At 73.0% G+C, this 55,430-nt stretch carries 52 protein-coding genes (2 of these 52 running past the window's edge); 23 read left to right on the top strand and 29 right to left on the bottom strand.

Going from position 1 to position 55,430, the window contains the following annotated elements; all coding sequences use genetic code 11:
• The 7 genes from IO30_RS0109345 to IO30_RS0109315 all read right to left on the bottom strand — a co-directional run.
• Window positions 1-775: the 5' portion of an NTP transferase domain-containing protein gene (locus tag IO30_RS0109345; RefSeq protein ID WP_031141190.1), read on the bottom strand. The gene continues 92 nt to the left of window position 1, outside the view; 775 of the gene's 867 nt are visible here — the first part of the coding sequence; it begins with the start codon at window positions 773-775; its stop codon lies beyond the left edge, outside the window.
• 138 nt (window positions 776-913) lie between these two features.
• Complete coding sequence (locus IO30_RS0109340) at window positions 914-1,450, bottom strand: bacterial proteasome activator family protein (protein WP_031141188.1); 537 nt, start codon at window positions 1,448-1,450, stop codon at window positions 914-916.
• Between the two features lie 105 nt (window positions 1,451-1,555).
• A complete protein-coding gene (locus IO30_RS0109335; RefSeq protein WP_031141186.1) occupies window positions 1,556-4,396 on the bottom strand; it encodes an ABC transporter permease in 2,841 nt (946 codons plus the stop codon).
• Window positions 4,393-5,139: an ABC transporter ATP-binding protein gene (locus tag IO30_RS0109330; protein ID WP_031141184.1), complete on the bottom strand. Its 747-nt coding sequence runs from the start codon at window positions 5,137-5,139 to the stop codon at window positions 4,393-4,395. The genes IO30_RS0109335 and IO30_RS0109330 overlap by 4 nt, the downstream gene beginning before the upstream one ends.
• Before the next feature lie 23 nt (window positions 5,140-5,162).
• Window positions 5,163-5,831, bottom strand: a complete 669-nt coding sequence (locus IO30_RS0109325; protein ID WP_037893557.1) for a PadR family transcriptional regulator — start codon at window positions 5,829-5,831, stop codon at window positions 5,163-5,165.
• 97 nt (window positions 5,832-5,928) lie between these two features.
• On the bottom strand, window positions 5,929-6,558 hold the full coding sequence (locus IO30_RS0109320) for a hypothetical protein (protein WP_031141180.1): 630 nt from the start codon (window positions 6,556-6,558) through the stop codon (window positions 5,929-5,931).
• Between the two features lie 162 nt (window positions 6,559-6,720).
• On the bottom strand, window positions 6,721-8,358 hold the full coding sequence (locus IO30_RS0109315) for a protein kinase domain-containing protein (RefSeq protein WP_031141177.1): 1,638 nt from the start codon (window positions 8,356-8,358) through the stop codon (window positions 6,721-6,723).
• 206 nt (window positions 8,359-8,564) lie between these two features.
• Here IO30_RS0109315 and IO30_RS0109310 point away from each other — a divergent pair, with 206 nt between their 5' ends.
• Window positions 8,565-10,130: a protein kinase domain-containing protein gene (locus tag IO30_RS0109310; RefSeq protein WP_051859359.1), complete on the top strand. Its 1,566-nt coding sequence runs from the start codon at window positions 8,565-8,567 to the stop codon at window positions 10,128-10,130.
• Between the two features lie 9 nt (window positions 10,131-10,139).
• Here the strand turns inward: IO30_RS0109310 and IO30_RS0109305 are convergent, their stop codons facing one another.
• A complete protein-coding gene (locus tag IO30_RS0109305; protein WP_031141173.1) occupies window positions 10,140-10,556 on the bottom strand; it encodes a pyridoxamine 5'-phosphate oxidase family protein in 417 nt (138 codons plus the stop codon).
• A gap of 131 nt (window positions 10,557-10,687) precedes the next feature.
• Window positions 10,688-11,347: a response regulator gene (locus tag IO30_RS0109300; RefSeq protein ID WP_031141171.1), complete on the bottom strand. Its 660-nt coding sequence runs from the start codon at window positions 11,345-11,347 to the stop codon at window positions 10,688-10,690.
• Between the two features lie 325 nt (window positions 11,348-11,672).
• Here IO30_RS0109300 and pdhA point away from each other — a divergent pair, with 325 nt between their 5' ends.
• The 5 genes from pdhA (at window position 11,673) to IO30_RS41830 (ending at window position 17,263) form a co-directional block, all read left to right on the top strand.
• Complete coding sequence (gene pdhA / locus IO30_RS0109295) at window positions 11,673-12,872, top strand: pyruvate dehydrogenase (acetyl-transferring) E1 component subunit alpha (RefSeq protein ID WP_031141169.1); 1,200 nt, start codon at window positions 11,673-11,675, stop codon at window positions 12,870-12,872.
• A 5-nt stretch (window positions 12,873-12,877) separates the two neighbouring features.
• Window positions 12,878-13,858, top strand: a complete 981-nt coding sequence (locus tag IO30_RS0109290; protein ID WP_031141167.1) for an alpha-ketoacid dehydrogenase subunit beta — start codon at window positions 12,878-12,880, stop codon at window positions 13,856-13,858.
• A gap of 12 nt (window positions 13,859-13,870) precedes the next feature.
• Window positions 13,871-15,334 (top strand): dihydrolipoamide acetyltransferase family protein, encoded by a 1,464-nt coding sequence (locus IO30_RS0109285; protein ID WP_031141165.1) that lies wholly within the window; start codon window positions 13,871-13,873, stop codon window positions 15,332-15,334.
• Between the two features lie 165 nt (window positions 15,335-15,499).
• Window positions 15,500-16,450, top strand: coding sequence for a GNAT family N-acetyltransferase (locus IO30_RS0109280; RefSeq protein WP_031141163.1), 951 nt, complete (start codon window positions 15,500-15,502; stop codon window positions 16,448-16,450).
• A 48-nt stretch (window positions 16,451-16,498) separates the two neighbouring features.
• Window positions 16,499-17,263, top strand: coding sequence for a hypothetical protein (locus IO30_RS41830; RefSeq protein WP_051859358.1), 765 nt, complete (start codon window positions 16,499-16,501; stop codon window positions 17,261-17,263).
• Window positions 17,264-17,301: 38 nt separating this feature from the next.
• On the opposite strand, the gene IO30_RS0109270 is transcribed toward IO30_RS41830, so the two are convergent.
• Together IO30_RS0109270 and IO30_RS0109265 are read right to left on the bottom strand one after the other, a co-directional pair.
• The gene (locus IO30_RS0109270; RefSeq protein ID WP_031141159.1) at window positions 17,302-17,712 is read right to left on the bottom strand and encodes a PPOX class F420-dependent oxidoreductase; all 411 of its coding nucleotides are present in this window, start codon (window positions 17,710-17,712) and stop codon (window positions 17,302-17,304) included.
• 75 nt (window positions 17,713-17,787) lie between these two features.
• On the bottom strand, window positions 17,788-18,993 hold the full coding sequence (locus IO30_RS0109265; RefSeq protein ID WP_031141157.1) for a DUF1266 domain-containing protein: 1,206 nt from the start codon (window positions 18,991-18,993) through the stop codon (window positions 17,788-17,790).
• Window positions 18,994-19,266: 273 nt separating this feature from the next.
• On the opposite strand from IO30_RS0109265, the gene IO30_RS0109260 reads away from it, so the two are divergent.
• Together IO30_RS0109260 and IO30_RS0109255 are read left to right on the top strand one after the other, a co-directional pair.
• Complete coding sequence (locus IO30_RS0109260) at window positions 19,267-21,168, top strand: C1 family peptidase (RefSeq protein ID WP_031141155.1); 1,902 nt, start codon at window positions 19,267-19,269, stop codon at window positions 21,166-21,168.
• A gap of 29 nt (window positions 21,169-21,197) precedes the next feature.
• Window positions 21,198-21,506, top strand: a complete 309-nt coding sequence (locus IO30_RS0109255) for a protease inhibitor I42 family protein (protein ID WP_031141153.1) — start codon at window positions 21,198-21,200, stop codon at window positions 21,504-21,506.
• Here IO30_RS0109255 and IO30_RS0109250 read toward each other — a convergent pair.
• Window positions 21,490-22,677, bottom strand: a complete 1,188-nt coding sequence (locus IO30_RS0109250) for a DUF418 domain-containing protein (RefSeq protein WP_031141151.1) — start codon at window positions 22,675-22,677, stop codon at window positions 21,490-21,492. The genes IO30_RS0109255 and IO30_RS0109250 overlap by 17 nt on opposite strands.
• 146 nt (window positions 22,678-22,823) lie before the next feature.
• Between IO30_RS0109250 and IO30_RS0109245 the strand changes: the two genes are divergently transcribed.
• Complete coding sequence (locus tag IO30_RS0109245) at window positions 22,824-23,474, top strand: GntR family transcriptional regulator (protein ID WP_031141150.1); 651 nt, start codon at window positions 22,824-22,826, stop codon at window positions 23,472-23,474.
• On the top strand, window positions 23,471-24,820 hold the full coding sequence (locus IO30_RS0109240) for an MFS transporter (RefSeq protein ID WP_051859357.1): 1,350 nt from the start codon (window positions 23,471-23,473) through the stop codon (window positions 24,818-24,820). The genes IO30_RS0109245 and IO30_RS0109240 overlap by 4 nt, the downstream gene beginning before the upstream one ends.
• A 13-nt stretch (window positions 24,821-24,833) precedes the next feature.
• Here the strand turns inward: IO30_RS0109240 and IO30_RS0109235 are convergent, their stop codons facing one another.
• Window positions 24,834-25,658: a maleylpyruvate isomerase family mycothiol-dependent enzyme gene (locus IO30_RS0109235; RefSeq protein ID WP_031141147.1), complete on the bottom strand. Its 825-nt coding sequence runs from the start codon at window positions 25,656-25,658 to the stop codon at window positions 24,834-24,836.
• A gap of 145 nt (window positions 25,659-25,803) precedes the next feature.
• Between IO30_RS0109235 and IO30_RS0109230 the strand changes: the two genes are divergently transcribed.
• On the top strand, window positions 25,804-26,586 hold the full coding sequence (locus IO30_RS0109230) for a carbon-nitrogen family hydrolase (protein WP_031141145.1): 783 nt from the start codon (window positions 25,804-25,806) through the stop codon (window positions 26,584-26,586).
• 65 nt (window positions 26,587-26,651) lie between these two features.
• Window positions 26,652-27,173 (top strand): hypothetical protein, encoded by a 522-nt coding sequence (locus IO30_RS0109225; protein WP_031141143.1) that lies wholly within the window; start codon window positions 26,652-26,654, stop codon window positions 27,171-27,173.
• A 3-nt stretch (window positions 27,174-27,176) separates the two neighbouring features.
• Here IO30_RS0109225 and IO30_RS0109220 read toward each other — a convergent pair whose 3' ends face one another.
• Window positions 27,177-27,683, bottom strand: coding sequence for an LURP-one-related/scramblase family protein (locus tag IO30_RS0109220; RefSeq protein WP_031141141.1), 507 nt, complete (start codon window positions 27,681-27,683; stop codon window positions 27,177-27,179).
• A gap of 31 nt (window positions 27,684-27,714) precedes the next feature.
• On the opposite strand from IO30_RS0109220, the gene IO30_RS0109215 reads away from it, so the two are divergent.
• The 3 genes from IO30_RS0109215 to IO30_RS0109205 all read left to right on the top strand — a co-directional run bounded on the left by IO30_RS0109215 (window position 27,715) and on the right by IO30_RS0109205 (window position 31,085).
• The gene (locus IO30_RS0109215; RefSeq protein ID WP_031141139.1) at window positions 27,715-28,515 is read left to right on the top strand and encodes an ATP-grasp domain-containing protein; all 801 of its coding nucleotides are present in this window, start codon (window positions 27,715-27,717) and stop codon (window positions 28,513-28,515) included.
• Between the two features lie 28 nt (window positions 28,516-28,543).
• Window positions 28,544-29,074 carry a DUF4240 domain-containing protein gene (locus tag IO30_RS0109210; protein ID WP_031141137.1) on the top strand — a complete coding sequence of 177 codons (531 nt, stop codon included), beginning with the start codon at window positions 28,544-28,546 and terminating at the stop codon, window positions 29,072-29,074.
• A gap of 166 nt (window positions 29,075-29,240) precedes the next feature.
• Window positions 29,241-31,085, top strand: a complete 1,845-nt coding sequence (locus IO30_RS0109205; RefSeq protein ID WP_031141135.1) for an NHL domain-containing thioredoxin family protein — start codon at window positions 29,241-29,243, stop codon at window positions 31,083-31,085.
• 51 nt (window positions 31,086-31,136) lie between these two features.
• Here IO30_RS0109205 and IO30_RS0109200 read toward each other — a convergent pair whose 3' ends face one another.
• The 3 genes from IO30_RS0109200 to IO30_RS0109190 form a co-directional block, all read right to left on the bottom strand.
• The gene (locus IO30_RS0109200; RefSeq protein WP_031141134.1) at window positions 31,137-32,438 is read right to left on the bottom strand and encodes a M18 family aminopeptidase; all 1,302 of its coding nucleotides are present in this window, start codon (window positions 32,436-32,438) and stop codon (window positions 31,137-31,139) included.
• A 101-nt stretch (window positions 32,439-32,539) separates the two neighbouring features.
• Entirely contained in the window at window positions 32,540-33,274 is a 735-nt protein-coding gene (locus IO30_RS0109195) for a hypothetical protein (RefSeq protein WP_031141132.1), read from the bottom strand.
• A gap of 145 nt (window positions 33,275-33,419) precedes the next feature.
• Window positions 33,420-35,246, bottom strand: a complete 1,827-nt coding sequence (locus IO30_RS0109190) for an acyl-CoA dehydrogenase (RefSeq protein WP_031141130.1) — start codon at window positions 35,244-35,246, stop codon at window positions 33,420-33,422.
• 173 nt (window positions 35,247-35,419) lie between these two features.
• Between IO30_RS0109190 and IO30_RS0109185 the strand changes: the two genes are divergently transcribed.
• Both IO30_RS0109185 and IO30_RS0109180 read left to right on the top strand, forming a co-directional pair.
• The gene (locus IO30_RS0109185) at window positions 35,420-35,878 is read left to right on the top strand and encodes an SseB family protein (protein ID WP_031141129.1); all 459 of its coding nucleotides are present in this window, start codon (window positions 35,420-35,422) and stop codon (window positions 35,876-35,878) included.
• Window positions 35,879-35,898: 20 nt separating this feature from the next.
• Window positions 35,899-36,867, top strand: coding sequence for an ArsR/SmtB family transcription factor (locus IO30_RS0109180; protein ID WP_031141127.1), 969 nt, complete (start codon window positions 35,899-35,901; stop codon window positions 36,865-36,867).
• A 198-nt stretch (window positions 36,868-37,065) separates the two neighbouring features.
• Here the strand turns inward: IO30_RS0109180 and IO30_RS0109175 are convergent, their stop codons facing one another.
• On the bottom strand, window positions 37,066-37,578 hold the full coding sequence (locus tag IO30_RS0109175; protein WP_051859356.1) for a hypothetical protein: 513 nt from the start codon (window positions 37,576-37,578) through the stop codon (window positions 37,066-37,068).
• A gap of 137 nt (window positions 37,579-37,715) precedes the next feature.
• On the opposite strand from IO30_RS0109175, the gene IO30_RS0109170 reads away from it, so the two are divergent.
• Window positions 37,716-38,675 carry a pirin family protein gene (locus tag IO30_RS0109170; RefSeq protein WP_031141122.1) on the top strand — a complete coding sequence of 320 codons (960 nt, stop codon included), beginning with the start codon at window positions 37,716-37,718 and terminating at the stop codon, window positions 38,673-38,675.
• 127 nt (window positions 38,676-38,802) lie between these two features.
• Here IO30_RS0109170 and IO30_RS0109165 read toward each other — a convergent pair whose 3' ends face one another.
• Window positions 38,803-41,076, bottom strand: coding sequence for a SpoIIE family protein phosphatase (locus tag IO30_RS0109165; protein WP_031141120.1), 2,274 nt, complete (start codon window positions 41,074-41,076; stop codon window positions 38,803-38,805).
• Between the two features lie 136 nt (window positions 41,077-41,212).
• Between IO30_RS0109165 and aspS the strand changes: the two genes are divergently transcribed.
• Window positions 41,213-43,030, top strand: a complete 1,818-nt coding sequence (gene aspS / locus IO30_RS0109160) for an aspartate--tRNA ligase (protein ID WP_031141118.1) — start codon at window positions 41,213-41,215, stop codon at window positions 43,028-43,030.
• Window positions 43,031-43,094: 64 nt separating this feature from the next.
• Here the strand turns inward: aspS and IO30_RS46320 are convergent, their stop codons facing one another.
• Entirely contained in the window at window positions 43,095-43,730 is a 636-nt protein-coding gene (locus IO30_RS46320; RefSeq protein ID WP_107065115.1) for a VWA domain-containing protein, read from the bottom strand.
• On the bottom strand, window positions 43,727-44,668 hold the full coding sequence (locus IO30_RS46315) for a hypothetical protein (protein ID WP_157853171.1): 942 nt from the start codon (window positions 44,666-44,668) through the stop codon (window positions 43,727-43,729). Before IO30_RS46315 ends, IO30_RS46320 begins: the two co-directional genes overlap by 4 nt.
• A gap of 317 nt (window positions 44,669-44,985) precedes the next feature.
• Between IO30_RS46315 and IO30_RS0109145 the strand changes: the two genes are divergently transcribed.
• Window positions 44,986-47,067 carry a PhoX family protein gene (locus tag IO30_RS0109145; RefSeq protein ID WP_031141114.1) on the top strand — a complete coding sequence of 694 codons (2,082 nt, stop codon included), beginning with the start codon at window positions 44,986-44,988 and terminating at the stop codon, window positions 47,065-47,067.
• A 93-nt stretch (window positions 47,068-47,160) separates the two neighbouring features.
• On the opposite strand, the gene IO30_RS0109140 is transcribed toward IO30_RS0109145, so the two are convergent.
• The 4 genes from IO30_RS0109140 to IO30_RS0109125 all read right to left on the bottom strand — a co-directional run bounded on the left by IO30_RS0109140 (window position 47,161) and on the right by IO30_RS0109125 (window position 52,243).
• Window positions 47,161-48,453: a sensor histidine kinase gene (locus tag IO30_RS0109140; RefSeq protein WP_037893553.1), complete on the bottom strand. Its 1,293-nt coding sequence runs from the start codon at window positions 48,451-48,453 to the stop codon at window positions 47,161-47,163.
• On the bottom strand, window positions 48,441-49,163 hold the full coding sequence (locus tag IO30_RS0109135; protein ID WP_031141110.1) for a hypothetical protein: 723 nt from the start codon (window positions 49,161-49,163) through the stop codon (window positions 48,441-48,443). The genes IO30_RS0109140 and IO30_RS0109135 overlap by 13 nt, the downstream gene beginning before the upstream one ends.
• A 157-nt stretch (window positions 49,164-49,320) precedes the next feature.
• On the bottom strand, window positions 49,321-51,333 hold the full coding sequence (locus IO30_RS0109130; protein ID WP_078904044.1) for an FUSC family protein: 2,013 nt from the start codon (window positions 51,331-51,333) through the stop codon (window positions 49,321-49,323).
• Between the two features lie 82 nt (window positions 51,334-51,415).
• On the bottom strand, window positions 51,416-52,243 hold the full coding sequence (locus IO30_RS0109125) for a hypothetical protein (protein ID WP_031141107.1): 828 nt from the start codon (window positions 52,241-52,243) through the stop codon (window positions 51,416-51,418).
• A gap of 112 nt (window positions 52,244-52,355) precedes the next feature.
• Here IO30_RS0109125 and IO30_RS0109120 point away from each other — a divergent pair, with 112 nt between their 5' ends.
• The 3 genes from IO30_RS0109120 to IO30_RS0109110 all read left to right on the top strand — a co-directional run bounded on the left by IO30_RS0109120 (window position 52,356) and on the right by IO30_RS0109110 (window position 53,845).
• Window positions 52,356-52,832 (top strand): RrF2 family transcriptional regulator, encoded by a 477-nt coding sequence (locus IO30_RS0109120; protein ID WP_031141104.1) that lies wholly within the window; start codon window positions 52,356-52,358, stop codon window positions 52,830-52,832.
• A 121-nt stretch (window positions 52,833-52,953) separates the two neighbouring features.
• Window positions 52,954-53,355 carry a RidA family protein gene (locus IO30_RS0109115; RefSeq protein WP_031141103.1) on the top strand — a complete coding sequence of 134 codons (402 nt, stop codon included), beginning with the start codon at window positions 52,954-52,956 and terminating at the stop codon, window positions 53,353-53,355.
• A 79-nt stretch (window positions 53,356-53,434) separates the two neighbouring features.
• On the top strand, window positions 53,435-53,845 hold the full coding sequence (locus IO30_RS0109110) for a hypothetical protein (protein WP_031141101.1): 411 nt from the start codon (window positions 53,435-53,437) through the stop codon (window positions 53,843-53,845).
• Between the two features lie 84 nt (window positions 53,846-53,929).
• Here IO30_RS0109110 and IO30_RS45315 read toward each other — a convergent pair whose 3' ends face one another.
• The 4 genes from IO30_RS45315 to IO30_RS0109090 all read right to left on the bottom strand — a co-directional run.
• Window positions 53,930-54,088 carry a hypothetical protein gene (locus tag IO30_RS45315; RefSeq protein ID WP_157853169.1) on the bottom strand — a complete coding sequence of 53 codons (159 nt, stop codon included), beginning with the start codon at window positions 54,086-54,088 and terminating at the stop codon, window positions 53,930-53,932.
• A gap of 77 nt (window positions 54,089-54,165) precedes the next feature.
• Complete coding sequence (locus IO30_RS0109100; RefSeq protein ID WP_157853167.1) at window positions 54,166-54,534, bottom strand: hypothetical protein; 369 nt, start codon at window positions 54,532-54,534, stop codon at window positions 54,166-54,168.
• A 105-nt stretch (window positions 54,535-54,639) separates the two neighbouring features.
• The gene (locus IO30_RS41815; RefSeq protein ID WP_051902080.1) at window positions 54,640-55,281 is read right to left on the bottom strand and encodes a class F sortase; all 642 of its coding nucleotides are present in this window, start codon (window positions 55,279-55,281) and stop codon (window positions 54,640-54,642) included.
• A gap of 129 nt (window positions 55,282-55,410) precedes the next feature.
• Window positions 55,411-55,430 carry the 3' end of a hypothetical protein gene (locus tag IO30_RS0109090; protein WP_031141095.1) on the bottom strand. 226 nt of this gene lie beyond the right edge of the window, so only the last 20 of its 246 coding nucleotides appear in the window; its start codon lies beyond the right edge, outside the window; it ends in the stop codon at window positions 55,411-55,413.

Genomic DNA, 55,430 nt, shown 5'->3' with positions numbered 1-55,430 from the left:
CTTCGGCGGGGTCGGCGCCGGCGGCTTCGGCCCGGGCCGCCGCGTAGCCGACCAGGAAGGTGGTCAGGGGGGCGGCGGGCCGGGCGACGCCGTGGGCGGCGTCACGGGCGAGGTCGAGCAGGGTCTTGGTGTCGACGGGGAGGTCGATGTCCAGCTCGGCCTTGACGGCGGTGATCCATTGGTCCAGCACGGTTCCATGCTCCCTGATCCGGGCGCGGGCGGTGGCAAGGTCGTCCCAGGTGTCGCAGTCGAACGAGGCGAGTGGCGCAGTGCCGGCCACCCGGGACAGGGCGAGCTCGGCGGTGAGGGCCCGCAGGGGGAGTCCGCCGAGGCTGCCGTGCTCGGTGGCGAGGAGGGCGATCTCCCGGCGCAGCGGCTCGGCCCGGTAGGCGGCGACCAGGGGCTGGTCCCGCCCGCCGGGGTCCCGCAACAGGGCGCCGTCGCCGTCTTCGGCTCCGTCCAGCAGGGCCCGTACGGTGTCCCGGTCCAGGAAGGGCAGGTCCGCGGAGAGGACCAGGACCAGCTCGGCCGTGGTCCGGCGCAGCCCGGCGTCCAGCGCGGCGAGGGGGCCCGTGCCGGGCGGGTCCTCGCGGGCCCACTGCACCGGGCGGGCGGTGGGCCGCCGGCCGCCGACCACGACGGTCGTGCGGGCGTCCGCGCAGGCGTCGAGGACCCGGTCGAGAAGGGCCCGGCCGCCGACCCGCAGGGCGGGTTTGTCCGCCCCGTCGAGGCGGCGCGCGGCGCCGCCCGCCAGCACGATGGCGTCGTAGCTCATGCCCCAGAGTATGGCGGGGTCATGACCGTTGCGGGGAGCCGCGTCCGTCCCGGGCCCCGCCCGCAGGCGGAGTGCGGGCCCGCTGCACGGAGTGCGGGCCCGGAGACCGGGCCCGCGGGCATCGCCGTCCGCCGGAGGCTAGAGGTAGGGGCCCGAGCGGATCGCCCCGTGCCCGCCGTCCTCGTCCTCGTGGGAAGCGCCGGGCGGGAGCGCGCGGCGCATCTGTTCCAACTGGGCCCGCGCCGCCATCTGCTGCGCGAACAGGGCCGTCTGGATGCCGTGGAAGAGGCCTTCCAGCCAGCCCACCAACTGCGCCTGGGCGATGCGCAGTTCCGCCTCGGAGGGGATGGCCTCCTCGGTGAACGGGAGGGACAGGCGCTCCAGTTCCTCCACGAGCTCGGGGGCGAGGCCGTCCTCCAGCTCCTTCACCGACGCGGCGTGGATGTCCTTGAGCCGGACCCGGCTCGCCTCGTCGAGAGGCGCGGCACGTACCTCTTCCAGGAGTTGCTTGATCATGCTGCCGATCCGCATGACCTTGGCAGGCTGTTCGACCATCTCCGTCACCGGGACCTCGCGCGACTCGTCATCGGCGCCGCCGACCGCCGTCCCGTCCTGTCCCACGATCAGGACGTTCGGGGGGCTGTCCTGCGACCGTTCACTCCTCGGCATCTCCATGCCGCCATTGTCTCGCACACCTTCGTACTCACACGGTGTGCCCCCGCACAGGCGTGATCCACCCTGTACGGGGGCACCAGCATGGGCCCGTCCGGACGAGGCCGGCTAACCGGCCGCCCGCCGCGCCAGCGCCCCGCTGGACCGGGTGACCAGGGCGGCCAGCAGCGCCGCACCCAGGGGCACGGCGACCAGCAGTCCGGCGAGGGTCGCCCACGGCACCGCGATCGGCACGTAGACCACGGTGTCCGCGGACTCGTACCCCATCTGGATGCCGCGTTCGAGGAACCGCTTCGTCTCGCGGACCTCGGCGAGCCGGAGTCCGACCGCGGGCAGGATGCCCGCCGCCGAGCCCAGGACCACGCCCATCAGGGCGATCACCCCGCACTGGAAACCGCTCAGCGTGCGCCGGACCCGCGGCGGCGCGCCGACCGCGGCCAGCGTCTTCAGGTCGGCCTCGGCGTCGGCCTGGGCGAGGCCGGTGGCGATGCCCGCCGCACCGATGGTGACCAGCCCCGCGAAGAGGGTCAGGGCCAGCATCTCGATGCTGTTGTCGCCCTGGTAGCCCTCCTCGATCCGGATGGCCGCGTCCACGCCCATCCGGTCGAGGGCGCCGTCCAGTTGCTGGCGCTGCTTGCTCGACGCAGACCCGTCGAGCACGAAGTACGAACCGATCCCGGCCGTCGTCAGCCCGGCGGACTTGGCGGCCGTGGGCGGCAGGATCAGTTCGACGCCCCAGCCCTCGACGCCCTCGGGCACCTGGTGGACGGGCAGCACCTTGTCCTCGCCGGGTGCCTCCTCACCCTTGTTCCGTGCGGAGTCGGCCGCGTCGACGTCCGTGATGATCCGGATGGTGACCTTGTCGTCCTTCACGTTCTGCCGGACGAAGGAGACGGCCTTGCCCGCCTTCAGCGAGGAGACGGCGCCCGGGTCGGTGACGGCCAGCGCGGTCAGCAGCTTCTCGTCGGAGACGACCACGGCGTTCTCCGAGAAGCGCCGGCTGTTCTCGCACCGCCAGTCGTTGCGCAGCTTCTTGGCCTCCTCGGGCGTGAAGTCGGAGGTTCCGCCCGGCGAATCGTGGAGCGGGCAGCGCTGCTCCTTGGGCGTGATGAGCTCGGCGCGCCCGCAGCCCGCATCGGAGGAGTACGGCTCGCAGCCCGCCTTGCCGACCACGAGCCGGTCCACGTCGGCGCGCACCGACGGCGAGAACTCCTTCGACAGGGCCTCGCGTACGGCAGGCACCTCCTTGTAGGCGCTGTTGTCGTCGACCGACACCATCCCGTGCAGGCTCGGCAGGGCGGCGACGTACTCGTGCCGGGCCTGGACCTCCTTGCTGTTCTGGTACGTCGCGACGGCCACGGTGCCCGCGACGGCGGCGAGGACGGCGGCCACGGCGGGTGCCGTACGCCCCCGGTTGCGCACGGCGTCGCGCAGCGCGAGCCGCGGCGACAGCGGCATCCAGCGCCCGATCCGCCCGAACAGGCCGACCAGGGCCGGAGTGAGGGCGACGACGCCGAGTTCGGCGATGGCGCTGCCGCCCGCGACGACCAGGCTGGCCGTCTCGGACACGGTCCCGTACAGGGCGAGGGCGACGCCGGCGGCGACGGCGGACAGGCCGATGAGGGGCAGCACCCGGTTGGCGCGGCGTACACCGCGGCGGCCGGTGAGCGAGGCCAGTACGGTCTGCCGCGAAGCGGTGACGGCGGGGGCGATGGCGGCCAGCAGCCCGGTCACGACGGCGAGCAGGGCGATGGCCGCCAGTTCCAGCGGCCGGATCTCGAACCCGCCCCAGCGCAGCCCGAGGAACTCCTCCAGCAGCGGCCGCACGGCGAGCGTGAGCGCGATGCCGATGACGGTGCCGACCACGGCGGCCGCGGCGCCGATGACCAGGCCCCCGGAGAGCACGATGGCCCGGATGTGCCGCCGGTCACCGCCGTTGGCGCCGACGAGTCCGAGCTGGCGGCGCGAACGACGGGCACCGACCGCGAAGGCGGGTCCGGCGAGCAGGCAGATCTCCAGCATGGCGAGACCGACCACGGTGGCGAGGATCGCCATCTCGACGGCCTGGCCCGCCTGCGGGCCGAACTGCCCCTTCTCCTGTGCGAACAGCGGCACCTCGGAGTCGGCGGGCTTGTTCAGGGCGACCGCCCGGGAGATGACCAGGACGCCCTTGGCGTTGGCCTCCTTGACCATGTTCCACGTGAAACCATCGCCGCCGACCTGCACGAGGTACTTGTCCTCGGCCCCCACACCGGGTGCGTCGGCGGCGCGCAGGGCCTTGTCGAGCGGCGCGAGCAGGGTCCCGGGCGGGGCGATGACCTGTACTTCCTTCAACGCGTTCGGCAGCTCGTAGGCGCCCACGATCAGGTACGAGGTGTCCGCGCCCCGCGGGGTGACCTGGGATCCGACGTAGAAGCCGGAGTCCTTCAGGAAGGCCTCGGTGGCGATGACCTCCCCCGCCGCCTCGGGCAGCCGGCCCCGCTGGAGCGTGAACCGGCCCTTCACCAGCGGGCTGTGCGTGTCGATCTCGCGCAGGGAGGCCTGGAGCAGCCCGTGCTTGGTGCGCACCTTGGCCTGGCCGGTGCTGTCCTTCAGCGTCTGCACGCCCGCCGGCACTGCCTGGGAGAGGCCCGGCGCGGTCTCCTCCTTGGCGGGCCTCTCGTAGTTCTCGTAGCCGCCGACCGGAGCCCAGTTGCTGCCGTCGGGGCTCTGGTAGATCGGGCTGTTCAGCTGGGACAGGCTGAGTTCGGCGTCGGCGGCGCCGAGGCGGCGCTCCATGTCCTCTCCGACGGAGAGCTCGGCGCTGCGCATGGTGAGGTCGGCGGCGCTCACCCCGACGATCGGCAGGGCGATCATGGCGAGGACGAGGATGCTGCGGCCCTTGGCGCGCCAGGCATCGCGGCGGGCGATGCGGATGGCCGCGATCCAGGAGTGGTACCAGGAGATCACTGACCGGCCGCCTGCCCCGAGAGCAGGGAGTCGGCCTGGCTGCGCAGGGTCTCGTCGACCACGCTGCCGTCGCGCAGGAAGACCACGCGGTCGGCCCAGGCGGCGAACCGCGGTTCGTGCGTGACGAGGACCCCGGCCGCGCCGGCGTCGCAGCGGGAGCGCAGCAGGGCGAGGACGGATTCGCCGGTCTCCGAGTCCAGGGCGCCGGTGGGCTCGTCGGCGAGGACCAGGCGGCGGTCGCCGACGAGGGCGCGGGCGATGGCCACGCGCTGCTGCTGGCCGCCGGACATCTCGTCGGGGAAGCGGTCGGCGAGCTGCCCCAGGTTCATCTCCGTGAGCGCGGCGAGCGCGGCCGCGCGGGCCTTGCGGGCGGAGGTGCCGTCGAGTTCCAGCGGCAGGGCCACGTTCTCGGCCGCGGTGAGCGCGGGTATCAGGTTGTAGTCCTGGAAGACGTACCCGATGCTGCGGCGGCGCAGCGCGGCCAGTGCCTTGCGGCCGGCCGTGGTGATGTCGGTGCCCTCGACGACGACCCGGCCGCTGGTGGGGGTGTCGAGCCCGCCGGCGAGGGTGAGGAGCGTGGACTTCCCGGAGCCGGAGGGGCCCATGACGGCGACGAGTTCGCCGGGGAAGACGGAGAGGTTGATGCCGCGCAGGGCGTTCACCTCGGTGGCACCGCTGCCGTGGGTGCGTACGAGCTGGTCGAGCTGGAGCACGGGTTGCTGAGCATGGCGCTGGTCGGGCATGAGGGTTCCCCCTGAAAGGTGGTTCAGCCCCGCCGCGTGCGGGCGGTACGGGGTCCGGTGGTGGTCGGGGCCGGGGCCGGGGCCGTGGTCACGGCGTCGGCGGCGGCGGCCCGGGGAGGTCCGGGTTCGGCGGCGCTCCGGTCGGCCGGCATGGAGAGCCGTACGAGACGGGCCTCGCAGTGGTCGAGCCAGCGGGCCTCGGCCTCGGTCTGGAAGATGAGCTGTTCCAGGACCAGCAGCCAGGCCACGTCGTCGCGTTCGCGGGTCTGCTCGTCCTCGATCGCGGCGAGGGCCTGGGCCTTGAGCCGGGTGTAGTCCTGCATCGCCTTGATCGTGGCGTGGCGCTGGGACTGGATGACGGCGCGGATGTCCACGCCGGGGGCGCCGACGGCCATGGCGAGCTTGATGGACAGCTCGTCACGAGGCGGGCTGGTGCGGTCGACCGGGCGCTCGTACCACTCGCGCAGTTCGCCGCGGCCCTGGTCGGTGATGGCGTAGAGGGTGTGGCCGGCGGGGTCCTCGCCGCCGGGGGCGACGAGCCCGTCGCGCTCCAGGCGGGCGAGGGTGGTGTACACCTGCCCGACGTTGAGGGGCCAGGTGGAGCCGGTGCGGGATTCGAATTCGGTGCGCAGCTGGGAGCCGTACCGAGGACCCCGTTCCAGCAGGGCGAGAAGGCCGTGGCGGATCGACATACTCAGTATGTATACCGAGTATGCCCTGGCTGGCAACCGCCCCGAGACGTACGTCGTGCGGGGGAGGCGCCTTTTTGGGTCCGGCTGGAGGGGGAGGTCAGATGCCCTTGCGCAGTCGCATGCCGAGGTAGCCGAGCCCGACTCCCATCAGGGCGAAGCCGGTGCCGAGGGGCAGGATGTGCGCGGCAAGGTCGGCGGCCCGTTCGTTCGGCCGGGTGCCGAGGGCGTTCACCGTGTGCGGCGTGCTGGTGCCCGTACCGGTGCCGGTGTCCGTGCCCGTGCTCGCATCGGGGTCCGGGTCCGCCGTCCTGCCCGTCCCCGTGCCCGTGGGTGCGGGCGTCGGTGCGCCGGAGGCGGCGGGCGGGGGGGTGTGCCCCGGGAAGCGGGGCGGGGTGACGGGCTCGGTCCGCGGCCGTGGCCGCTGCGGGCGGCGGGCGGCCGCCAGGGCCTCCGGGTTCGCTGCTGCGGCCACGGGCCGCCCGGGCCGGTCCCGTCCGGCTCCGGCGGCGCTGCCGGCCAGGTCCGGGTACCCGTCGCCCTCGTCCCCGCCCTCGTCCTCCTGCTCGTGGGCGGCGGGCCAGGCGGGGGCGGAGCGTGCGGCGGGCCGGGCGGCCGGGAAGGCGGACGTCGCGGACACGGAGGCTGCGGCGGACACGGCGGGCGTGAGCGCCGCGGCGGCCAGTACGGCACAGGCCAGCCAGCGCTGCGGGCGGAAGCCTTGGATCACGGGGAGCCCTTCCCGTTCCGAGCAGCCGGGTGTTCGCGAGGGAGACGGCGGTACGTGCTCAGATTTACATAAGGGTGTAAACGCGGCATCCCGGGCACTCCATGAGAGTGCCCGGGATGCCGGTCTGGCCCAGTCGGGGGCTCCCGCCGCAGCGGAGGGGGCTCAGCCCGGGTTGCCGGTGGACACGGTCAGCGTGTACTCCGTGCCCTCCTTCTCGATCTTGTCGTTGGGCGCGGGCTGCTGCTCCAGGACCGTGTCCTGGCCGTACACGGCCTCGTCCTTCTCCACGATCTTGTACTTGCCGCCGGAGGCCTGGATGCAGGCCTTCACGGAGAGCAGGTTCTTGTACCGCAGGTCGGGGGCCTGGTACTTGGTCGCGTCGTTGTAGTGCTTCGTCGGTTCCTTGCACTTGGCCGGGTCGATCGTGCGCGAGGTGTCCGGGCCCTTGTGGCCGGCCTGGGGCGGTGCGGAGGACGAGGGCGTGCCGGAGGCCGACGGGGTCGACGGCTCGTCCTTGTCCTTGCCGCTCAGCGAGATCGCGGCGACCAGCCCGCCGATGGCCAGCAGCGCCACCGCGATCGCGCCCACGACCACAGGGGTGTTGCGCCGCGCGCCCGCGCCCGAGGCGGACGAGCCGTGCGCGACCGGGGAGATCGTGTACGGCGGCGGGGTCTGCGCCCCGTACTGCTGCTGCGGCGGGTAGGCGTAGCCGCCGCCCTGGCCGTGGTTCTGCGGCGGCGGCGTCGGGGCCGGTGCGTACGGGGACGGCGCCGGGGTGTGCGGGGGCTGGTACGGCTGCTGTACGGACTGCGGCGGCGGCGACTGGAAGCCCGAGTCCACCGGCGGGAACACGGCCGAGGACACCCCCGCGCCGCTGCTCACCGGCCCGATGCCCTGGACGATGACCGGCGCCCCGGTCTGCCCGGCCGACATGATCCGCGCGACCTCGTCGCGCATGGCCGCGGCGGTGGGGAAGCGCTCGTTCGGGTTCTTCCGCAGGGCCCGCGCCACCAGCGCGTCCATCGCGGGGGTCACCGAGCGGTTGACGGAGGACGGCGCGACCGGCTCCTCCTGGACGTGCGCGTAGGCGATGGCCAGCGGGGAGTCGGCGTCGAAGGGGATCCGGCCCGTCAGCAGCTGGAAGAGCATGATGCCGACCGAGTACAGGTCGGAGCGGGCATCGACGCCGCGCCCCAGGGCCTGCTCGGGCGAGAGGTACTGGGGGGTGCCGACGACCATGCCGGTCTGGGTCATCGAGGTGACCCCGGACTGCATGGCGCGGGCGATGCCGAAGTCCATCACCTTGACCACGCCGCGCTTGGTCATCATGACGTTGCCGGGCTTGATGTCGCGGTGGACGAGGCCCATCTCATGGCTGGTGTCGAGGGCGGCCAGCACGTCGGCCGTCACCTTCAGCGCCTTGTCCGCCGGCATGGCCCCGTACTGCGCGATGTCGGCCTGGAGCACGGAGCCGAGCGGCTGGCCCTCCACGTACTCCATCACGATGTACGGCATGACCGAGCCGTCGAACTCGTCCTCGCCGGTGTCGAAGACCGAGACGATGTTGGTGTGCGACAGTTTGGCTACAGCCTGGGCCTCGCGGCGGAACCGCTCGCGGAACGACTGCTCGCGGCCGAGCTCGGTGTGCAGGGTTTTGATCGCCACCTGCCGGTCGAGCGCGGTGTCGTACGCGAGGTACACGGCGGCCATGCCGCCCTCACCGAGCAAATCCCGTAGCTGGTAACGGCCGCGGGCCAGGGAACCGCCTGCGTACCGGCCCTGAGTGCCGTCCTGGCTCATGACTCTTGCTTCCCCTCGCCATGCGTATGTCGGGGCCAGTCTGCCGGAGGGCAAGCACACGTCAAGCCAGGTGCCCGTTCCGTGACCACGGGTCCACCGGGCGTCAGCTCCGAACGGCGAGCGGTTCCGAGGCTGTAGCGTTCGTCGGAGCACCACGAAGAGGTCTACCGCTGAGCGGCGGCCGAGAGAGACGACGGCGAGGACTGATGGCACCCGAACCCGAGGCAGGCGGCGCCGGGATGGCCGAGGACCCCTCGCACTGGGGAGCGGGCGGCCTGGTGGGCGACGGCCGTTACCGGCTGACCCACCGACTGGGCCGCGGCGGCATGGCCGAGGTGTTCGCGGCCGAGGACGTACGCCTGGGCCGCACTGTCGCCGTGAAGCTGCTGCGCGCCGACCTCGCCGAGGATCCGGTCTCCAAGGCCCGCTTCACGCGCGAGGCACAGTCCGTCGCCGGGCTGAACCACCACGCCGTCGTCGCCGTGTACGACTCGGGCGAGGACCGGGTCGGCCCCAACACCGTTCCGTACATCGTGATGGAGCTGGTCGAGGGCCGCACCATCCGCGAACTGCTGCTCAGCGCCGAGGCTCCAGGCCCCGAGCAGGCCTTGATCATCGTCTCCGGCGTGCTGGAAGCACTCGCCTACTCGCACCAGCACGGCATCGTGCACCGTGACATCAAGCCCGCGAACGTCATCATCACCGAGGCCGGCGCGGTCAAGGTGATGGACTTCGGCATCGCCCGCGCCCTGCACGGCGTTCAGTCGACGATGACTCAGACCGGCATGGTCATGGGAACCCCCCAGTACCTGTCGCCCGAACAGGCCCTCGGCAAGGCCGTGGACCACCGCTCGGACCTGTACGCGACCGGCTGCCTGCTGTACGAACTGCTCGCGCTGCGGCCCCCGTTCACCGGTGAGACCCCGCTGTCGGTGGTCTACCAGCACGTCCAGGACGCGCCGGTCCCGCCCTCGCAGCTGCCTGAGGGCCAGCACATCCCGAAGGAGCTCGACGGCCTCGTCATGCGCTCCCTCGCCAAGGACCCGGACGACCGGTTCCAGAGCGCCGAGGAGATGCGCGGGCTGGTCCAGTACGCGCTCCAGATGCTGCACGACCAGGGTCCGAACACGGGCACCTGGAACACCGGCCCGGTCACCATGGCGCTGCCGCACGGACGCGGTCCGGCCGCGACCACGGCCATGCCCGCGGGCGGCTCCGGCGGGCAGCAGCAGTACCCCGCGCACGCCACGACCTCGCAGTTCCAGCAGCCGATGGTGCCGCCGCTGAACCCGGACGACGGCTCGGCCTTCCCGGGCGGCGGCGGTCACGGAAGCCCGGGCGGCAACGGCCACGGCGGCTACGACGGCTACGACGACCGCGGAGGCGGCAGCCGCTGGAAGATGTGGCTGTTCGCGGTACTGGCGGTCGTCGCGATCGCGGCCGGTGCGGCCTACGCGATCAGCAATTGGGGCGGTGACAAGGACAAGGGTCCCTCCGACACCCCCAAGACCAGCCAGAGCGCCCCCAGCACGCAGCCGAGCACCGAGGGCACCCCAGAGACCACGCCGCCTCCCCGGACGCAGGACAACAGCCCCCAGCCGTCCGACGACACCCCGGCCACGGCGAACACCCGTACCCGGACGGCGAGCCCCACGCCGTCGGCCACGCCGTCGGCCACCCTGTCCACGTCGCCGACGCCGACGGCGTCCTCGACGCCGACCGGGACGAAGACGACGCCGCCGCCGTCGCCGTATGTGCGTTCTTATGGGTGAAAAGGCTGCTCAGAGCGCGTGCTGGTACTGCCGCTCCGGATTCCCGGCGAGGGAGTGCACGGTGACGAACTGGGGTTCGATCCGCATGTACACGGGATCGAAGACCTCTCCGCCCACGAAATGCGGGCCCGGACCGAAGAGCTCCAGTTCGGCGGTGGTCGGTTCGACGATCCCGGCGGTTCCGGTGAACTGGACCGACCACAGCTGCGGCTCGCCGGAATTGAAGTTGTCGGCCCCATAGGCCACCACGCTGCCGTTGCAGGCCTGGTGGTAGCCGAATCCGGAGTGCATTCTCAGCACGACCTTGCCGTCCACCACGATGTGGCGGGCGAGGGCGAGGAAGGGCAGCGCGCGCATGCTCGTGGCCACCCGGCCGTACGGCACCCGGCGGAGCAGTTCGATGGCGTGGAGTTCCTCTGGGGACATGTCACCCACTGTCCGGTACCGACACGGCGCCGGGAAAGAGGAGCCCGCCCCGATGATCGGGGACGTTGGTCCCGAATGAAACGGCCCGCCACCGGTCCGGCCCGCACGGGGCACGGGCCGCTCCGCTGCCGCTAGCGCTTCTCCGCCTGGATGCGGGCCACGTAGGCGGCGGCCTGGGAGCGGCGCTCCATGCCCAGCTTGGACAGCAGGCTGGAGACGTAGTTCTTGATCGTCTTCTCCGCCAGGTGCAGCCGCTCGCCGATGACGCGGTTCGTCAGGCCCTCGCCGATCAGGTCGAGGATCTTGCGTTCCTGGTCGGTGAGGTTGGACAGCCGGTCGTCGCCCTTGCCGTTCTTGCCGTCCCGCAGCCGCTCCAGCACCCGGGCGGTGGCCACGGGGTCCAGCAGCGACTTGCCGGCCGCCACGTCACGTACGGCGCTGAGCAGCTCGTTCCCGCGGATCGCCTTGAGGACGTAGCCGGAGGCGCCCGCCATGATCGCGTCGAACAGCGCCTCGTCGTCGGCGAACGAGGTCAGCATCAGGCACTTGATGTCCTCGTTCTGGGAGCGCACCTCGCGGCAGACCTCCACGCCGCTGCCGTCCGGCAGGCGGACGTCGAGGACCGCCACGTCGGGGCGGGTGGCCGGGATGCGGACCAGGGCGTCGGCGGCCGTACCGGCCTCGCCGACGATCTCGATGTCCTCTTCGACCGACAAGAGCTCGTGGACGCCCCGACGTACCACTTCGTGGTCGTCCAGGAGGAATACCTTGATTTTTCCGTCTTCGCGCACGAAGTCAGTTTCACACACTCACCTCTTCCCTGCCGGAGTTACCCGGGATAACGTGCCGGTGTTCCGGCCCCCTGCAAGGCTGTGACCAGTGGTTGTTCCCGCCTGCCCGAATTTACTTGGAAATCCAAGCAAACGCGCAGGTCAACTGGGGTTTCGCAGTTATGCGGCGCACTGGGTAACGTGCATTGCGCAGGGCACTCGCCGGGGCACCTGTCACGCCTGGATCCCGTACACAGCGCGCACCCACCCCGTGCGCGGGTACAGAGTCAGGTGAGCCGCACTGGACCCCGGAGAACCCGGGTGCCGGACCGACGGAGGAGCACACGTGACCGTGGAGAGCACTGCCGCGCGCAAGCCGCGACGCAGCAGCGGCACCAAGCGGGCGGCGGGCGCGACCAGCGCCCGCAAGTCCGCCGCTGCCACCGCGCAGACGCAGGACGCCGTACCTCAGCTCGTACAGCTGCTGACGCCCGAAGGGGACCGGGTAGAGAGCGCGGAGAACGCGGAATTCGCCCCCTTCGTCGCCGACATCACCACCGAGGACCTGCGCGGTCTGTACCGCGACATGGTCCTGACCCGCCGTTTCGACGGTGAGGCGACCGCCCTCCAGCGCCAGGGCGAGCTGGGCCTGTGGGCCTCGCTGCTCGGCCAGGAGGCCGCCCAGATCGGCTCCGGCCGGGCCCTGAACGACGACGACTACGTCTTCCCGACCTACCGCGAACACGGTGTGGCCTGGTGTCGCGGAGTCGACCCGACCAACCTGCTCGGCATGTTCCGCGGCGTGAACCACGGCGGCTGGGACCCGACCACCAACAACTTCCACCTGTACACGATCGTCATCGGCTCGCAGACGCTGCACGCGACCGGTTACGCGATGGGTGTGGCCAAGGACGGCGCGGACAGCGCGGTCATCGCCTACTTCGGCGACGGCGCGTCCAGCCAGGGCGACGTCGCCGAGGCGTTCACCTTCTCGGCGGTCTACAACTCCCCCGTGGTGTTCTTCTGCCAGAACAACCAGTGGGCGATCTCCGAGCCCACCGAGCGCCAGATGCGCGTGCCGCTCTACCAGCGCGCGCAGGGCTTCGGCTTCCCGGGCGTCCGCGTCGACGGCAACGACGTCCTGGCCTGTCTGGCCGTGACCCGCTGGGCCCTGGACCGCGCCCGCCGCGGCGAGGGCCCGACGCTGGTCGAGGCGTTCACGTACCGCATGGGCGCGCACACCACCTCCGACGACCCGACGAAGTACCGGCGGGACGAGGAGACGGCAGCCTGGGAGGCGAAGGACCCGATCCTGCGCCTGAAGACCCACCTGCTGGCCACCGGAGGCGCCGACGAGGCGTTCTTCGCGGAGCTGGAGGTGGAGAGCGAGGCGCTGGGCAAGCGGGTCCGCGAGGTCGTGCGCGCCATGCCCGACCCCGACACCATGGCGATCTTCGAGAACGTCTACGCGGACGGGCACGCGCTCGTCGACGAGGAGCGCGCCCAGTTCGCCGCCTACCTCGCGTCCTTCGAAGGCGGGGAGTGACCGTCATGGCCGTTCAGAAGCTGACCATCGCGAAGGCCCTCAACGACTCGCTGCGCAAGGCCCTGGAGACGGACCCCAAGGTCCTGATCATGGGTGAGGACGTCGGCAAGCTCGGCGGCGTCTTCCGCATCACCGACGGGCTCCAGAAGGACTTCGGCGAGGAGCGGGTCATCGACACCCCGCTCGCCGAGTCGGGCATCGTCGGCACCGCCATCGGCCTGGCCCTGCGCGGGTACCGGCCGGTCGTGGAGATCCAGTTCGACGGGTTCGTCTTCCCCGCGTACGACCAGATCGTCACGCAGCTCGCGAAGATGCACGCGCGCTCGCTGGGCACGATCAAGCTGCCGGTCGTCATCCGCATCCCGTACGCGGGCGGCATCGGCGCGGTCGAGCACCACAGCGAGTCCCCGGAGACGCTGTTCGCGCACGTCCCGGGCCTCAAGGTGGTCTCCCCGTCGAACGCGAGCGACGCGTACTGGATGCTCCAGCAGGCGATCCTCAGCGACGACCCGGTGATCTTCTTCGAGCCGAAGCGGCGCTACTGGGACAAGGGCGAGGTCGACGTCGAGTCGATCCCCGACTCCCTGCACACCGCACGGGTGGCGCGGGAGGGCTCCGACATCACGCTGGCCGCCTACGGTCCGATGGTGAAGGTCTGCCTGGAGGCCGCGGCCGCCGCCGCCGAGGAGGGCAAGTCGGTGGAGGTCGTCGACCTGCGCTCGATGTCCCCGATCGACTTCGACGGGCTGCAGGCCTCGGTCGAGAAGACCCGCCGGCTCGTGGTCGTCCACGAGGCGCCGGTCTTCCTCGGCGTGGGCTCGGAGATCGCCGCCCGCATCACCGAGCGGTGCTTCTACCACCTGGAGGCGCCGGTGCTGCGCGTGGGCGGCTTCCACGCCCCGTACCCGCCGGCCCGCCTGGAGGACGAGTACCTGCCGGGCCTGGACAGGGTGCTCGACGCCGTCGACCGCTCGCTGGCGTACTGAGGAGCCACGTTCATGACGATCCGCGAATTCAAGATGCCCGACGTGGGCGAGGGCCTCACCGAGGCCGAGATCCTCAAGTGGTACGTCCAGCCCGGTGACACCGTCACCGACGGCCAGGTCGTCTGCGAGGTCGAGACGGCCAAGGCCGCGGTGGAGCTGCCGATCCCCTTCGACGGGGTCGTGCACGCGCTCCTCTTCGAGGAGGGCGTCACGGTCGACGTCGGCCAGGTGATCATCTCGGTGCAGACCGAGGCGGGCGCCGCCACCGCCGAGCAGGCCCCGGTGCAGGAGGCGGCTCCGGCCGCCGCTGCCGCCCCGGCGCAGGAGCCCGCCGCCGCGGCCCGCCAGCCCGTGCTGGTCGGCTACGGGGTCTCCACGGCCTCCACGAAGCGCCGCCCGCGCAAGGCGGCGGGTACGGCCGCGCAGAACGGCTCGGCCGCCCCGGCGGCCGTGGCGGCTCCCGTGGCCCCGGCGGCTCCCGTGGCCCCGGCCGCGCCGGTGGTCCCGGCGCAGCAGAACGGGAACGGGCAGTCCGCCGAAGGCCGGCCGCTGGCCAAGCCTCCGGTGCGCAAGCTCGCCAAGGACCTCGGGATCGACCTCGTCTCGGTGGTCGCCACCGGTGACGGCGGCGTCGTGACCCGGGAGGACGTGCACGCGGCGGCCGCCGCGGCGCTCGCCCCGCAGACCGTGGCCGCCCCGGCGGCGGTGACCGTGGCCGCCCCGGTGGCCGCGTCGGCGCCCGCGCCCGTCCAGGCCCCGGTGGCCGCAGCGGCGGAGCGGGAGACCCGTGTCCCGGTCAAGGGCGTCCGCAAGGTCACCGCCCAGGCGATGGTCGGCTCCGCCTTCACCGCGCCGCACGTCACCGAGTTCATCACCTTCGACGTGACGCGCACGATGAAGCTGGTCCAGGAGCTCAAGGCCGACCCGGACCTCGCGGGGCTGCGGATCAACCCGCTGCTCCTGATCGCCAAGGCCGTGCTCGTGGCCATCCGCCGCAACCCGGACGTCAACGCGTCCTGGGACGAGGCGGCCCAGGAGATCGTGCTCAAGCACTACGTCAACCTGGGGATCGCCGCGGCCACCCCCCGGGGGCTGATCGTCCCGAACATCAAGGACGCGCACGCCAAGACCCTGCCCGAGCTGTCCGAGGCGCTGTCCTCGCTGGTCTCCACGGCCCGCGACGGCAAGACCTCCCCGGCCGACATGCAGAACGGCACGATCACCGTCACCAACGTCGGCGTCTTCGGCGTCGACACCGGTACGCCGATCCTGAACCCGGGCGAGTCCGCGATCCTCGCGGTCGGCGCGATCAAGCTCCAGCCGTGGGTCCACAAGGGCAAGGTGAAGGCCCGTCAGGTCACCACCCTGGCACTGTCGTTCGACCACCGTCTCATCGACGGGGAGCTCGGTTCCCGGTTCCTGGCCGACATCGCCGCGGTCCTGGAACACCCGCGCCGCCTGATCACCTGGTCGTGACGCGGTACGACGCACCACCCGACGGCCGGTCCCGCACCACGGGGCCGGCCGTCGGCCGTCCGGCCCGCCGGCGGGCTGCCGCCGACCGCCGCCGACCGCCCGCCCGCGGTGCGGGACCGAAGGAAATCCCTGGCCAGGGCCGTGACCCCGTGTGATCATCGCCGGATGCGCTTCCGCCCTGCCACCGCAGACCCCGCCGACCTCGACCGCGCCGCCGCGTACCCGGCCGACGGCCCCGTCGCCGCCCTGACCGCCGAGAAGATCCGCGAGGAGCTCGCCGCCGGACAGTTCCGCCCCGAGTGGACCTGGTTCGCCGAGGACGAGGACGGCGAGGTGCTGGCCCGCGCCCTGTGGTGGGGCCGCGCCGACAGTGAGCGGCCCGTCGCCCTCGACTGCCTCCAGGTGCGCGGCGACGTGCCCGACCCGGCGGCCGTGGCCGCCGGACTCCTCGCCGCCGGGCACGCCGCCTTCGGCGCGCTCCCGCTCTACAACCTCTCCCTGCCCCGCGACTGGCAGACCCGCCCCGAACTGGCCGCAGGCGTCGCCTGGCGCCGCGAGGCCGCGCACCGGGCGGGCCTGACGCGCGGGATCGAGCGCCTGCGCTACGAGTGGACCCCCGCCGCCGGAACCGCCGAGCCCACCGGCCGGCTGCTCTTCCGCGAGGGCACCGACGAGGAGTTCCTGGACGCCTTCGTCCGGCTGTCCCGCGGCAGCCTCGACGAGCACACCCAGGCCGAACTGCGCTCCATGGACGCCGAGCAGCTGGCCCGCGAGGACATCGCCTTCTACCGCGACTGCCCGGGCGAGCGCTCCTGGTGGCGCCTGGCCCACCTGCCCGACGGCACCCTGGCCGGAATGGCCCTGCCCTCCGCCACCCCCTACCACCGCAACGTCGGCTACCTGGGCGTCGTGCCCGAGCAGCGAGGCCGCGGCCTGATCGACGAGGTCCTGGCCGAGATCACCCGCTTCCACGCGGGCGAGGGGGCCGACCGCATCACGGCGACCACCGACAGCGTCAACCTCCCCATGGCCGCCGCCTTCGACCGGGCCGGCTACGAGGTCACCGAGATCCGCCTCGTCCTGGAGCCGGAGGAGGAAGAGGCGGCCGGTGCGTGAACCGCGGCCCCGCGGGCGGTAGCCTCCCGGCCGGGAAAGGGGGCCGGGGTGTCCATCGCCGAACTGCAGGTGTACTCCGTGGAGGAGGCCGACGTGACGGGCGGGGTGTGCGTGGTCCGCTGCATCGGCGGGGTGGCCCGGACCGGCCAGGTCTACGCCGCCGGTGAGCTGAGGCTCGGCCTGCGCGCCATAGAGCGGTACGGGCGGGCCGTCGCCTCCTTCGGCGCCGGGCACGTCGCGAAGGTGCGGCTCACCGGCGCCGTGGTCGCGCTGCTCACCCGGGGGCAGGTGCTGACCTCGGTGCCGCCCGACGGGCACTCCCTGGCGGAACTGGAGTCCTGGCTGGCCACCGGGCCCCCGCTGCTGGACGAGCCCCGGCCGCGGACCCTGCGCGTCCTGGCCGCGGCCCGCATGCAGGACGAGGCGCTGCCCGACGAGGTGCGGCTGCGCTGGGGCCGGGTGGCGCTGGCCGCGACCCACCGCTGCGCCCGCGCCGAGGAGGCGTCGGACCTGGTCAGCGGGGCCGAGCTGGGCTCCGTACGCGGCTACCTGATCCGCACCTTCGGCCCCGGCCGCGGCGGTGACCCGGCCGCCCTGTGCCGGGACCTGCTGGCGCTGATCGACCTGAGCCCGCAACAGGCCGCGGAGGAGGCCGCCGTCTGGCGGGAGCTCCCGCAGCCGCGGATCCTGCACCTGCGCCGCATCAAGAGCCTGATCCCCTGGATGGCCGCGGCCCGCCCCCACCTCCAGGACGCCGACCCCTTGGCGGAGGCGGCCGACGCCTGGTCGGCGGTCAGGCCCCGGCTGCCCTGAGGGCGCCGCCGGGGCGGGGGCCGACGCCGCAGCCGTGGCTAACGGGCGGCGTTGCCCAGGACCTTGGTCGGGGTGATGCGCAGGACCACGCGCACGTCCTGCGGCGGGGCCTCGGCGTAATCCTTGCCCGCGCCCGGGCCCGCGTACTCCTCGGCGATGCGGACGGCCACCGCGCGGCCGGCGTCCTCGGTGACGGTGGCCGTGCCGCGGATCTCCGCGTAGAGGAAGGGATTGGCGAGGTCGAAGACGGTCAGGCCCACCCGTGCGTCGCGCAGGATGTTGCGCTCCTTGCGGCGGCCCTGTTCGGTGGAGATCAGCACGTCGCCGCCGTCACGGGTGACCCAGACCACCGAACTCTGGGGGCTGCCGTCGGGGTTGACGGTCGCCAGGACCGCCGGGTGCGGGGCGTCGAGCAGCTTGCGTACGGTCTCGTTCAGCTCAACAGTCATGGCGGCGAGGCTAGTCGGGGCTGCCGGGGGCCGCAGCGCGATTTCGGCCCGGGCCCGGCGACTACCCGAAGTCGCTCACTTCCAGCTGATGTTGAGCCACGGGCTCGCCGGATCGGTGGTCAGTGCGAGGTGGGCGGCGAGGGCTCCCGCGTACCACTCGCCGAACTCCTCCTCGTCGAAGTGCAGGCAGCGGCCCAGGACGTACCCGGCGGAGAACTCCGCCCAGGACCGGTACGTCTGGCGGGCGGACTCCCCCGCGCGCAGCACGGCCCGCTCCGCCTCGTGGAGGGTGCCGTAGCGGGTGCCCAGGCCCCAGCGGGCCATCTGGGAGGCCCGGCCGTGGTCCCAGCCCTCCACCGAGCGGACCCAGCCGTCCCCGGGCAGCAGCCCGTCGGCCCGGAAGCGCTGCTCGTAGCGGGCGATCCGGCCGATGAGCCGCTTCACCCCGGCGATCTCGCCCTCCACCTCGGCGGTGGGCCGCGGCTCGGCGAGGGTGACCCCGTCGGGGGTGAGCTTCGGTTCGGCGGAGCGTTCGGCGTTGCGGCGCAGGCTGGCCTCGGCGGCGTGCCGCCAGTGCTCGATGTCCACGGGGCCCGCGAAGTCGGAGGCCAGGACGCGGCGCACGCGCAGCGCGTACTCCCAGACGGGACTGACCATCTCCGCGTTCAGCAGCTGCTCCAGGGTGGCGAGCCAGCCGGGCCGGTCGGTGATGCCCCAGCCCTTGTGGAGGCGGCGCCGCTCGTGGTGGTAGCCGCAGCCGTGGTAGGCGAGGGAGTTCCAGAACTCCCCGTTCGTCACGGCGAGGTGGCCGCCTATCGCGAGGCCGTGGGCGATGGGGCCGTGCAGCGGGCCGCCGGTGAACAGGGCGTGCACCTTGCCCTCCGGCAGGCCGCGGTGGGTGGCGGCCTCGCCGTGGGCCCGCCAGCGGGCCAGGTCGGCGGGGGTGGTGGTGAGGTAGGCCTCGGCGGGGGTGCCCGGGTTCACGGCGAGGAAGGCGGGGTCGGAGGGGGTCCAGACCTTGGCGAACCAGCCGAGGCTCTGGGACTCGTAGACCGTCTCCGGGACCGGGGCGGGCAGCATGCCGGCGGTGTGGACCACCAGGGCGTTGTCCGGGGTGGGGTAGAAGCGGACCGTCTCGGGGTCGGCGTCGGCCTGGACCCGCGGCTGCGCGAGGTAGAGCTGGGCCCGGCCGAGGGCGTCGAGATACGCGGACCAGTTCCCGGCGCCCCTGGCTTCGTACAGCTCTCTTTCGATGGCGCTCGGTGCGATCCAGGTCCCCATGTGGGGACCTTATACGGACGCGGCGCCGGCTCGTTCCCCGGCCGCTGACTCCCCGGTACGGGGGGCCGCCGGTCCGCCGGGCCGGGGCCGGCGATCGCCGCCGTCCGTGCTGATCGGCGTGGTGCGTACGCCAGTTGGGCCGCGGCTCCCGTGCGCGGCCGGGCCCGTACGCCCCCGTGCCACCGCGCGACCCTCCGGACCCCCTTGACGTGCTCCGCGTGCGGGGAGACGCTCCGGGGCTCGGGACGAAACGGGTGCAGCTGGGGGGCCGCCATGCCGGAGGAGTCTGTCCAGACCGCGGGGGAACTACGGGCGCACCTGGCGGCGCTGGGGGCGCGGTGGTCGGTCCTGGACCGGCTGGGCGACGGGGACCGGCTGCCGCGGCCCGCGCTCGGCCTGGAGCCCGGGGCGAACCTCACGCCCGCCGCGGCGGTCGGCCCGGTCGACCTGCGGGCGCTCGCGGGCCGGGAGAGCGGCATCCCCCACCTCACCCGGCGCCGCGCCGCGCACGGCCTCCTCCCCGGGCAGGAGGTGCGCCCGGCGGCGGCCGGGGTCCGTCCGGCGGCGGTGGACTGGCGGGTCCGCTGGGGACTGCCCTGGATCACCAAGGTGAAGGACCAGAACCCGTGCGGGTCCTCCTGGGCCTTCGGCGCCGCGGGCCTGGTGGAGTCCATGGCCCGCATCGAGCACTGCGTGTGGGCGGTGCGGTCCGAGGGGGACGTGCGGGACGGGATGAAGGCCGCCTGCGGCCAGGGCGGCGACCCCGAGTCCGCGCTGGAGTGGATCGGGGCCAACGGCGGGCTCGCCGACCCGGACTGCTGGCCGTACGGCACCCCGCCCGCAGGCCTGCCCGCCGCCCGCCGCGAGGCCTGGCGCGCCGAGCACACGCCCAGCTGGGACCGCTCGGGCCGGACCGTGCGGACCGGCGCCCACGTGCGGCTCGGCGACGTGGAGCAGCAGAAGGTCTGGCTGGACACGGTCGGCCCGCTGACCGCCTGCTTCGACGTGTACGAGGACTTCTTCGGCCTCGGCTCCGGGGTCTACCACCGCACCTCGGAGCGGATCGCGGGCGGCCAGTGCGTGCTGGTCGTCGGCTACGACGACGCCGCGGGCTGCTGGCTGTTCAAGAACTCCTGGGGCACCGGCCACCACGTGGGCGGCTACGGGCGGATCGGCTACGGCGAGGTCAACATCGACTACTGGGCCAAGTGCGGCCTGTACGGCACCAACACCGACCCGTGGACCAAGCGCCGCCTGCACGCGGGCAACGTCTACGAGAGCGGCAACGGCCGCGCCCACCGCAATTTCGAACTCGCCGCCACCACCCGCGGCGGCCGCCTCCAGCACTGGTGGCGCGAGGGCGACGCCCCCTTCCCGTGGGCCCGCGCGGGCACCTTCGCGCACGATGCCTCCGGCCAGCCCGCCTTCACCGGGTCCACGTACAACCGCAACATGGAGTCCCTGCACGTCACCACCGGCGGGCGGCTGCGCCACTGGTACTACGAGCAGAGCGGTGGGGCCTGGCGCGACGGCGGCGCCTTCGGGCCCGGCGACGCTGCCGTCGGCTCCACCCCGGCCTTCATCCAGAGCGATCACGGCAAGCCGGGCCATTTCGAGGTGGTCGTGCGGACCGCCGACGGCCGCCTGAACCACTGGTGGCGGATCAACGGCGCCCCCTGGAACTGGACCGACGGCGGCCGTTTCGCCTCCGGCATCGCCCACTACGGTCCCGCCCTGGTGCAGAACCGCAGCCGCCGCCTCGAACTGGTCGCCGCCCGCACGGACGGCCGCATGCAGATGTGGTGGCAGGACGACGGGGCGGGCTCCGCCTGGCGCGCCGGGGAGGTCTTCGGCAGCGGGACCGCCGCCGTCTCCGCGCCCTGCCTGATCGAGTCCCAGCACGGCGCGGCCGACGAGGACACCGCCGGGAACTACGAGCTGTGCGTGGCCGTCGACGGCGGACGCGTCGAGCACTGGTGGCGCGGGAACGCCTCCGGCTCCGCCTGGACCCGCGGCGCGGTCTTCGGACAGGAGGTGCTCGCGGTCACCGGGATGCTCCAGGGCAGCTTCGGGTTCAACCTGGAAGTCGTCGTCCTGCGCACCGACCGCCGGCTCCAGCACTACTGGCGCGACAGCGTGGGCTGGCACGAGGGGCGGGTCATCGGCCCCGTCTGAGGACCCGGCGCGAAGGTGGGCGGTGGCAGGTGGAGGTGCGGGAGGTGGTGCTCGCCCCGGGGGAGTCGTACGCGCTGCACCTCACCGGGCGCGGGGCCCGCGGGTACGTCTGGACCTGGCAGGTCACCGGGAACGCGGACGCGGTGGTGGTGACGGAGGAGCCCGCACGGCCGGGCGAGGCGTTCCCCGGGGACCCGGTGCACCGGACGTACACCGTGCGGGGCCGCCCGCCGGGCGGCCGGGCCCGGATCCGCTTCGCGCAGGTCCGGCCGCCCTGCCCGCAGGAGGCCCCGTACGACGAGTTCGTGCTGGAGGTGACCGTCACCGCCGGGGGCTGAGCACCCGGTGCTGGACGGATTCCAGCGGGCCCCGTCCGAAGCGGCGCAGCCACAGCGTGGAGCCGGCCAGCAGGGTCAGGCCCACGGCCGCCCACAGGCCCATCACCCACCAGGGGCCGGAGCCGTCCAGCCGTCGGGTCAGGGCCAGTCCGAAGCCGTAGCAGACCAGCATGCAGAGCAGGTTCTGGGTGACGTAGCAGGTCAGGGCGGTGCGGCCGACGTTGGAGAGGGCGGTGGTGAGGCTCCGGGGGAGCCAGGCCCGGTCGAGGGCGAGGCCGATCAGGCCCAGGTAGCCGAGGGCGAGCAGGGGCGCGCAGCCGTACCGGCCCAGGACGAAGAAGTCCTCTCCGCCGAGGGCCGTGGCGGCGTTCAGCGGCAGGCCGAGCCCGATGCCCCAGGCGGCCATGCGGCGGCGCATGCGGCGGCCTGCGGGGGTGGGGGCGAAGGCGCCCGCGCGGTGCAGGCGGACACCGAGGAGGAAGAGGAAGACCAGCAGCCCGAAGGAGAAGACGGGCTCGATGCGCAGGATCAGGAAGTTCTCCAGCCGGAACGCGACCTGGGAGGCGTAGCCGCCCTGGCCGTCGTACAGCTCGACGGCGGCCGGGTCCGGGCCCTGCGGCGGCCCCTGCCGGGTGGTCACGGCGGCCAGCGTCACCAGGGCGACCAGGGCCAGGTGCACCCCGCCGGCCGTCCACATGGCGCGGCGGCGGACCTTCTCGGAGCGGGCCAGCAGCCAGGCGACCAGCAGGGCGGTGACGGCGTACCCCATCAGCACGTCCCAGGCGAAGACGAGCACGAAGTGGACGGTGCCCTCCACGAAGAGGAAGGCGGCGCGCCGCCAGTACCGGCCGGGCCAGGGGTCGCCGCGGCGCGCGGCGGAGTCGTACTGGATGGCCAGGCCGACACCGAACAGGACCGTCAGCAGGGCCAGGAACTTGCCGTCGGCGAGGAAGCGGAAGACGCTCTCGGCGATGGTGGCGGCGGAGGGGTCGGCGAGCGGGTCGGAGACGGCGAGGCCGCCCTGGACCACGCTCCACTCCGAACCGGGCGAGGCGAAGATCCAGACGTTCGTCATCAGCGTGCCGAGGATGGCGGCGCCGCGCAGGACGTCGAGGAGCGGGAGGCGGGCCGTTCGCGCGGCCACGGCGGGGGTCAGGACGGTGTCGGCCATGCATCCAGCGTCCCGGCCCGCCCGGGCGTGCACCTCGTGCCGGTGGACGAAGCCGCACTACATCCTTCGATGCAGCGGGGCGGTCCGCGGGTCCACATCCTGGACGGGCCCCGGGCTTGCACCCCTGTTGTATCTATGCTGTGCGCATGCCAGCCGCCACCCGCACCGGGACCGCCGCCGACCGCGTCTACCAGCACGTCAAGGAAGGCGTCCTGGAGCGTCACTACGAAGGCGGCACCCTCCTCACCGAGGGCGAACTCGCCGACGCCGTGGGGGTGTCGCGCACACCGGTCCGCGAGGCCCTGCTGCGGCTGGAGACCGAGGGGCTGCTGAAGCTGTACCCGAAGAAGGGCGCGCTGGTGCTGCCGGTCTCCGCCCAGGAGATCACCGACGTCATCGAAACCCGGCTGCTGGTCGAGGAGTTCACCGTCCGCCGGGCCGTGCCCGCGCCACCGGGCCTGCTGGACCGGCTCGCCGTCCTGCTCGCGCAGCAGCAGAGGCACGCAGCCGAGGGCGACCTCGCCGCGATGACGGCCGCCGACCGGGCCTTCCACGCCGAGATCGTGCGCAGCGCCGGCAACCAGATCCTGTGCCGCCTCTACGACCAGCTCCGCGACCGCCAGCTGCGGATGGGCGTGGCCCTCCTGCACGGCCACCCCGACCGGGTGGAGCGGACGCTGGCCGAGCACACCGAGATCCTGGACGCTCTGCGCGCCGGGGACGAGGCGGCGGCCGCCGCAGCCGTGCGCGGGCACATCGGACGGGTCGAGGCACTGGTGCGGGGGCCGGGCCGGTGACCGCGCGGACGGCCCCGGCCGTGCCCTTGGACCCTCCCGGCGGGCGCCGGGCCGTCGCCGTCTGGGGCATCGGCGTCGCCGTCTACTTCGTGGCGGTGATCTTCCGCACCAGCCTGGGCGTGGCCGGACTCGACGCCGCCGACCGCTTCCACGTCAACGCCTCGGCGCTGGCCACCTTCTCGCTGCTCCAGCTGCTGGTCTACGCGGGCATGCAGATACCCGTGGGGCTGATGGTGGACCGGCTCGGCACCAAGAAGGTCCTGACGCTGGGAGCGGTGCTCTTCACCGCGGGCCAGCTCGGCTTCGCGCTCTCCCCCTCGTACGGGATGGCGCTCGCCGCGCGGGCCCTGCTCGGCTGCGGCGACGCGATGACCTTCATCTCGGTGCTGCGGCTCGGCACCCGCTGGTTCCCGGCCCGGCGGGCACCGCTGATGGCCCAGCTGGCCGGGCTCGTCGGCATGGCGGGCAACCTCGTCTCCACCCTCGTGCTCGCGCCCGTCCTGCACGGGGTGGGCTGGACGGCGGCCTTCGCGGGCAGCGCGGTCGCCGGGCTGGTGGTCCTCGTCCCGCTGGTGCTGTTCCTGCGCGACCACCCCGAAGGGCACGGACCGGCCTCCTTGCCGCGGGGCGGGGGCGGCTTCGTCCGCCGCCAGATCAAGGAGTCCTGGAGCGAACCCGGCACCCGCCTCGGGCTGTGGGTGCACTTCACGACGCAGTTCCCCGCGATGGTGTTCCTGCTGCTGTGGGGCATGCCGTTCCTGGTCGAGGCGCAGGGGCTGTCGCGGACCACCGCGGGCGGCCTGCTGACCCTGGTGGTCGCCTCCAACATGGCGCTCGGGCTGGTCTACGGCCAGGTCGTCGGCCGCCGCCAGTCCTCGCGGATCCCCCTCGCCCTCGGCACGGTCGCCGTGACCGCGCTGCTGTGGGCGGCGGTGCTGGTGTACCCGGGCGACCGGGCGCCGATGTGGCTGCTGGTCACCCTGTGCCTGGTGCTCGGCTCGTGCGGCCCGGCCTCGATGATCGGCTTCGACTTCGCCCGCCCGGCGAATCCGGCGGAACGCCAGGGCACCGCGTCCGGGATCACGAACATGGGCGGCTTCCTCGCCTCGATGACCACCCTGCTGGCGGTGGGCATCCTGCTCGACGCCACCGGCGACGACTACCGCATCGCCTTCTCGACGGTGTTCGTGCTGGAGGCCCTGGGGATCACGCAGATCCTCCGCCTGCGCGGCCGCGCCCTGTCCCGGGAACGGGAACGCGAACGCGACAGGGACCGCGACCGGGTCCGTACGGTGATCCCGGCCCCCGCCCCCGCCACCGCCCCGGCCCCCGCCGGCGACCGCTGACGGCGCCCGCCCGCTACGGGGTGACCGCGAAGTTCGCCAGGATGGCCTCCGCCAGCTCCGGGTCGCCCTCCGCCTTCACCCGGTCCGCCACGGAGTGCGGGCGGACCCGGCCTCCCGCCAGGCGGACGTACGTCTCCCAGTCCAGGGTCAGCGTCACGGCCGGGCCCAGCGAGGGGGCCTTGTCCAGCGTCCCGCGGCCCGCCGCGTCCACCCGTACCGTCCGCATGAACTCCAGCTGCCCGTGCACGTCCACGACCACCGCCGAGTTCGCCGGGGCGCCCGCGCCCTTCGCGACCGCCTTCGGCAGCCCGGCCAGCAGGAGGTCCCGCGCCACGTACGCCCCCGGCGCGTCCCAGTTCCCGGGTGCGCCCAGGGCCGCGCGCAGGTCCTGCTCGTGCATCCACACGTCGAACGCCCGCAGCCGCAGTGCCTGCTCCAGCGTCACCTGGTCGCCCAGCGGACCGCGCACCATCGTGGCCGGATCCCGCTTCTCGTTGCGCAGCTGCCGGGAGCGGCGGATGACGGTGTACTCCAGCTCCGAGGTCATCTCCGGGGCGGTGTGGTGACGGCGGACGTCGACCTGCACCTCCATGTACCGGCTGAACTCGTCCACCACGTGCCGCAGGTCCCGGGCCACGGTGTGGATCGGCCGCGGGTCCCCGAGCTGCTCACATTCGATACCGATGATGTGTGACACGACGTCACGGACCGACCAGCCGGGGCACGGGGTGGCCCGGTTCCACTCGCCCTCGGCCAGGGGGAGGACCAGCTCGGATATCGCCTCGATGGAATGCGTCCACGCGTCGGCATAGGGCTGAAGGCTGGGATGGACGGTCAACGGGACCCCTCGCGGTGCTGTTCAGTGGCGCGTTCTGGAAGCAGTGGCTCATCCAAAACTACGCTGCCGGTGAGCACCCCGGCAGTGCTTTCGTGTGACGATCGTAGGCCCGAGTTGACGGCTTGAATGCCAGGACGGTGGTACTGTGCGCGCCTCGCTGATCCAAATCGCTGTGAATGAGGCCGAGTCGGTGGTTTCCCGACGGGCCCGTGTGGCCGATCTCGTACGGGAGCAGGCCGACTCCGACCTCGTGGTCCTGCCCGAGCTGTGGACCGTCGGCGCCTTCGCCTACGAGCAGTTCGAGACCGAGGCCGAACCCCTCGACGGCCCCACCTTCGAAGCCATGTCCAAGGCCGCCCAGGACGCCGGGGTCTGGCTGCACGCGGGCTCCGTCGTCGAGCGCGCCGGTGACGGCTCGCTCTACAACACCGCCCTCGTGATCTCCCCCACGGGCGAGCTCGCGGCCACCTACCGCAAGATCCACCGCTTCGGCTTCGACCAGGGCGAGGCGGTGCTCATGTCGCCCGGCGACTCCCTGACCACCGTGGCCCTGCCGGAGCAGACCCTCGGCATCGCCACCTGCTACGACCTGCGCTTCCCCGAGCTGTTCCGCGGCCTGGTCGACGCCGGGGCCACCACGATGGTGGTCGCGGCCGGCTGGCCCGCGCGCCGCCGCTCGCACTGGACCCTGCTGAGCCGCGCCCGCGCCGTCGAGGACCAGTCGTACGTGCTGGCGTGCGGCCTCGCCGGCACCCACGCGGGCGTCGAGCAGGCCGGGCACAGCCTCGTCGTGGACCCCTGGGGCGAGGTCCTGGCCGAGGCGGGCCCGGGCGAGGACGTCCTCACCGTGGAACTCGACCCGGCGAAGGTCCCCGACACCCGCGAGCAGTTCCCGGCCCTGAAGGACCGCCGCCTGGGCCGCGCGTAGGCCCCTTCCGGGCCCCTTCCGGCCTCCGTCTACGCTCACCTGTACGACCGGATGGGGTGAGGGCCATGGCGACGGCAGGCGGAGCCGACCAGGGCGGGGCGCAGGCGCGGGAGCAGGAGCCCGAGCAGACCTGGGCGCAGACGGAGGCCCGCGTACGGGAACGGCTGCAGGCTCAGCACGAGGCCCCGGCGGACCCGGACGTGCACGCCCTGCAGCGTGCGATCGCGGGCGTCGCACTGCTGCTGGGCGCACTCGCCACCGGCTGGAGCCTGGGCGTCGGCACCACCGGCGCGTTCGTCTTCCCGTTCCTCGCGCTCATGGCGCCCGTCCTGGTCCGCAACCGCGTCGGGTTCCGCCGGATCTGCCTGTGGCTGGCCGTCGTCCTGATTCCCGCGGGCGTGGTCCTCTACCTCGTCGGCATGTTCCTGCTGATCCCGTCGGCCGTGCTCCTGCTGCTGGCCCGCGGCGCCGACCCGCGCCGCAGCCCGTCGGGCGCCTGGGTGCGGGCCGGCTGCGCGAGCCTGATCGCCCTGTCCACGGCCGTGATGACCCTCTACGGCATCGTGGCCGTCGCCTCGTCCGGCTAGTTGCTAGGGGGTGTCGTCCTCCCGCTCCTTCTCCGCCATCCGGATCACGCACACGGCCACCGCGATCAGCAGCGCCGCGTCCGCGTCCTCGCGGATCACGTCCACCGCGTAGGTCTCGCGGAGCCGGTACCACTGCCGCGAGACCAGGGCGAGCAGCTCCCCCTCGTACTCGACCTTGAACTCCCGGTCCAGGATCCGCCCGCTCACGTCGACCTCGGTGCCTTCGAGCAGCGTCACCCGGTAGTGGTTGCGGAGCAGCGAGAACCGCTTCTTGCGGATCACCGCGAGCTGACGGCCGTCCCGCTCCCGCTCCAGGGTCATCGCGTCGCGGAAGGAGAACACCTTCTCCCGCAGGGTGATCAGGATCCGGCCCTCCGGGTCCTTGAGCTCCAGTGTGTCCCGGACCCGCAGCGCCTTCCCGTCGACGAGGAAGGCGGGCCGGCCGCCCTCGTCCTCGATCCAGTAGTCGTCGCCGATGGCAAGCACTTTGTCCCGAACGAGGTATTTCATGCCTGATCGCTGCCCGCGATAGGTTGCCGTCATGCCCCTGCTCTACGTGACCGACCTGGCGTACCCGGCCCGCGGGCGCCGCTACTGCGACGAGGACATATTCCTCACGTCCCGCCTGCGGGAGCACTTCGAACTGGCCCTGTGCCACCCCGGCGACGCCCAGGCCCTGATGCCCGGCTTCGACGCGGTGATCGTCCGCAACAGCGGGCCGGTCCTGCACTACCAGGAGGCCTACGACGCCTTCCGGAAGGCCGCCCTCGCCGCCGGGACCCGCGTCTACAACCCGCTCACGGGCCGCGGCGACATGGCGGGCAAGCAGTACCTCCTCGACCTGACCGCTGCCGGCTACCCGGTCATCCCCACGGTCGACGACCCGGCCCGGCTCTCCGAACTCCCCCAGGTGGCCGAGTACGCCGTCAAGCCCAAGCAGGGCGCGGACTCCATCGGCCTCACCTTCACCGCGACCCCGTCCGGCCCGGCGGGGGAGATCCTCGTCCAGCCGCGCGTGGACTTCGCCTACGAGGTCTCCTTCTACTTCGTCGACGACGCCTTCCAGTACGCGCTCTACGCCCCGGACCCGGCCCGCCGCTGGGACCTCCAGCCGTACGCCCCCACCGCGGCCGACCTCGCCTTCGCCCGCACCTTCATCGACTGGAACACCCTCGGCCACGGCATCCAGCGCGTGGACGCCTGCCGGGCCCCCTCCGGCGAACTCCTGCTGGTGGAGCTGGAGGACCTCAACCCGTACCTCTCCCTGGACCTCCTCCCCACCGGGGTCCAGGACGCCTTCGTCACAGCACTCGCCGCATCCCTCCACTCCTTCCTCACCTGATGTCAGAGCCGGATGCCAGGCTCGGGCCATGGACAAGCAGACGTTCTGGAAGCTGATCGAGACGGCCCGCGAGCAGGCGGAGGCGGACCGGGTGGCGGAGCGCGCCTCGGCGTTGCTCGCCGGCCTGCCGGAGGCGGAGGTGGCCGCGGCCCAGCAGGTGCTGTGGGACCTGCTGGCGGAGTCCTACCGCAGCCCGCTGTGGGCCGCGGCCTACCTGATCAACGGCGGCTGCTCGGACGACGGTTTCGACTACTTCCGCGGCTGGCTGCTCACCCAGGGCCAGGAGACCTTCGAAGGGGCCCTGGCCGACCCGGACTCCCTGGCCGCCCACCCCGCGGTCCGCGAGGCTGCGCGGGAGGGGCTGGAGCTGTGGGACGAGGAGGCCCTCTCGATCGCCTGGACCGCCTACGAGTCGGCCACCGGCCACGAACTCCCCGCGGACTCCTTCACGATCAGCTATCCGCCGCTGGACCCCGACTGGGACTTCGACTTCGACGACGAGACGGAGACCGCCGCCCGCCTGCCCCGCCTGAGCGCCCTCTTCGGGGCGCAGGCCTAGCGCAGGCCAGCGCATCCAGATCCATTGGGCAGAGCCGGCGGGAACCGACACTGCTACCTGAGCACCATGGCAGTTCTCGGAGGCCGCCGTCGTGGAGCGTATGCCCTGAGCGGGCGCTTCGTACGGGCGTGATCCTGCCTTCACGGGCGGATGGCAAGCTTGAAGCATGAACGATGCTGCCCCGGCGCCCACCCCTGCGCCCGCGCCCCGCCGACGTGCCCGTGTCCGTGCCCCTGAGCTGATCGGCAAGGGTGGTTGGCTGAACACCGGAGGCAAGGAGCTCACCCTCGCTGACCTGCGAGGTAAGTGCGTTGTTGTTGATTTTTGGACCTTTTGCTGCATTAACTGCCTGCATGTCCTCGACGAGCTGCGCGAGCTGGAGGAGAAGCACCGGGACACCGTCGTGATCGTCGGGGTGCATTCGCCGAAGTTCGTGCACGAGGCCGAGCACGCCGCCGTGGTCGATGCCGTCGAGCGGTACGAGGTGCACCACCCCGTGCTCGACGATCCCGAGCTGGCGACCTGGAAGCAGTACGCCGTACGGGCCTGGCCCACGCTCGTCGTGATCGACCCCGAGGGGTACATCGTGGCGCAGCACGCCGGCGAGGGGCACGCGCACGCCATCGCGCGGCTCGTCGAGGAGCTGGAGGCCGAGCACGAGGCCAAGGGGACCCTGCGGCGCGGGGACGGGCCGTACGTGGCGCCCGAGCCGGTGGCGACCGACCTGCGGTTCCCGGGCAAGGCGCTCGCGCTGCCCGGCGGGACCTTCCTGGTGTCGGACTCCACGCGGCACCAGCTCGTGGAGCTGGCCGCCGACGGGGAGAGCGTCGTACGGCGCATCGGCAGCGGGGAGCGCGGGTTCACCGCCCACAGCTTCAGCGAGCCGCAGGGGCTGGCGCTGCTGCCCGACGGCAGCGTCGTCGTCGCCGACACCGTCAACCACGCGCTGCGCCGCTTCGACCCCGCCACCGGTGCCGTCGAGACCGTCGCCGGGACCGGGCGCCAGTGGTGGCAGGGTTCGCCCACCTCCGGGCCCGCGCTGGAGGTGGACCTGTCCTCGCCGTGGGACGTGGCCTGGTGGCAGGGCCGGGTGTGGATCGCCATGGCCGGGGTGCACCAGCTGTGGACCTGGGACCCGGAGTCCGGGACGGTCGAGGTCGCGGCCGGGACGACCAACGAGGGCCTGCTCGACGGCCCCGCCGCCGAGGCCTGGTTCGCGCAGCCCTCGGGGCTCGCGGCCGCCGGGGACCGGCTGTGGGTGGCCGACTCCGAGACGAGCGCCCTGCGGTACGTGCACGCGACCGAGGAGGGGTACGCCGTCACCTCGGCCGTGGGCACCGGCCTGTTCGACTTCGGCCACCGGGACGGGGACGCCGGCCAGGCCCTGCTCCAGCACCCGCTGGGGGTGACCGCGTTGCCCGACGGTTCGGTCGCGGTGTGCGACACGTACAACCATGCGCTGCGCCGCTACGACCCCGCCACCGGCCAGGTCTCGACCCTCGCCACCGATCTGCGCGAGCCGAGCGACGCCGTGCTGGTGGGCGAGGACATCGTGGTGGTCGAGTCGGCCCGGCACCGGCTGACCCGGCTGCGGCTCCCGGAGGAGGCGGTGCGGGTGGATTCCGTGGCGCACCGGACGCAGCGGGCCGCGACCGAGGTGGCGGCCGGTTCGCTGCGGCTGGACGTGGTGTTCCAGGCGCCGGCCGGGCAGAAGCTCGACACCCGCTACGGGCCCTCGACGCGGCTGCTGGTGTCCTCGACCCCGCCCGAACTGCTGGTGGCCGGGGAGGGCGCCGGGACGGACCTGTTCCGGGACCTGGAGCTGAACCCGGAGGTCACCGAGGGCGTGCTGCACGTCTCGGCGATGGCGGCGTCCTGCGATGACGACCCGGCGAACGAGTACCCGGCCTGCCACGTCCACCAGCAGGACTGGGGCGTCCCGGTGACGGTGACCGGGGACGGCGCGAGCCGCCTGCCGCTCGTCCTCGCGGGCATGGACGCCGGAGCGTAGGGGCTGCTCCCGCCTCCCCGGACGCCCGTCCGGGGAGGCGGGGCCGTCGGCTCAGCCTTCGAGGAAGGCGACCAGGGCGTTCGCGAGCAGGTACGGGTCCTCGGCGCCGCACAGTTCGCGCGCGCTGTGCATGGAGAGGATCGCGACGCCGATGTCGACGGTCTGGATGCCGTGGCGGGCGGCGGTGATCGGGCCGATCGTCGTGCCGCAGGGCATCGCGTTGTTGGAGACGAAGGTCTGCCACGGCACTCCGGCCCGCTCGCAGGCGTTCGCGAACACCGCGCGCCCGCTGCCGTCCGTCGCGTACCGCTGGTTGACGTTGACCTTCAGGATCGGGCCGCCGTTGGCGCGCGGGTGGTGCGAAGGGTCGTGGCGCTCGGCGTAGTTGGGGTGCACGGCGTGGCCGGTGTCCGAGGACAGGCAGACGGTGCCGGCGAAGGCGCGGGCGCGGTCCTCGTACGAGCCGCCGCGCGAGAAGACTGAACGTTCCAGCACGTTGCCCAGCAGGGGGCCGTCCGCGCCGGTGTCCGACTGCGAGCCGTTCTCCTCGTGGTCGAACGCGGCCAGCACCGGGATGTGTTCGAGCTTCCCGGCGCCCGCGCCGGAGGCGGCGGCGGCCAGCGCGGCGACCCCGGCGTGCACCGACAGCAGGTTGTCCATCCGGGGGCCGGCGAGGAGCTCGCGGTCGCGGCCCAGGTAGGCGGGGGGTTCGATGGAGTGGACCATCAGGTCCCAGCCGGCCACCGAGCCCTGGGGCAGGCCCTCTTCCTCCTCCAGGAAGGAGATCAGGTCGCCCTCCTGGACCTCTCCCAGGCCCCAGATCGGCTGCATGTGCCGCTGCTTGTCCAGCTTGAGGCCCTCGGTGTTCACCGACCGGTCGAGGTGGACGGCCAGTTGGGGGACGCGCAGCAGGGCGCGGTCCACGTTGACCAGGTGTTCGGTGCCGTCCCGCAGGGTCAGCCGTCCCGCGAGGCCGAGGTCCCGGTCGAGCCAGGTGTTGAGCAGGGTGCCGCCGTAGATCTCGACGGCGATCTGCCGCCAGCCCTGCGAGCCCGTGTCCGGCAGCGGCTTGACGCGCAGGTTCGGGGAGTCGGTGTGGGCACCGACGATCCGGAAGGGGGTGTGCGCGGCCGCGCCCTCCGGGACGTACCAGGCGATGAGTGCGCCGCCGCGGAGCACGAACTTGCCCCCGGTTCCCGCATCCCAGGCGTCCGTTTCCGACAACTGCCTGAAGCCTGCCTTCTCCAGCCGCTCGGCCGCATTGGCCACGGCGTGGTACGGCGACGGACTGGCCGTCAAAAAGGTCATCAGATCGTCGGTGTGGCCGCGGTCGAAGCGGGCGGGAGAGCTCATGTGGTTCACCTTAACGACGGTCGTGTTCGTCATGGCCGGACTGCGGCGGATGGCAGGAGTCCGGGTCCGCGGGGGTGGTGATCTGCGGTCCCGTGCGACTCTCAGCCCGGCGGACGCTCGAATCTGCGCTGCAGCTGCCTGCGCTCGCCCCGGCGGATGCGCGGGAGCATCTCCGGGGTCTGCGCGGAGCGCTGCGCGCGCCTCTTGCGTCCGGCGCAGAAGATACAGGCCTCGCCGGGGGGCGCGTCCGGGTCGATGGGTGCGCCGGGGTGCTCGGAGCATCCCGAGGCGTTGCGCGGGCGGGAGAGTTCGCGGGCGACGATGAAGGCGCGGTGCAGGTCGTCGGCGATGCGGACGAAGTCCTCGGCGGGCGAGGACAGCCCCAGGTGGAAGCGCTGGTCCTCGACGGTGCGCAGCCAGGTGCGCAGGACGTCGAGGTTGTACGGGGGTTCCGGTACGGGGTAGCCGAGCCGGCGCTGTTCCCCGGCGGGCGGGGCGGCGACGGCGCGGGCGCCGGTGCCGCGCAGTCCGAGGCGGCGCCGGTCGTTGCACAGGAGGCAGCGGCCCCAGCCGTCGGGGGCCTCGGGGTCGAGGGCGCCGTTGGGGTGGAGGGAGCAGCCGGTGTAGCTCTTGGCGGGGGCGAGTCCGGCGGCGGTCTGGAAGGCCACGTAGAGGGCGTCGGCGATGCCGTCGTACTCGGCGGGGTGGGCGCCGTCGTACAGCTCCCGGAGGTGGTCGCCGAGGCTGCCCAGGCTCGCTTGCAGCTCCTTGAGGGCGTACGGCCGTCCGGTCGGGACGGAGTACCCCCTGCTGCCGTGCTGATCCTGTGGACTCATGCGTACGAGCGTCCCATGAACGGCTGACATCGGGGAAAGTCGCAGGACAGGGGCTTGTACGTGAGCGGCCGGGCCCCCGTGCGGAGGGTCCGGCCGCTGCTGTACGTGGCTCCCCGTCGTGCGGGGCGGCGCGTCGGGGCGCTGCTTAGAAGGCGGCCTCGTCGAGCTCCATGAGGGAGTTGTCGACGACCTCGGCGAGCTGGCGCTGGACCGAGACGCCGGGCAGGACCTGGCCGGCGAAGAACTTCGCGGCGGCGATCTTGCCGGTGTAGAAGGCCACGTCCTTGGCGGAGGCGCCTGCCAGCTTCTCGGCGGCCACGGCGGCGCCCTTGAGCAGCAGGTAGCCGACGACGACGTCGCCGGAGGCCATCAGCAGGCGGGTGGTGTTCTGGCCGACCTTGTAGATGTTCTTGACGTCCTCGCCGGTGGCGGTGAGGTCGACGATCATCTGGCCGACGATGGCCTCCAGGTCGACGGCCGCCTTGGCGAGCGCGTCGCGGGCCGGGGCGAGGTCGTCGCCGCCGGGGGCCTCGGCCAGGAACTTCTTGATCGTCTCGGAGAGCACGTTCAGCGAGGCGCCCTGGTCGCGGACGATCTTCCGGAAGAAGAAGTCCTGGCCCTGGATGGCCGTGGTGCCCTCGTAGAGGGTGTCGATCTTGGCGTCGCGGATGTACTGCTCGATCGGGTACTCCTGGAGGTACCCGGAGCCGCCGAAGGTCTGGAGGGACTGGGCGAGCTGCTCGTAGGACTTCTCGGAGCCGTAGCCCTTGACGATCGGCAGGAGCAGGTCGTTCAGGCCGATGAGGGAGGAGGCGTCCTCGCCCGCGGCCTGCTTGACCTGGATCTCGTCCTGGACGGAGGCGGTGTACAGGACGAGGGCGCGCATGCCCTCGGCGTACGCCTTCTGCGTCATGAGGGAGCGGCGCACGTCGGGGTGGTGCGTGATGGTGACCTTGGGCGCGGTCTTGTCCATGAAGTTGGCCAGGTCCGGGCCCTGCACGCGCTCCTTGGCGTACTCCAGCGCGTTGAGGTAGCCGGTGGAGAGGGTGGCGATGGCCTTCGTGCCGACCATCATCCGGGCGAACTCGATGATCATGAACATCTGGCGGATGCCGTCGTGCTTGTCGCCGATCAGCCAGCCCTTTGCGGGGTGCTGGTCGCCGAAGGTCATCTCGCAGGTGTTGGAGGCCTTCAGGCCCATCTTGTGCTCGACGTTGGTGGCGTAGACGCCGTTGCGCTCGCCCAGCTCGCCGGTCTCCCAGTCGAAGTGGAACTTCGGTACCAGGAAGAGGGACAGGCCCTTGGTGCCGGGGCCGTGGCCCTCGGGGCGGGCGAGGACGTAGTGGAGGATGTTCTCCTCCATGTCGTGCTCACCGGAGGTGATGAAGCGCTTCACGCCCTCGATGTGCCAGGAGCCGTCGGCCTGCTCGATCGCCTTGGTGCGGCCGGCGCCCACGTCCGAGCCGGCGTCCGGCTCGGTGAGGACCATGGTGGATCCCCAGCGCTTCTCGACGGCTATCTGGGCGACCTTCTTCTGCGCCTCGTTGCCCTCTTCGAAGAGGATGCCGGCGAACGCCGGGCCGGAGGAGTACATCCAGATGGCCGGGTTCGAGCCGAGCAGCAGCTCCGCGTAGCCCCAGATGAGGGAGCGGGGCGAGGTGGTGCCGCCGATCTCCTCGGGCAGGCCCAGGCGCCAGTACTCCGAGTCCATGAAGGCTTCGTAGCTCTTCTTGAAGGAGGCCGGGACCGGCGCGGTGTTGGTGGCCGGGTCGAAGACCGGCGGGTTGCGGTCGGCGTCCTCGAAGGAGGCGGCCAGCTCGTTCTCGGCGAGGCGGGCCAGCTCGGACAGGACGCTCTTGGCGGTCTCGGTGTCCATCTCCTCGAAGGGACCGGTGCCGTACAGCTTGTCGCGGCCGAGCACCTCGAAGAGGTTGAACTCGATGTCGCGGAGATTCGACTTGTAGTGCCCCATGGCGACGGCTCCGTTAAGGCTCGGGGAGACAGGTTCCTCGTACATACCAATCGGTAACGACATGATGCTACCCGCGGGTAATAAGACGCAACCCTTCGCGCCGACTGTGACCAGCATCAAGCCTGGCTCGATTGCGCGCCTGGCCCGCCGAGCCGCTCGGTAGGCTTCGCCTCATGTACGGCTACGACCAGAACGTGAGCGCAGGGCAGCAGTACGCCGCCCCGCAGCAGATGGCCGGCGGGTACGGCGAGCAGCCGCTGTACCCCGAGCCCTCGCCGCCGTCGCTCGCCGACGCGGTACGGGCCTTCACGACCGGTTCGCTGTCCGCCGAGGACTTCCAGCAGATCTTCGCCACGTCGAAGGTCTACTGCCCGCGCGGCGACACCCCGGGCTTCCTGGCCCTGCACAACACGCAGCAGCCGGTCATCCCGATGTTCACGACGCTCAAGGAGCTGCGCCGGTACGCCGGCAAGGAGTCCAAGTACTTCGTGATCACCGGTGCCGAGGTGATCGACCTGCTGCCCACCGGTTACGGCTTCGTCCTCGACATGGAGGGCGACCACCGCATGGTCTTCGACGCGAAGGCGGTCGAGCAGATGGTCGACTACGCCATGCGCCGCATGTACGGCTGACGACCGGCGGGGGGCGGGACGTGCTCAGGGTGCACTTCAGCGCGGAGGACCTGCTCGACGTCACCTTCGCCGCCGAACCGATGCCGCTGGTCGAGCTCTGCCTCGCCCTGGTGGCCGGGCAGCGGACCGACGAACCGGCCGTCTTCGGCCGCTGGCGCCACCGGCTGGCCCGCGAGCTCCCGCCGCAGGCCCTGCCGCTCCTGGAGCTGCTGCGGCCCGACGGCGACAACCCCGGCTTCCTGGAACCTCCCGTAAGGGACCTCGATGCGGCGCTGGACGCCGTACGGGAGGCCGGGCGGGGCCTTGCGCACGCGGAGCTCGCGCGGGCGGTGGCCCGCAGCCGCAGCGGCGGCGACCCCGGGGGCTGGCTGCGCGCCCTGTGGGGGCAGGACCGGGAGGCCTGGGCCCTGCTGGACGGGGCGCTGAGGGCGGCGCACCGGACGGTGATCGCCCCGCGCTGGGGCGGGATACGGCAGTCCTTCCGGGCGGACGTGGCCTGGCGGGCCAGGCTGCTGGCCGGGCACGGCATCAAGGCGGCCCTGGCCAGCACCCACCCGGCGGCCCGCTGGACCGGCACGGTCTTCGAGGTGTCCGGACGGCCGCACTTCGAGGCGGTGCTGGGCGGGCGCGGGCTGACCCTGATGCCCTCGGCGTTCTGGACCGGGCGCCCGCTGCTGGCGGGTCTGCCGGACGGTTCGCACGTGCTGGTCTACCCGGCGCTGACCCCCCTGCCGCTGGTCTCCCCGGGCGGGGCCGAGGGCTCGCTGGACGCCCTGCTGGGCCGGACCCGGGCGGCCGTGCTCCACCTGCTGACCGACCGGCGCAGCACCAGCGAGCTGGCCCGTGACCTGGGCATCTCCCTCCCCTCGGTCTCCGAGCACACCCGCACCCTGCGCGCGGCGGGCCTGATCACCACCGAGCGCGACGGCAAGGCGGTGCTGCACGCGGCGACCGGGCTGGGCGTGGACCTGCTGCGCAGCGGGGGCTGATCCGGTCCCGGGCCGGCCGGCCGAGGAGCCGGCCGATGAGCCGGCCGATTGATTCGGGCAGGGCCGAAAGGATGGCGGCGGCTGCCCGGGCGGCGGAGCATCGGCGGCAGCGGGGCCTTCCCCCCCCGCCGCCGCCGGGCACGGGGGTCCCGGCGGCGGCGGACCCCTGCGCGCCGTGGCCGGGCGGATGCTTGCCCCTCAGGCGGGGTCCGGACCGCCGGTGGGGCCGTCCGCGCCGGGGCGCAGGGCGCCGGCGCCGTCCGCGCCGGGGCTGCCCGCGCGGTGGTGGGTCCAGGCGGCGAAGGCGCACCAGGCCGCGGCGGCGGCCAGGACGGCGGCCGCCCCGGCGGCCAGCGGGCCCGGCTCCGGGCGGAAGCCGAGGGCCAGCCGGGTCCCCAGGAACACCAGGACGAAGCCGACGCGGCCGGGCCCGTAGACCGGGATCCGGGCCGAGGCGCCGCGCAGCAGCGCTGCGGCGGCCAGTCCGACGGCGCCGCAGACGGCGAGCAGGGCCCAGGGGGAGCCGGGGGCGGCACTGGGGATGCCGTATTCGGGCGGCCCCAGCCGCCAGGCCGAGGCCGCCCAGCCGAACCCGAGTCCGCAGACGGTGATCGCCACCGCGGCCAGGGCGTGCCGCCACAGGGGTCCCTGCCTGCGGGTTCCCGTCTGCTCGTCGTCGTTGGAGACGTCATCGAAGCTGAAGAGGTCCATCACCTTGGGTAGGACGCGGCGTCCCGCCGAAGGGTTGGGTCCGGGCGGGGAATTACCCCGGGGTTCTTCCCGTTGAGCGCAGGTGTGGCAGAAAGTTCGAGTTTCAACTAAACTCGACGCAGAAGGAGGTCCTGACCATGCCCGCAGTGACTGTTGAGAACCCGTTGACGCTCCCCCGTGTGGCCGAGCCGCAGGCGGTCGTCCCGCGCAAGGTGCTGGCCGTCACCACCGCTCCCGGTGGGTTCGAGGGTGAGGGATTCCCGGTGCGCCGCGCGTTCGCGGGGATCAACTACCAGTACCTCGACCCGTTCATCATGATGGACCAGATGGGTGAGGTGGAGTACGCGCCGGGCGAGCCGAAGGGCACGCCGTGGCACCCGCACCGCGGCTTCGAGACCGTCACCTACCTGATCGACGGAACCTTCGTCCACCAGGACAGCAACGGCGGCGGCGGAATCATCAACGGCGGCGACACCCAGTGGATGACCGCCGGTTCCGGCCTCCTGCACATCGAGGCCCCGCCGGAGTCCCTGGTCCTGTCCGGAGGGCTCTTCCACGGCCTCCAGCTGTGGGTGAACCTCCCGGCCTCCGACAAGATGATGCCCCCGCGCTACCAGGACATCGGCGGCGGCCAGGTCCAGCTGCTGTCCACCCCGGACGGCGGCTCCCTGCTCCGCGTGATCGCCGGTGAACTCGACGGCCACGAGGGCCCGGGCATCACCCACACCCCGATCACGATGGTCCACGCGACCGTCACCCCGGGGGCTCAGATCACCCTGCCGTGGCGCGAGGACTTCAATGCCCTGGTCTACGTCCTGGCCGGGCGCGGCTCCGTCGGCGAGGAGCGCCGCCCCGTCCACACGGGGCAGACCGCCGTCTTCGGCGAGGGCGGCTCGCTCACCGTGCGGGCGGACGTCTCGCAGGACTCGAACAGCCCGGACCTGGAGGTCGTCATCCTCGGCGGGCGTCCGATCCGCGAACCGATGGCGCACTACGGGCCGTTCGTGATGAACAGCAAGCACGAACTCCAGCAGGCCTTCGACGACTTCCAGGCGGGCCGGCTGGGCACCGTACCCACCACCGCGCGGACGAAGTAGCAGGCACAGCAGGCACAGCAGGAAACGGCGGGCAGCAGCAGGGAGCCGTCAGGTCTCCTGCACGGGCCCGGGCGCCAGGGCGGCGTACCGGGCCCGCAGTCCGGGACCACCCCGAAGGCCGCCGCGGTCAGTCCAGCGGGTCGGGATCCGCCTTCGACTGCTCGGCGAGCTCGAACCAGATGGACTTGCCCTCGCCGCGCGGATCCACGCCCCAGGTGTCGGCGAGCATCTCCATCAGCAGGACGCCGCGGCCGCTGGAGGCCATCTCGCCCGGCTGCCGCTTGTGCGGGAGCTCGTCGCTGGCGTCCGCGACCTCGATGCGCAGCCGCCGCTCGCCGAGCTCGCCCACGGCCTCGGCCACCAGCAGCGCGTCGCCGTCCGTGTGCATGAGTACGTTCGTCACCATTTCGGAGACCATGAGCACCGCCGAGTCCACCTGCTCGGCGTCCGCCCAGTCGTGCAGCAGCTCGCGGACCTGCCGGCGGGCGCCCGCGATCCGCTCCGGTTCCGCCTGGGCCACCGTCAGCATGGTGCGGCGCGCGGGGCGCGACGGGCGCTGCGGGGTGCCGCACCCGCAGTCCGCGCTCTCGCGCCACAGCAGGACCACGGCTATGTCGTCCTCGCGCCGGTCGGCCAGTGGACCGGTGGTGTGGTGCGAGGACGGGCCGTGCACGGCCTGGACCAGCAGGTCGGCCAGCTTCTCCAGGTGCCCGGGCTCGGGGCGCGCTGACTCGGCGTGACCGGGCTGCCCGTGCCCGGGCCCCCGGTCCTGCGCGCCGGGCGTCTCGGACTCCAGGACCGCGCGCAGCCGGGCCCAGCCCGTGTCGAGGTCGTGCCCGCCGGTCTCGATGAGCCCGTCGGTGCACAGCATCATCGTCTCGCCGGGTTCCAGGGTGAACCGGGTCGTCGGGTAGTCGGTGTCGGGGACGATCCCGAGGGGCAGACCGCCCGCGGTGGGGCGCATCAGGACGGTGCCGTCCGTCATCCGGACCGCGGGGTCGGGGTGGCCGGCGCGGGCCACCTCCAGCACGCCGGTCTGCGGATCGCACTCCACGTACAGGCAGGTCGCGAAGCGCGGGCTGCGGAAGTCCGCGTCCGCGTCCGCGTCCGCACCGGGGCCCGCGCCCGCACCCGCGCCGCTGTCCGCGCCGTCGTCCCCGTACGCGTCGCCCTCCTGCGAGGAGCACAGTCCGGCGAGGAAGCGCGAGGCGCGGGAGAGCACCGCGTCGGGGCGGTGGCCCTCCGAGGCGTACGCCCGCACCGCGATCCGCAGCTGGCCCATCAGCCCGGCCGCCCGCACGTCGTGGCCCTGCACGTCCCCGATGACCAGGGCGAACCGGCCCGAGGGCAGCGGGATCATGTCGTACCAGTCACCGCCGACCTGGAGGCCGCCGCCGGTCGGGACGTACCGGGCGGCGATCGTCATGCCGGGGATCTCCGGGCCGAGCTGCGGCATCATCGAGCGTTGCAGACCGGTGGTGAGCTCCCGCTCGGACTCGGCCACCCCGGCCCGCTGGAGGGCCTGGGCCAGCATCCGGGCCACCGTCGTCAGGACGGACCGCTCGTCGGGGGAGAAGGACACCGGGTGCTTGAAGGCGGCCATCCAGGCACCCATGGTCCGCCCGGCCACGATCAGCGGCAGGAAGGCCCAGGACACCCGCCCGAAGTCCTGCGCGAGCGGCCAGGTGGCGGGGAAGCGCCGCTTGTAGTCCTCGGGGGTGGGCAGGTAGATCGCCCGGCCGGTACGGACGACCTCCGCGGCCGGGTAGTCGGTGTCCAGCCGCATCTCCGCGAACGGGCCCTCGTCCCCGGGACCGTGCCCGTGGTGCCCGATGACCGAGAGCCGCTCCCCGGCCACGCCGAAGACGGCCAGTCCGTCGGGGCTGAAGCCGGGCATGGACAGCGAGGCCGCGACCCGCAGCACCTCGGCCGTGGACCGGGCCTCCGCCAGGGCCCGGCCGGCGTCCAGCAGGAACGCCTCGCGGGAGCGCCGCCAGTCGCCGGTGATCGGGGTGTGCACGGCCGTGGTGCCGGGCTGGGGTTCGGCGATCTCCTGGATCGTGCCGAGCAGCTCGTAGTCCACGCGCCCGTCGGCGGTCCGGTTCTCCAGCGGCTTCGAGCGGCTGCGTACGGTCCGCAGCACCCGCCCGTCCTCGTCCATGATCCGCAGCCGGGCCTCGGCGAGGGTGCCCTCGGCCACCGCGAGGGTGACGATCCCGTTGATCTCGTTCCAGTCCACCGGGTGGAAGCGGGAGCGCACGGCGACCTCCGGCAGCACCACGGGCTCCGCGGGCAGCCCGAGCAGCCGGGCGGCCTCGCCGTCGAGGGTGACCGTCCCGGAGGCGTTGTCCCACCGCCACAGGCCCGTCGCGATGGCGGCCAGGACGTCCTCGGTGCGCACCTGGTCATCTTTACAGGTCATCCCCCCGTGGTGCCTCTCCAGCGGGCCCGGCGGGCGTGCCCGACCGGCCCCCCGCCCGGACGGTAACCTTGTGAGGGTTGAATCCACCCTGGTATCGCGAAGAACTGGATGACTGATGCATCGGTACAGGTCCCACACCTGCGGCGAGCTCCGCGCCTCTGACGTCGGCTCCGACGTCCGGCTGAGCGGCTGGCTGCACAACCGTCGAGACCTGGGCGGCATCCTCTTCATCGATCTGCGTGACCACTACGGCATCACGCAGCTCGTCGCCCGGCCCGGCACCGCCGCGAACGAGGCACTGAGCAGCGTCTCCAAGGAGACCGTCGTCCGGATCGACGGCAAGGTCGTCTCCCGCGGCGCGGACAACGTCAACCCCGAGCTGCCCTCCGGCGAGATCGAGATCGAGGTCTCCGACGTCGAGGTGCTCGGCGCGGCCGCCCCGCTGCCCTTCACGATCAACACCGACGACGGTGTGAACGAGGAGCGGCGCCTGGAGTACCGCTTCCTCGACCTGCGCCGCGAGCGCATGCACCGCAACATCATGCTGCGGTCCGCGGTCATCGCCGCGATCCGTCACAAGATGGTGGCCCTCGGCTTCAACGAGATGGCGACCCCGATCCTCACCGCGACCTCCCCCGAGGGCGCCCGTGACTTCGTGGTCCCCTCCCGCCTGAACCCGGGCAAGTTCTACGCCCTGCCGCAGGCCCCGCAGCAGTTCAAGCAGCTGCTGATGATCTCCGGCTTCGACCGGTACTTCCAGATCGCGCCGTGCTTCCGCGACGAGGACGCCCGCGCCGACCGTTCGCCGGGCGAGTTCTACCAGCTCGACGTGGAGATGTCCTTCGTCGAGCAGGAGGACGTCTTCCAGCCGATCGAGCGCCTGATGACCGAGCTCTTCACCGAGTTCGGCGGCGGCCGCGAGGTCACCTCCCCCTTCCCGCGGATCCCCTTCCGCGAGTCGATGCTCAAGTACGGCAACGACAAGCCCGACCTGCGCGCCAAGCTGGAACTCGTCGACATCACCGACGTGTTCGAGGGCTCGGAGTTCAAGGCCTTCGCGGGCAAGCACGTGCGCGCGCTGGCCGTCCCCGACACCGCCGCGCAGCCGCGCAAGTTCTTCGACGGCCTCGGCGAGTACGCGATCTCGCTGGGCGCCAAGGGCCTGGCCTGGGTCCGCGTCGGCGAGGACGGCGGCCTGACGGGCCCGATCGCCAAGTTCCTCACCGAGGAGAACCTCAAGGTCCTCACCGAGCGCCTGGGCCTGGTCCCCGGTCACGCCGTGTTCTTCGGCGCGGGCGAGTTCGACGAGGTCTCCAAGATCATGTCCGGCGTCCGCGTCGAGGCCGCCAAGCGTGCCGGGCAGTTCGAGGAGAACGTCTTCCGCTTCTGCTGGATCGTCGACTTCCCGATGTACGAGAAGGACGAGGAGACCGGCAAGATCGACTTCTCCCACAACCCGTTCTCCATGCCGCAGGGCGGCATGAAGGACCTGGAGGAGAAGGACCCGCTCGACATCCTGGCCTGGCAGTACGACATCGTCTGCAACGGCATCGAGCTGTCCTCCGGCGCCATCCGCAACCACGAGCCCGAGGTCATGCTGAAGGCCTTCGAGATCGCCGGTTACGAGGCCGAGACCGTCGAGCGCGAGTTCGCGGGCATGCTCCGCGCGTTCCGCCTCGGCGCCCCGCCGCACGGTGGCATCGCCCCGGGCGTCGACCGCATCGTGATGCTGCTGGCCGACGAGCCGAACATCCGCGAGACCATCGCCTTCCCGCTCAACGGCAACGCGCAGGACCTGATGATGGGCGCGCCGACGGTGCTGGAGGAGTCCCGTCTGCGCGAGCTGAACATCGCGCTGCGCAAGCCGGTGGAGACGAAGCCGTCGGAGGCCAAGCCGGTCGCCGAGGCCGTCCACCCGGACGCCGCGCGCTAGTCGGGCCGCACGTGACGAAGGGCCCGGGATCCAGTGGATCCCGGGCCCTTCGTGCTGCTGCGGACTAGAAACGCTCCAGGACGCCCTTGAGGAGGGCGGCGGAGGTCAGCTCGGCGGGGGCCGGGCCGGCGTGGAAGAACCCGGCGTTCTCGGCGTCCAGCTTGCGCAGGAAGTCGAAGGCCTTGGCGTCGTGGTCACCGAAGGCGACGAACTGCCAGTGGATGCCGGGTGCGGTGGCGGCCGCCTCGGCCAGGGCCGCCTTGGCGGGCTGGCGGTTGTCGGGAGCGCCGTCGGTCTGGAAGACGACCAGGGCCGGGCCCTCGCCACCGTCCTTCTGGTAGTGCTCGACGACCGCTTCCACGGCCACGTGGTAGCTGGTGCGCCCCATGCGGCCGAGTTCGGCGTGCCGGGCCTCCACCCAGCCGGCCTCGTGGGCGGCGAGCGTCAGGTCGGCGGCGCCGTCCAGCTCCGTGGAGAAGAACACCGTGTGCACGGTCGCCTGCTCGTCGAGGTGCGCGGCCAGGGCGAGGGCGTGGTCGGCGAGGTACTGGGCGCTGCCGTCCTTGTAGAACCCGCGCATCGAGCCGGAGCGGTCCAGGACGAGGTACACCTTGGCGCGCGCCCCGGCCTTGCCCTTGCTGCGCAGCACCTGCCCGGCGGCCTTGTACGCCCCGGCGATCCCGGGCGCCTCCCGCTTCACCCTGGCCGGCGCGAGCGCGGGCCCGCCGCCCTCGACGGCGACAGGCTCGGTGACGGCCTCCGGATCGGCCTCGACGGGCTCGGCTTCGGCGGCGACGGCCTCGGCTTCGGCGGCGACGAGCTCGGGCTCGGCTCGGCCGCAACCGGCTCGGCCTCGGCGACGGCCTCGACGGGCTCGGCTTCGGCGGCGACGAGCTCGGGCTCCGCCTCGGCGACGGGCTCGGCTTCGACGGCCACGGGCTCGGCCGCAACCGGCTCGGCCTCGGCCTCGACCGCAACGGGCTCCACGACCTCGGCGACGGGTTCGGCCTCGACGGCAACGGCTTCGGCGACGACGGGCTCCGCCTCGGCAACAGCCTCGACTGCAACGGGCTCCGCAACGGGCTCGGCCGCGACGGGCTCCGCCTCGGCAACAGCCTCGACCGCAACCGGCTCCACGACCTCCGCCACGGGCTCGGCCTCGGCGACCGGCTCCGCCTCGGCGGCAACGGGCTCCACGACCTCGGCGACCGGCTCGGCCTCCGCGACGGGCTCGGCCTCGACGGCAACGGCCTCGGCGGCCACCGGCTCGGCCTCGACGGCAACGGCCTCGGCGACGGGCTCGGCCGGAGCAGGCTCGGCCTCTACCGCAACCGGCTCGGCGGCAACCGGCTCGGCCGGAGACGGCTTCGGCTCCGCCGGGGCGCGGCGGGCCTCCGGGACCGTCGGGTCGGCCGGCGGCGCCGGAGCGGTGAGGACCGTCCCCGGCTCACGGTCCCGCGGAGTGGACTGCGGCGGAACCGTCGGATTGTCGAAGGACGCCGCGACCAGTTCCGCCGCCGCGTCCAGCGGGGTGCGTTCCGCCTGGCTCGGGAGGCCCGCGGAATGGGCGTCCGAAGCCTCCGGAACGGCTTCCGCAGACCGTCCGAACACCTTGCGCAACAAGCTCCGAATACCCATGGGCCAGGCCTTTCGCATGAGTGTGTACGTCATTTGTCCGTGCTGCGCGGATGATCCCTGCCCAGAGTGGACACGTAAGGTTATCGGCCGCCTGGCTGGATCTTCGGCAGGGGCACCTTTCGTGGTGTCCGGCCTCCGGATGCCGCCGCACCGGCCCCGCAGCGGGTGCCGCACCCGCGCCGAACTGTCCGCCCGCCGTGCCGGGTTCACCGATCGTTCATCCGCGCGCCGCCGCATCGGCGCAACCCGCGCCTAGCGTCACCGCTGGATCGTTCCGACAGGTTGTCGGCGCCCACGCAGCTACTCGGAGGACACTCGTGCGCAAGCTCCTGCCGCTCATAGGCAACCCGCATGGGGGCGGCCGTTCCGCTCTCACCTGTCGCTACCGTTGCGGCGACGCCTGCTTCCACGAGGTGCCCAACACCAGTGACAACGAGTACGCCGGGGACGTCATCGCCCGCGCGTACTCCCGCCGCTCGATGCTGCGCTCGGCCGCCGTGGTCACGGTCGCCACGGCCGCGGGCACCGCCGTCACCCTCGGCGCCGGCTCCGGCGGCCAGAGCGCCAACGCCACCGAGGCCGCCTCCGGCGCCAAGGACGCCGGCCAGGCCGCCCGCGGCCTGCGCTTCAAGCCGGTCGCGCCCAACACCGACGACAAGGTCACCGTCCCCGAGGGCCACGAGCAGAACGTGGTCATCCGCTGGGGCGAGCCGATCATCAAGGGCGCCCCCGGCTTCAACCCGGACAAGCAGACCGCCGCCGCCCAGGCCGGGCAGTTCGGGTACAACAACGACTTCCTCAGCCTGCTCCCGCTCGGCGGCGGCTACGAGCGCCAGCAGCTGCTCGTGGCCAACCACGAGTACACGGACGAGATCCTCATGTTCAAGGGCTACGACCCGGCGAACCCCACCCGCGAGCAGGTCGAGATCGCCTGGGCCGCGCACGGCCTGTCCGTGGTCGTCGTCCAGGAGGACCACCGCAGCGGCAAGCTGACCGCGGTCACCCGCCACCAGCTCAACCGCCGCCTCACCGCCACCAGCGAGTTCAAGATGACCGGCCCGGCCGCGGGCGGCGCGCTGCTGAAGACCTCCGTGGACGCCACCGGCACCAAGGTGCTCGGCACCCTCAACAACTGCGCCGGCGGCACCACTCCGTGGGGCACCACCCTCCACGGCGAGGAGAACTTCAACCAGTACTTCGCCAACGCCGGCCAGGTCACCGACCCCGTCCAGGCCGCCCGCCTCAAGCGCTACGGCATGACCACCGGTGCCTCCGAGCGCAAGTGGGAGCGGTTCGACAAGCGCTTCGACGTCGCGCAGGAGCCCAACGAGTCGCACCGCTTCGGCTGGGTCGTCGAGCTGGACCCGTACGACCCGCACTCCGTCCCGCGCAAGCGCACCGCGCTGGGCCGCTTCAAGCACGAGGCCGCCCAGCCCCGCCTGACCGAGGACGGCCGTCCGGTCGTCTACATGGGCGACGACGAGCGCTTCGACTACTTCTACAAGTTCGTCTCGTCGAAGCAGATGAAGAAGGGCGATTCGCGCGCGGCGAAGGAGCACAACCTCACGCTGCTCGACGAGGGCACCCTGTACGTCGCCAAGCTCACGGGCGACTCCCCCGCCGCGGCCCTCGACGGGTCGGGCAAGCTGCCCGACGACGGCGAGTTCGACGGTTCCGGCGTGTGGATCAAGCTGGCCACGGGCAACGTCTCGCACGTCGAGGGCATGACCGCCGAGGAGGTCTACGTCTTCACGCGCCAGGCCGCCGACAAGGTGGGCGCCACGAAGATGGACCGCCCCGAGGACGTCGAGCCCTCCCCGCGCACCGGCCGCGTCTACGTCGCCCTGACCAACAACACCGACCGGGGCAAGGCGGGCAAGGAAGGCGCCACCGAGGCCAACCCGCGCAACCTGAACAAGCACGGCCAGATCCTGGAGCTCGCCGAGAACTTCGACGACCCGGCCGGCGACGGCTTCGCCTGGAGGCTGTTCCTGGTGGCCGGTGACCCGAACGACCCGGCGACCTACTTCGCGGGATTCCCGAAGGACAAGGTCAGCCCGATCTCCTGCCCGGACAACGTGGCGTTCGACCCGCACGGCAACCTGTGGATCTCCACGGACGGCAACCAGCTCGGCTCCCACGACGGCCTGTTCGGCGTCGCGACCGCCGGTGAACGCCGCGGCGAGCTCAAGCAGTTCCTGACCGTCCCGCGCGGCGCCGAGACCTGCGGCCCGCTCATCCAGGACAAGCGGGTCCTGGTGGCCGTGCAGCACCCGGGCGAGATCGACGGAGCCTCCGTCGAGAAGCCGCAGTCGGTGTGGCCCGACGGCCCCGGCAAGATCGTCCGTCCGGCGGTCGTGTCCGTGTGGCGCAAGGACGGCCGCAACATCGGTGTCTGACCGGTCGCTTTGACCGCTGCGCCGCTCACCCGCGGCGTCCGGCGGGCCGTGCTCCGCGTGCACCCGTGCACGCGCGGCGCGGCCCGCCGTCCTTCACGGGCCGTCCCCCGCGGGAGGGTCCGGCTCCGTCAGGCGTCCCACGGGCAGCCGCAGCGTGGTGACCGCGCCTCCGTCGGGCGCGTTGGCGAAGCCGATGGTGATCTCCAGTACCGCCGCCTGGCCGGCCACGATCGTCAGGCCCAGCCCGTGGCCGCGGCCCCGTCCGGGGTCCCCGGTGCGGAACCGCTGGGGCCCCTGCTCGATCAGCTCGGGCGGGTAGCCGGGCCCGTGGTCGCGGACCACCACGACCGGCCCCTCCACGCTCACCTCGACCGGCGGCCGGCCGTGCTTGTCCGCGTTGACCAGCAGATTGGTCAGGATCCGGTCCAGACGGCGCCGGTCGGTGAGGACCACCGCGTCCCGCACCACGCTGACGGAAGCGGCCACCCGCGCCCCCGCGACGGCCCGCTCCACCGCCCGGCCGAGCTCCACGCGGGCCAGGTCGGCCCGTTCCACGCCCGCGTCCAGCCGGGATATCTCCAGCAGGTCCTCGGTGAGCAGGTGCATGGCCTTGAGCCGGTCGTTGATCATCTCCTTGGGGCGGCCCTCCGGCAGCAGGGCCGCCGCGGCCAGCGAGCCGGTGAGCGGCGTGCGCAGCTCGTGCGCCACGTCCGCGGTGAAGCGCTTCTCCGCCTCCAGCCGCTCCTGGAGCGAGGCGGCCATCGAGTCCAGGGCGCGGGCCACGTCGCTCACCTCGTCGCGGGACGGGGACGTGCCGTGCGCCCGGTCCGCGGCGTCGCCGTCGGCGGGCAGGCCCACCCGGGCGTCCAGGTCCCCGGCGCTGATCCTGCGGGCCACGGCGGCCGTGGCCGTCAGGCGCCGGCTGATCCGGTTGGCGAGGAACAGGCCCGCCAGGGCCACGATCCCGGCGGCGAGCGCGGCCGAGGCGAGGATCGCGGTGTCCATGTCCCGAAGCCGCGCCCGGGTGTCCCCGTACGGGATCCACACGGCCAGGGCCGTGCCGTCGGCGGGTCCGGCCGCCCACATGACGGGCTTGTCCCGCCGTTCGCCCACCATGCTGCCGGTCATCCCGCGGGCGACCAGCTCGCGGAGCTGCTGCGGCAGGTCGGGCGGGTCCAGGGCGACGTCCACGTCGCCGTGCGCGGTGCCGTACTCGTAGTGGCCCACGGCGTGTTCCAGGTCCGCCTCCGCCTCCTTGCGGACCTCGCCGACGACCTGCCGGGCGACCACGTTGTGCACCAGGATGCCCAGGACGGCGGCGACGGTGCAGCACACCATCGTGGTGGTCAGGGCGATCTTCCAGCGCAGGCTGCTCAGTGCGCGCATCGGGCCCCGTCCGCGCCCAGGGGGCCGTCCGCGACGGTGCGGCACTCGTCGAGCGTGAGCTGTTCCAGGTTCATGATCCTGGCCTCGGGGTCCCACACGTAGTCGGAGACGGCGACGTACGCGGGGTTCGAGGTGGGCTCGCGGACGGCCAGGTGCTCGGCGGCCACCTCCACGCCCTCCAGCACCGCGCGCCGGGACAGGATCCGGGCGATGCTGCCGTCGTCCTGGACGGTGTAGACGCGCAGTTCGCTGAGGCGTCCGTCGATGTCCAGGGCGGTGATCAGCTCTTCGCGGCCGTCGCCCGTCAGGTCGTGCAGGACGCGGGGGCGGACCGGGCAGTCGGGGCCGCCGTCCACAGCCTGTGTGCACAGTGCGAGCCGCTGGACGGCGCGGGGGTCGACGAGCCGGCCGGTCCCGCCGTCCTGGGCGGTGGCGGCCCCGATGTCGGCGCGTACGACGTCCAGGGCGTCGACCCCGCGCACGGTCCGGTCCGCGGGCTTGGGAAGCCCAGGCACCACGGCGGCGGTCCCGGGCTGCTGGCCCGGTTCGGGAGGGGCGGGGCGGATGTTCTTCCACAGGGTCTGCGGGGCGTGCACCGTGCCCAGGTCGCCCTCGCTGCTCAGCCCCTCGACGTCGGCGCATCCGGCCGAGGCGGCCAGAACGGCGGCCAGAACGGCGGCGAGGACGAACGCGGCCGGGGTGCGGTGCATGTACCGATGCTCTCCCGGCGGGCGGCCTCCGGCCCGGACACGGGGCCGTCCGGGTGAACCGGCGGCCGGGGGCCCTCGCCCCGACCCGGCCGCGGCCCTGGCCCCGGCCCGGCCCCGGCGCTGACCGGGCCTCCGGGGCAGGGCACGGTCAGCCCGGTCACGTCCCCGGGCGGGTCAGGGCGCGGGCCGCCGCGACCTCGTGGCGCACCGGGGCCAGCACGCCCGTCCCGTCGGGCCCCTGCGGGCGGGCCTCCGACCGGAGCGGGATCGCGTCGGCGCCGCTGCGCACGTCCCCGGCCAGGGTGCGCAGCTGCCGCGCGAGGTCGTCGACCTCTTCCGGTGCGGGAGCCCCGGCCCCGTGATTGACCCGGACCCGGGCCGCGGTGGTCGCGTCCACGATCCGTTCGACGGCGACCACCAGCGGCCACCACGCCGCGGCCCGCGCCCCGGTCGGCGGCGGCTCCGTCAGTGCCCGCTGGAATTCGGTCCGTACGCCGGACAGGTCCCGGTAGATGCGCCGCCTGGCCTGGAGGCGGTGCGTGCGTGCCTCCCTGAGGCCGGCCGCGTCCGCCACGGGGGCGAAGGCCCGCTCCAGGTAGCGGGCGGCGTCGTACACGGTGTCGGCGAGCCGGTCCCCGATCCGGGTGCGCCAGCTCTCGGGCCACAGCAGGTAGCCCGCGACGAGGGTGATGGCACAGCCGATCAGGCTGTCCACCAGCCGGGGCCGGATCAGGTCGAAGCCCTGGTGGTTGAGCTGGTCCGAGAGCAGCAGGATCACCGGGGTGATCGCCGCGGTCTGGTAGGCGTACCCCTTGGCGGAGAAGGCGGGGATCAGCGCGGCCAGGACCGCGAGCACGGGCACGTCCCACCAGCCGCGCGGCACCTCGGCGAGCACCGCCGCGGCGAGGACCAGCCCTGCCGCGGTGCCCAGCGCGCGCAGCACGGCCCGGGAGAACACGGAGCCGAAGTCGGGCTTGAGGACGAAGGTGACGGTCAGCGCGATCCAGTAGGACCGCTCCACCTCGACCAGGGAGACGAGGGACTGTGCGAGCCCGATGCACAGCGCGAGCCGCAGCCCGTACCGCCAGGAGGCCTCGGAGAACATCATGTCGCGCACGGCGCGCCGGGCCCGGACCCGCAGGGCGGCGGGCTTCCCGAGCCGGTCGTCGACGTTCTCGGTGCCGTACACCTCGGGTTCGGCGAGGTACACGACGTCCGCCGCGTGCCGCAGGGCCGAGTCCACGGCCCGTTCCGCCGGGGTGTGCGGCGCGGGCAGGTCCAGTACGGGGGTCCCGGTGCGGCCCTCCTCGACGGCCGTGGCCAGTTCGCGGACGGCCGCCGGGATCTCGGGCGGCAGCGGACGGCCGCGCAGGTGCGCCGCGGGGGCGGCCTCCACCAGCGGGATCACCACATTGAGCTGGGCCATCATCCGCACCAGCGAGCGGCTGCGGCCGTGCACCCGGGCCCGTCGGCCCAGCACCAGGTCGTAGGCCTGGTTCAGGGCCTGGGTGACCTGCCTGCGGCGTTCGTCGTAGGCGGCGCCCGGTCCGCCGGCGGCCTCCAGGGAGTCGGCCAGGGCCCGGTAGGTGGCCGCGACGGCGGTGCGCTCGGGCAGCCGGCCGCGCAGCGGCCAGCCCAGCAGGGACAGGGCGAGGACGAACAGCCCGCCCGCGCTCATCAGCAGGGGCGCCGTCCACCACGGCTGGGGCAGCGGCAGCCCGGCGCCGATCACGGCGTTGAGCAGGAGCAGCAGGCCGGAGACGGAGGCCACCGTGCCGATGGAGGAGATCATCCCGGAGACCAGGGCGATCAGGGTGAGGGCGCCGACGGCCAGCCAGCCGTGGCCGAAGACCAGGGTCCCCAGTGCCACGCCCACGGCTCCGAAGAACTGTGGGACGGCGATGTTCAGGACCCGCATCCGGTAGGCGTCGGCGGTGTCGCCGATGACTCCGGAGAGCGCGCCCATCGAGGCGAGCGCACCGTACTCGGGCTCGCCGAGGGCGAGGCCGACGGCGAGCGGGGTGGCCAGGGCGACGGCGGCGCGCACCACGGCGGCCCATGGGATCGGGGCGCTGGCCGGACGGAGCCCGTTGAGCAGCCAGGAGGGCGGGGCCAGCGCACGGGGCCGGGCGCGCCCGGCCCCTATCTGATCGGTGCGTTCGGTGCTCATTCCCGCTTCCGTGCCGCCACTCGCGAATCGGTTCTTCTGGGCTATTCTGCGTTGTTCTGCCTACGTTGGGTACCTTCCGAGCTTATGGTGTGCGGCGCAGCCGCCCGGTCAGCCAGGCGGCCAGCGCCGCGGCGAGGCCGACCGCCAGCACCACCCAGGCGGTGGTGCGCAGGAACGCGGTGAGCGCGTCGTACACCGCCCCGGCCGCCGCCCGGTCGATGTCGGCGGGCAGGTCGTCCAGGGTGAGGCGGCGGCACAGGGCCACGGCGATCCACAGCAGCGCGGCCCCGACGGCGAGCCCGAGCCCGGTGGCCATCACGGCGCGCCGCCGGTGGACGGCGACGGCGATGGCCGTGGCGGCCAGTACGAGGGTCAGCAGGGGGAGCCAGATGCCGGCGACCTGGAGCATGCGGAATCCCTTCCGGAGCGCGCCGAGACCGTCGTACTCCATGACCTCCACGGAGAGCCGGGTCTCCGGGATCCGGTCGGCGAAGGGGACTCCGTCGGCGACGAGGTCCCCCTTGACCTGGGCGATGACGGGTGCGAGGTCGATGCTGACGGCGTCGCCGTGGCCGGTGGTGAGGGCCTCCAGGAAGGCGGCGTGGGCGGCGCGGTTGGCCGCGTCCCAGGCGGTCCGGTAGGCGTCGGTGCCGGTGAAGGAGCGCATGGCCTCGCCGAGCAGGGCTTCGACCCCGCCCTGGAAGGGGCCCGCGTCGATCTGCCCGGCGAGGGCCCGGGTGACCTGGGTGACGACCACGCCCTGGACGGCCGGGTCCGAGGCGAGCGGGGACATGGCGGCGGTGTAGCGGTCGGCGTCGCCCAGCTCGTGGTCGGCCCAGTACGCGACGGCGCTCGCGGGCACCAGCAGGGCCACGAGCACGAGGAGGACCGTCGACAGGATGGTGCGCACGTCACCAGGGAATGCGGGGGCCGGACCGGGCGCGAGCGGTGTTGCTGCGGGCGGGTGGCGGAAACGTCCTTGCGGCCGAGATTCTGGACAATTAATATCCAGAATTATGAAGATGAGCGAAGGCGTCGAGTGGGCGCTGCACAGCTGCGTCAACCTGGCCTGGAGCGGCCCGGACCGGGCCGTGCCGGCGGCGCGCCTGGCCGCGTGGCACGACCTGCCCGCGGCCTACCTCAACAAGCAGCTCCAGGCGCTGGCCCGGGCCGGGATCCTCACCTCCACCCCGGGCCCCCGCGGAGGCTTCCGGCTGGCCCGCCCGCTCGACGCCATCTCGCTCATGGACGTGGTCGCCGCCGTCGAGGGGGCCGAGGAGGCCTTCCGCTGCACGGAGATCCGCCGACAGGGACCCGGCGGGACCACGGGCCACGCCTTCGAGTGCGCCGTCGCGCACGCCATGGGCCGGGCCGAACTGGCCTGGCGCCGGGAGCTGGCGGCCCAGAACCTCGACGAGGTCAGGCAGCAGGCGGAACGGCAGGCCCCCGAGGCGCCGGAGCGGCTGCGCGCCTGGCTCAGGGAGCAGCAGGGCCGGTGAGCACGGCCCCGGCGGGTGGCACACCGGTGAGCGGCACACCGGTGAGCGGCACACCGGTGGGCGACGGAGCAGTGAGCGACAGAGCAGTGCACGGACGGAAACGGACATCAGGGAGCTCGCAATGACCCGCGTCATCACCAACCCGGCAGGACTGCACGACCCGGCCGGCTACGGCTACAGCCACATCGTCTCCGCCCCCGGCGAGCAGGTCTTCGTCGCCGGCCAGTACGGCTCCGACGAGAGCGGCCACGTCGTCTCCGAGGACTTCGCCGAGCAGGTCGCCCAGGCCTTCGCCAACCTCCGCACTGCCCTCGCGGCCGTCGGCCTCGGGCCCGCCGACGTCGTCCGGATCGGCACGTACGTCGTGGCCCACGACCAGGAGAAGCTGGAGGTGCTCCTCAACGAGCTGCACGCCACCTGGGGCGCGGAACTGCCCGCACAGACCCTGATCGGCGTCGCGGCGCTCGCCCTGCCGGACATGCTCTTCGAGATCGACGCGGTGGCGGTCCGCCCGGCCGCATAGTGGCTGCCCCGGACGGGTGATCCACTTGCCGGTCGGGGGCGGCGGGTGTGCCCTGGATGATGGGAGAGAGGAGCCCGTCATGGCACATGCGGCACCCACCGCCTCCCGGCGGCACCACTACCGCTCGACGGCGGCCACCGACCACAGCAGCAGGAACGCCCTCACCCGCGCCCTGCTCGCCGGACTCGTCTACGGGGTCTGGGCCGCCTTCATCCAACGCCAGATGGGCCCGGTCGACGCGGGCAACGTCTTCTACGGGATCCTGTGCGGCGCGCTGTTCGCCGGCTGCATGTTCGCGCTCGCGCGCATCGGCCCCCGGCTGAAGCGGGAGGTGCACGCCGCCGCCTACGGTGTCTTCACGGGTGTCGCCGCGGGCTACCTGCACAGCCTCACCAACTCCTCCGTGCTCCGCGCCACCGTCGTCGGCCTGTTCGTGGGCATCGGCGTCGGCGCGGCCGCCTTCTACCGCTACTACACGCACGAGGACTGACCCGTACGCGAACCGACCCGCCCCCCGGCGGAGCGGCCCGGCCGTACTTTCGGCCGGGCCGCTTCCGTACCTGAAGGGCAGCTCCTACGCGGCCGGCTCGGCAGCGGGCTGGGGTTCGCTATCGGACTCGGCGACGGCCGTGGCCTTCGGCGCGGCGGGCTCGGCCTGTCGGGCCGGCGGGGTGAAACGGGCTGCCTCGGCGCGGAGCATGGCGTTCAGAGCGGCGTACGGGTCGATGGGCATGACGGAACCTCACGGTGCTCGAGGGGGTGTGGGGGTGCGTGCTGCGGACGCCTGACGCGCCGGTCAGGCCGGACCCGTCAGCAGCGCAGGACCACACTCCGCAGCGCTCGCTCGGACAGCACCGGCTCGGCCGCCCAGCCCGGGATCCCGCAGACCGTCCCGGCCGGATGTTTCACGTGAAACACCGGCAGTGGCATCCGTCGCGCACCCGGCATTTCGCGGACCTGCGGCCGCAGGGCGGCCCGCGCCTCGGGATCCGCCGCCGGATCGGACGGGCCCTCGGCGGGTTCGGCGGGGGCGGAGGAACTCCCGCGGGACTCGGCGGCCGACGCGCCCGCGGGCCCGGCGCCGAACACGCACAGCAGGACGACGCAGGCCACCGTCAGGGCCCGGGTCAGCACCGTCCGTGCCGTCCGTGTCGTCCGTACGCCTCGCGTCCCGCTCATGCGAGGGGTGTGCCCCGACACGCCGGGACGTTCCCCGAACTACCCCCAGAAGCCTCCGACCGGGGGACGGGAACACCCCCGCACGGCAGACAGCCGGCCGGTGGATCAGGGGCGGTGGCGCTCCCCGGTCAGCCGGGCCAGGACGGCGCTCTCCCCGCTGATCAGCCGCAGTTGGGCCCGTCCGGCCCGCTCTCCGTGGCCGGCCACCCCGCCGGGCGAGACCCGGACGACGGTGAACACGGCCGTCCGGTGGTCCGCGCGGGGGATCTCGATCGTCCGCCCCCGCTGCAGCGCGGAAAGCCGGAGCCCGGACCCGGTGATCACGGCCGTGCCGGCCGCCCCGGGCGCCGGGCCGGTGGTGTCCCAGCGGGCGCCCCCGGAGCGGCCGGTCAGCGGGAGGTCGACGCCCAGGCCGGGGATGCGCAGGCGCAGCGGCCGCGCGGTGTCCAGGGGGCCGGAGACGGGCCGCAGGGGTCCGGCGGTCAGCGGCAGCCGGGGCCCGTTGGCGGGGCCGTTGCCGTCGGAGTGGCCGTCGCCCGCGGAGTGGCCTTCGGCCGGGTAGGCGGCGGCGCGGTCGAGCTGCCGGACGAGGCGGCGGTGCCCGGACAGCCCCAGGGCCCGTGAAGGCAGCGCGTCATCGGTGATCCGCACGGCCGGCCCGGCGCCCTCCGAGGCGCGCAGCACGCCGAGTCCGGTGCAGAGCAGGGCCACCGTCAGTACGCCGACGGCCCATTGGGCGCGGGCCATGGGATTCCCTCCTGTCCGGCGTGCGAGGCCGGCTCCTGTGAGCAGTCGGCTCTTCTCTGCCCACCCGTACCCCGTGAAACGCAGGAGGCCGGGGGTACGTCACCGGCGCGTGTCCGCGGGAACGGCCGCTCAGACCACCACGAGGGTGG

This window comes from Streptomyces xanthophaeus (assembly GCF_000725805.1).
GTDB classification, from domain to species: domain Bacteria; phylum Actinomycetota; class Actinomycetes; order Streptomycetales; family Streptomycetaceae; genus Streptomyces; species Streptomyces xanthophaeus.
Note: the sequence above shows the minus strand (reverse complement) of the source record. Positions and strands in the feature narration are given on the sequence as shown.

Bases quoted from the DNA above. Each gene is read 5' to 3' on its own strand.
- IO30_RS0109190 (WP_031141130.1), bottom strand. From the start codon at position 35,246: ATGGGGCACTACAAGTCGAATCTCCGCGACATCGAGTTCAACCTCTTC.
- IO30_RS0109315 (WP_031141177.1), bottom strand. From the start codon at position 8,358: ATGAGCCAGGACGGCACTCAGGGCCGGTACGCAGGCGGTTCCCTGGCC.
- IO30_RS0109110 (WP_031141101.1), top strand. From the start codon at position 53,435: ATGGCACATGCGGCACCCACCGCCTCCCGGCGGCACCACTACCGCTCG.
- IO30_RS0109195 (WP_031141132.1), bottom strand. From the start codon at position 33,274: ATGAGTCCACAGGATCAGCACGGCAGCAGGGGGTACTCCGTCCCGACC.
- IO30_RS0109115 (WP_031141103.1), top strand. From the start codon at position 52,954: ATGACCCGCGTCATCACCAACCCGGCAGGACTGCACGACCCGGCCGGC.
- IO30_RS0109120 (WP_031141104.1), top strand. From the start codon at position 52,356: ATGAGCGAAGGCGTCGAGTGGGCGCTGCACAGCTGCGTCAACCTGGCC.
- aspS (WP_031141118.1), top strand. From the start codon at position 41,213: ATGCATCGGTACAGGTCCCACACCTGCGGCGAGCTCCGCGCCTCTGAC.
- IO30_RS0109170 (WP_031141122.1), top strand. From the start codon at position 37,716: ATGCCCGCAGTGACTGTTGAGAACCCGTTGACGCTCCCCCGTGTGGCC.
- IO30_RS46315 (WP_157853171.1), bottom strand. From the start codon at position 44,668: ATGGGTATTCGGAGCTTGTTGCGCAAGGTGTTCGGACGGTCTGCGGAA.
- IO30_RS0109310 (WP_051859359.1), top strand. From the start codon at position 8,565: ATGGCACCCGAACCCGAGGCAGGCGGCGCCGGGATGGCCGAGGACCCC.
- IO30_RS0109135 (WP_031141110.1), bottom strand. From the start codon at position 49,163: ATGCACCGCACCCCGGCCGCGTTCGTCCTCGCCGCCGTTCTGGCCGCC.
- IO30_RS0109205 (WP_031141135.1), top strand. From the start codon at position 29,241: ATGAACGATGCTGCCCCGGCGCCCACCCCTGCGCCCGCGCCCCGCCGA.
- IO30_RS0109340 (WP_031141188.1), bottom strand. From the start codon at position 1,450: ATGGAGATGCCGAGGAGTGAACGGTCGCAGGACAGCCCCCCGAACGTC.
- IO30_RS0109280 (WP_031141163.1), top strand. From the start codon at position 15,500: ATGCGCTTCCGCCCTGCCACCGCAGACCCCGCCGACCTCGACCGCGCC.
- IO30_RS0109330 (WP_031141184.1), bottom strand. From the start codon at position 5,139: ATGCCCGACCAGCGCCATGCTCAGCAACCCGTGCTCCAGCTCGACCAG.
- IO30_RS0109250 (WP_031141151.1), bottom strand. From the start codon at position 22,677: ATGGCCGACACCGTCCTGACCCCCGCCGTGGCCGCGCGAACGGCCCGC.
- IO30_RS0109175 (WP_051859356.1), bottom strand. From the start codon at position 37,578: ATGGACCTCTTCAGCTTCGATGACGTCTCCAACGACGACGAGCAGACG.
- IO30_RS45315 (WP_157853169.1), bottom strand. From the start codon at position 54,088: ATGCCCATCGACCCGTACGCCGCTCTGAACGCCATGCTCCGCGCCGAG.
- IO30_RS0109100 (WP_157853167.1), bottom strand. From the start codon at position 54,534: ATGAGCGGGACGCGAGGCGTACGGACGACACGGACGGCACGGACGGTG.
- IO30_RS0109260 (WP_031141155.1), top strand. From the start codon at position 19,267: ATGCCGGAGGAGTCTGTCCAGACCGCGGGGGAACTACGGGCGCACCTG.
- IO30_RS0109325 (WP_037893557.1), bottom strand. From the start codon at position 5,831: ATGTCGATCCGCCACGGCCTTCTCGCCCTGCTGGAACGGGGTCCTCGG.
- IO30_RS0109200 (WP_031141134.1), bottom strand. From the start codon at position 32,438: ATGAGCTCTCCCGCCCGCTTCGACCGCGGCCACACCGACGATCTGATG.
- IO30_RS0109220 (WP_031141141.1), bottom strand. From the start codon at position 27,683: ATGAAATACCTCGTTCGGGACAAAGTGCTTGCCATCGGCGACGACTAC.
- IO30_RS0109290 (WP_031141167.1), top strand. From the start codon at position 12,878: ATGGCCGTTCAGAAGCTGACCATCGCGAAGGCCCTCAACGACTCGCTG.
- IO30_RS0109305 (WP_031141173.1), bottom strand. From the start codon at position 10,556: ATGTCCCCAGAGGAACTCCACGCCATCGAACTGCTCCGCCGGGTGCCG.
- IO30_RS0109130 (WP_078904044.1), bottom strand. From the start codon at position 51,333: ATGAGCACCGAACGCACCGATCAGATAGGGGCCGGGCGCGCCCGGCCC.
- IO30_RS0109210 (WP_031141137.1), top strand. From the start codon at position 28,544: ATGGACAAGCAGACGTTCTGGAAGCTGATCGAGACGGCCCGCGAGCAG.
- IO30_RS0109285 (WP_031141165.1), top strand. From the start codon at position 13,871: ATGACGATCCGCGAATTCAAGATGCCCGACGTGGGCGAGGGCCTCACC.
- IO30_RS0109215 (WP_031141139.1), top strand. From the start codon at position 27,715: ATGCCCCTGCTCTACGTGACCGACCTGGCGTACCCGGCCCGCGGGCGC.
- IO30_RS0109270 (WP_031141159.1), bottom strand. From the start codon at position 17,712: ATGACTGTTGAGCTGAACGAGACCGTACGCAAGCTGCTCGACGCCCCG.
- IO30_RS0109185 (WP_031141129.1), top strand. From the start codon at position 35,420: ATGTACGGCTACGACCAGAACGTGAGCGCAGGGCAGCAGTACGCCGCC.
- IO30_RS0109245 (WP_031141150.1), top strand. From the start codon at position 22,824: ATGCCAGCCGCCACCCGCACCGGGACCGCCGCCGACCGCGTCTACCAG.
- IO30_RS0109265 (WP_031141157.1), bottom strand. From the start codon at position 18,993: ATGGGGACCTGGATCGCACCGAGCGCCATCGAAAGAGAGCTGTACGAA.
- IO30_RS41815 (WP_051902080.1), bottom strand. From the start codon at position 55,281: ATGGCCCGCGCCCAATGGGCCGTCGGCGTACTGACGGTGGCCCTGCTC.
- IO30_RS0109225 (WP_031141143.1), top strand. From the start codon at position 26,652: ATGGCGACGGCAGGCGGAGCCGACCAGGGCGGGGCGCAGGCGCGGGAG.
- IO30_RS0109140 (WP_037893553.1), bottom strand. From the start codon at position 48,453: ATGCGCGCACTGAGCAGCCTGCGCTGGAAGATCGCCCTGACCACCACG.